This is a genomic window from Streptomyces sp. NPDC030840 (assembly GCF_055572015.1).
Genome location: NZ_JBVIEE010000007.1, coordinates 57672 through 115342, shown reverse-complemented (window position 1 = coordinate 115342; position 57671 = coordinate 57672). Strand labels below are relative to the sequence as shown.

Sequence of the window (57671 nt, the reverse complement as noted above, 5' to 3'; positions counted from 1 at the left end):
TCGTACGCGAATGCCGCGTACGACAGGCCGTGGCCGAACGGGAACAGGGGCGTGCCCTCGAAGTACAGGTACGTCTGGCGGCTGCCGATCACGTCGTAGTCGAGCAGGCCGGGCAGGTCCGCGTCCGAGGCGTACCAGGTCTGCGGGAGGCGGCCCGCCGGAGAGACGTCCCCGGCCAGGACCCGCGCCAGGGCCGTGCCCGCCGCCTGGCCGCCGTGCGCGGTCCACAGGACGGCCGGGAGATCGGAGTGGTCGAGCGCGTACGGATACGCCGACGTCAGGACCAGGACCGTGTTCGGGTTCGCGGCGCGGGCGGCGCGCAGCAGACGCTCCTGGTGAGCCGGGAGGCGCAGGGTGGTGCGGTCCTCCGTCTCGCGGCCGCCGATGTGCGGGTCGTTGCCCGCGACCACCAGGACGGCGTCCGCCCCGGAGGCGGCTGCTGTGACCGATTCCTCACCCCGCTCGATCACGACGAGCGTGAGGATTTCCGCGTTCTCGTTGGCAACCTTCACGCCGTCGGCGGCGACAGAGACGTACAGGCCGGTGCCCATGTGCTTCAGGAGGTGAGCGTCCTCGTGGGATTCGTGGCGTTCCAGGCGGAACGTCTCCTGCACCACCCAGCCACCCGGCTGGTCCGCGGAAGCGCGTACGTAACCGTCGTCGGCGACGGAGAGGTAGCGGCCGTCCGGGGCACGCAGGGTGAGGACGCCGTCGCCCCAGTCGACGAGCGCGAGGTCGGTGCCGGTCGCGTCGGTGGTCAGCGGGGGCAGGTCCGTGCGGCCCGCGAGGAGCGCGGGATCGAGGGCGCCCTCCGCGCCGCGCGCCTCGTCGGCGGCGCCGGTGGCCTCCGGCACCGCGAGGTACGTCCCCGCCGAGGTCCTGAGGCGGACGCGGTCCACGCCCTCGGCGAAGGTGACGCGCTCGGCGCCGAAACGCTTCAGCACGCCCTCCAGCGGAGTGGAGCGGCGCAGGAGCGTGCCGCTGTACCAGTCGAGCTTGCACTCGTCGGCGAGGAGGCCGACGACCGCGACGCGCATGTCCTCGGCCAGGGGCAGCAGGCCGCCCTCGTTCTTGAGCAGGACGACCGCCTGTTCCGCCGCCTCCTGGGCGAGGGCGCGGTGGGCCGGAGTGTCGAAGTCCCGGAGGCCGGCGTGGGGGTCGTTCTCCGGGTCGAACTCGCCCAGCCGGAAGCGGACCGAGAGCTGGCGGCGGACCGCCCCGTCGATGTCCTCCGTGGTCAGCAGGCCCTGGACCAGGGCGCCCCGGATCCGTTCGACGATCTTCGAGCTGTCGGTGCCGTGGTCGGTGAAGCTGTCGACGCCCGCGCGGATCGCGGCCGCCGTGGCCTCCTCGTGGGTGTCGAAGTAGTGCTCGGAGTCGACCAGGTTGGACGGGGCACCGGCGTCCGAGCAGACCATCAGATCCTCGTCGGTCCAGGCGCGCAAGTGCTCGTTCAGGTACGGCGACACGTGGTTCGGGCGGCCGTTGACCAGGTTGTACGCGGGCATCACACCGGCCACCGCGCCCGCTTGAACCGTCTCGCGGAAGGCGCGCAGGTCGTACTCGTGCAGGACGCGCGGGCGGACCGAGGAGGAGGTGGTGTCCCGGTTCGTCTCGTTGTTGTGCGCCAGCCAGTGCTTGAGGACGGGGGCCGTGCGCCAGTACGCCGGGTGGTCGCCGCGCAGGCCCCGGGTGTACGCCGTCGCGATGGCCGAGGTCAGCTTCGGGTCCTCGGAGTAGCCCTCCTCGTTGCGGCCCCACAGGGGGTGGCGCAACAGGTTCACCGTGGGCGACCAGACGTTGAGGCCGACGCGGTCGTCGCGGGCCCGCATGGCGCGGACCTCGGTCGACACCGCCTCGCCGATCCGGCGCACGAGGTCCTCGTTCCAGGTCGCGCCCAGCCCGACCGCCTGCGGGAACACGGTGGACGGCCCCATCCACGCCACACCGTGCAGGGCCTCCTGGCCGGTGCGGAACGCCGCGACGCCCAGACGCTCGACGGCCGGCGCGAACTGGTGCAGGAACGCGATCCGTTCGTCGAGTGTGAGCCGCCCGAGGAGGTCGTCGACGCGCTTCGCGAGAGGCAGCCGCGGATCGCGGAAAGGCGGGGTGGGCGGCGTCTGTGCGGTCACGATGGGGGTCCCTTTGCGATGGAGCGGCCAGCAGCTTTCGAAGCGCTTCGATGCTCATTCGACCCGGGGGTGGGTGTCAAGAGACCAAGGCGCAACAGATCCGTTTCCTCCCTGTCATATCCAGTGTGGGAACTCGCCGCTCCGGTCCCTTGCGCCCCCGAGGAATTGTGGAGATGACTCTTGTGCGCCCCCACGGGTTCACTTAACCTCGCAGCAACATCGAAGCGCTTCGACTCCAGAGGGAACGCCCCGCGTGCTCACAGCCCTCCGATGTCCCTGCTTCAGCACAGCCAGTTCCACTCAAGACACCGCAGCCGACGGCTCCCGCCGTGTGTCCTGGTGTGCGCCACTGAAGGGTTGACGCAATGACGCCGAACTCCGCCACCTCCGCCCCCAGCCGGAGAAACTTCCTCGCCTCCACGGCGGTCGCCGCCGCCGCGGTGGCCGGAGGCGTGCCGCTGCTGTCCGCCTGCGGCGGCTCGCAGCCGGGCAGCAAGGACGGCACCACCTCGGGCAAGGACGCCGCGAAGATCGTCCCGGCGTACGTGGCCTCGACCGTCGTGGCACCCGACATCCCGGCGAAGAACGGCTCGGCGGCGGGCTTCACCAAGGCGATCCCCACGGCCGACCTGAAGACCTCGGTGACGGAGAAGCTCGGCAGCGGCGGCAGGCTGAAGATCATGTCCCCGTTCTGGGGCACCCCGCCGAAGAACGACAACCCGTACTACAAGGCCATGAACAAGGCCATCGGCGTCGAGGTCACCTGGCAGAACCAGGACGGCGTCACCTACGACGAGAAGCTCGGCGCGGTTCTCGCCTCCAGCGACATCCCCGACGTCGTGGTGGTGCCCGGCTGGAACCTCAACGGCAAGATCCCCAGCGCCATCAACGCCAAGTTCGCAGACCTCGGCCCCTACCTGTCCGGCGACAAGGTCAAGGACTACCCGAACCTCGCCGCCGTCCCCACCGAGGCCTGGCAGCGCGGCATCTTCGGCGGTCAGCTCCGCGCGATCCCGATGCCCGCCTCGTACGTGATCGACGTCGCGCCCCTGTACCGCAAGGACGTCTTCGACAAGAAGGGCTACAGCGTCCCGAAGAGCCCCGACGAGTTCCTGTCCTGGGCGAAGGAGGCCACCGACGCCAAGTCGAAGGTCTGGGCCTGCGACGACATGAAGTGGTCGGCGTTCAACATCTTCGGCGTCACGCCGGGCAGCGACAAGGCGCTGTGGTGGAACATGGTCGACGGCAAGCTGGTCAACCGCATCGAGACCGAGGAGTATCTCGAAGCTCTCGAGTGGACGCGCAAGCTCTACGCGGCCAAGGTCGTCCACCCGGACGCGGTCTCCGGCAAGGCCGGCGGCATGGCGGGCAACCGCCTCACCGCCGGGGAGGTGCTGGTCTACAACAACAACATCTCCGACTGGTGGGGCAAGATGTCCGAACAGCACGCCCAGAACCCCGAGTTCGAGATCGCCGCGTTCGACTACTTCGGCCCCGACGGCGGCGACCCCCAGTTGTGGGCGGTCCAGCCGGCCAACATCTTCGCCTTCATCAGCAAGAAGGCCACCAAGCAGCAGGTCAAGGACTTCCTCGCCGTCTGCAACTTCTGTGCCGCGCCGTTCGGCACCAAGGAGTTCATGCTGACCATGTACGGCGTCGAGGGCACGGACTACGAGGTGAAGAAGGGCCTGCCGGTCAAGACGACCCAGGGCGTCAACGAGGTCAACGGCGCCTTCGACTACACCGGCAACCCCGCCCCGTTCGTCGCCTACACCGACTTTCCCGACGTCACCCGGGGCATGGTCGAGTGGCAGCAGCGCATGGGTGCCTTCACCAGAAAGACCTCCTTCTTCGGGCTGACCGTCACCGAGCCCAACCGCTGGGCCAACCTGGCCGACAGCTTCGAGCAGCTGGAGGACGACGTCGTGCGTGGCCGCAAGAAGATCAGCGACATGCAGCAGGCCGTGTCCGACTGGAAGAGCAAGGGCGGCGACGACCTGCGCGACTGGTACAAGAAGCTGCTCGACGACACCGGTTCGGCCAAGTGACCCGGGACTGAGGCAAGGAGAAGGCCGTGTCCCACAGCACGGTGCCTCGGAGTGCGGCCGAGGCGAAGACCCCCGCGAACAGCCCGGCGGCGTCCGGCGACGCCTCCCGGGCAGGGGCCGCACCCCGCTCCGGTGACCGGAAACGGCCGGGCAGGCTGAGCTTCCGGCTGAGATTCAAGCGGGACCGCACGCTGCTCCTGATGACGCTGCCGACGGTGCTGCTGCTCCTGGTCTTCAACTACATACCGATCCTCGGCAATGTGGTCGCCTTCCAGGACTACGACCCGTACCTCAGCGAGAACGGCTTCGTCGCCATCTTCCAGAGCCCCTGGGTCGGCTTCCAGCAGTTCGAGCGGATCTTCGCGGACTCGGCCTTCTGGCACGCGGTGCAGAACACCTTCGTGCTGTTCTTCCTGCAGCTGGTGCTGTTCTTCCCGGTGCCGATCCTGCTCGCGCTGCTCATCAACAGCGTGGTCAGGCCGCGGGTGCGGGCGATCGCCCAGGCGGTCATGTACCTGCCGCACTTCTTCTCCTGGGTCCTCGTCGTCACCGTCTTCATGCAGATCTTCGGCGGCGCCGGCATCATCGCGCAGACCCTCCGCCGGCACGGCTACGAGGGCATCAACCTGATGACCAACCCGGAGACCTTCAAGTACCTGGTCACGGTCGAGATGATCTGGAAGGACGCCGGCTGGGGCATCATCGTCTTCCTCGCGGCGCTGTCGTCCGTCTCCCACGACCTGTACGAGGCCGCCGCCATGGACGGCGCGGGCCGGTGGCGGCGCATGTGGCACATCACGTTGCCCGCGCTGCGGCCGGTGATCGCCCTCCTGCTGGTGCTGCGCGTCGGTGACGCGCTCACCGTCGGCTTCGAGCAACTGCTGCTCCAGCGGCAGGCCGTGGGAGTCGACGCCTCCGAGGTCCTCGACACCTATGTGTGGTGGAACGGCATCCGCAACCAGGACTTCAGTTACGCCGCCGCCGCGGGCCTCATCAAGGGCGTGGTCGGCCTGGCACTGGTCCTGACCGCCAACAAGGTCGCCCATCTCATGGGTGAGCAGGGGGTGTACAAGAAGTGACCGCCGTCCTCGACACGCCGGCCGGCGAGCAACCGGCCGCCAGGAAGCCGAGTCCCTGGGCCGCCCCGCCCCGTCCCGCCTGGGAGGAGGAGCCGTCCAAGGCCGGCCTGGCGAGCAAGGGCCTGGTCCTCTCCCTCGCCTGCCTGGCGATCCTCTTCCCTCTGTGGATCATCGTCGTCACCAGCCTCCAGTCGAAGAAGACCATCGACGAGGCCGGTGGTCTGGTGGTGATCCCCAAGGGCATCACGTTCGTCGCCTACCAGGAACTCCTCAGCGGCGGCCAGGTCCAGCGCGCCGCCCTGGTCAGCGTCGGCGTGACGGTCGTCGGCACGCTGTTCAGCATGACCGTGTCGGTGCTGTGCGCGTACGGTCTGTCCCGCACCGGCTCACTCGGACACCGCTGGATCCTGATGACGCTGCTCGCGACCATGTTCTTCGGCGCGGGCCTGATCCCTACCTACCTGCTGGTGCAGGCCCTCGGTCTCACCGACACCTACCTCGCGCTGATCCTCCCGAGCGCCGTGAGCGTCTTCAACATCCTCGTTCTGCGCTCGTTCTTCATGGGCATTTCCCCGGAACTCATCGACAGCGCCCGCATCGACGGCGCCGGCGACTGGCGCATCCTGTGGAAGATCGTGATGCCGCTCTCGCGCGCGGTCCTCGCGGTGATCGCCCTCTTCTACGCGGTGGGCTACTGGAGCGCCTGGTTCAACGCGTCGATCTACCTCACCGACCAGGACATGATGCCGCTGCAGAACGTCATGATCCAGCTGGTCCAGAAGCAGGAACGCCCGGTGGGCCTGTCCGCCCAGGTCAACACCGGCCAGCTCTCCTCCCTCGCCCTCCAGATGGCGGTCATGGTGATGGCCCTGCTCCCGGTCGCCGTCCTGTCGCCCTTCGTCCAGAAGCACTTCAAGAAGGGCATGCTCACGGGCGCGGTCAAGGGCTGAGGCCCCCTTCACCGGGTGCCTCCGGGCGTGGCCGCGCCCCGAAAGGGGCGCGGGGAACTGCGCGACCAGCCACATCACCCGCAACCGCCAACGCACCGCACATCCGAGCTCTTGGGCGGCCACGCCTGCCCCCGCACCCGAGAACGAGGTAAGTCATGCGCACCCCCCACCACAGCAGACGCACCGTACTCGCAGGAACCGCAGCCGCCGCCGCACTCACCGCCCTCCCTGCCCCGGGCTCCCTGGCCCACGCGGCGGAAACCCAGCCCGCCGCAGGCGCCCGGTACCGATGGCGCAACGCAGTAATCGGCGGCACCGGCTTCGTCACCGGCGTCCTCTTCCACCCCTCGGTCCGCGGCCTCGCCTACGCCCGTACCGACATCGGCGGCGCCTACCGCTGGGACCACCGCGCCGCGCGCTGGATCCCGCTGCTCGACCACATCGGCTGGGACGACTGGAACCTCCTCGGCGTCGAGGCGATGGCCGTCGACCCGGCCCACCCGAACCGGCTCTACCTCGCCCTCGGCACCTACTCCCAGTCATGGGCGGGCAACGGCGCCGTGCTGCGGTCCGAGGACCGCGGCGCCACCTGGAAGCGCACCGACCTCAGCGTGAAGCTGGGCGCCAACGAGGACGGCCGGGGGACGGGCGAGCGGCTGCTCGTCGACCCGCGCGACAGCGACACCCTGTGGCTGGGCACCCGGCACGACGGTCTCCTGAAGTCGACCGACCGCGGCGCCACCTGGCAGGCGGTGAGCTTCCCCGCCACCCCCAAGGCCACCGGCCAGGGCATCACCCTCCTCGTCGCCGCCGGCCGCACCGTCCACGCCGGCTGGGGCGACTCCGACGGCACCACCCCGAACCTCTACCGCACCGCCGACGGCACCACCTGGGAGGCCGTCCCCGGCCGGCCCACCGGCACCGCCGCCAAGGTCCCGATCCGCGCCGCGTACGACCGGCACACCCGCGAGCTGTACGTGACGTACGCCGACGCGCCCGGCCCCAACGGGCAGTCGACCGGCAGCGTGCACAAGCTGCGCACCACGGACGGCACGTGGGCCGAGGTCACGCCGGTGAAGCCGGGCGGGACCACGGACGACGGCTCTGCCGACAGTTTCGCCTACGGCGGGGTCGCCGTCGACGCCCGTCGCCCCGGCACCGTCGTCGTCTCCACCAACAACCGCTGGGCCGCGATCGACACCGTCTTCCGCTCCACCGACGGCGGCCGCACCTGGACCTCCCTGAAGGACACGGCCGTCTTCGACGTCTCCGAGACCCCGTACCTCACGTGGGGCGAGGACAAGCCCAAGTTCGGCTGGTGGATCCAGGCGCTCGCGCTCGACCCGTTCGACTCCCGGCACGTCGTCTACGGCACGGGCGCGACCCTCTACGGCACCCGCGACCTCAGGCACTGGGCCCCGGAGATCCGCGGCCTTGAGGAGACGTCCGTGCGCCAGCTGATCTCGCCCCCGACCGGCAAGGCGCACCTGCTCAGCGGACTCGGGGACATCGGCGTGATGTACCACGAGCGGCTCACGGCCTCACCGTCGCGCGGCATGGCCTCGAACCCCGTGTTCGGGACGGCGACGGGACTCGCGCAGGCCGCGGACAAGCCGTCGTACGTCGTCCGGACGGGCTTCGGCGACCACGGCAACGGCGCCTACTCGAACGACGGCGGACGGACCTGGGCGCCCTTCGCGTCGCAGCCCGCCATCGCCAAGGACGCCCCGGGGCCGATCGCCACCAACGCCGACGGCACCGTGCTGCTGTGGGCCTTCGTGCACTGGGACGGCACCAAGTACCCGGCCCACCGCTCGGCGGACAACGGCGCCACCTGGTCCGAGGTCTCCTCCTTCCCCAAGGGCGCCACACCGGTCGCAGACCCGGCCGACCCGGCACGCTTCTACGCCTACGACACCGACACGGGAACGCTCCACGCCAGCACGGACGGCGGCCGCTCCTTCACCGCGCGGGCGACCGGACTGCCCTCCGGCGACGCGCAGTTCGAGCTCGTCGCGGCACCGGGACGCTCCGGCGACCTGTGGCTGAGCGTGAAGTGGAACGGGCTGTACCGGTCCACCGACGGCGGAGCTAGCTTCACCAAGGTCACCAGCTGCTGGGCCGCGTACACCCTCGGCTTCGGCAAGGCCGCCGAGGGCGCAGGCTACCCGGCCATCTACATGGTCGGCTCCACCGGGACGATCACGGCCGTGTACCGCTCCGACGACGAGGCGAAGACCTGGGTGCGGATCAACGACGACCAGCACCAGTGGGGCTGGACCGGCGAGACGATCACCGGCGACCCGCGCGTCCACGGCCGGGTCTACGTCGCCACCAACGGGCGCGGCATCCAGTACGGGGAGCCCGTCTGATGCCGGACCTCGGTGCCGCGACCCGCGGCCGGATCCTCTTCGGCGGCGACTACAACCCCGAGCAGTGGCCCGAGGAGACCTGGCACGACGACGTCCGCCTCATGAAGGACGCCGGCGTCAACTCCGTCACCCTCGGCGTCTTCTCCTGGTCGAAGCTGGAACCCCGCCCCGGCGCACGGGAGTTCGGGTGGCTGGACACGCTGATGGACCTGATGCACGCGAACGGCATCGGCGTCGTCCTCGCCACTCCCACCTCCTCGCCCCCGCCGTGGATGGGCCGGCTGCACCCCGACACCCTGCCCGTCACCGAGGACGGCCGCACCGAGTGGTGGGGCGGCCGTCAGCACTTCTCGCACTCCAGCGCCACCTACCGGCGCTACGCCGCCGCCATCACCGAGGACCTGGCCGCCCGCTACGGCGGCCACCCCGCCCTCACGATGTGGCACATCAACAACGAGTACTGCACCTTCGACCACGGGGACGAGGCGGCGGCGGCGTTCCGCCGCTGGCTCCGCGAGAAGTACGGCACGCTCGACGCCCTCAACACCGCCTGGGGCACCGCCTTCTGGAGCCAGGGCTACGACAGCTGGGACGGCATCCTCCCCCCGCGCCTGCCGCACTATCTGAAGAACCCCACCCAGGTCCTGGACTTCCGGCGCTTCACCTCCGACATGCTCCTGGAGTGCTACGCCGCCGAGCGGGACATCGTCCGCCGCCACACCCCGCACCTCCCGGTCACCACCAACTTTATGCCGCTGTGGTTCGGCCAGGACGCCTGGCGCTGGGCCGAGGAGGAGGATGTCGTCTCCGTCGACATCTACGCTGACCCGCGCGACCCGTTCGGCGCGCAGAACGGCGCCCTGGTCCAGGACATGACCCGCTCCCAGGCGGGCGGCGGCCCCTGGATGCTGATGGAACAGGCCGCCGGACCCGTCAACTGGCGCGGCGTCAACCACCCCAAGCCGCCCGGCCTCAACCGCCTCTGGTCCCTCCAGGCCGTGGCCCGCGGCGCCGACGCCGTCTGCTACTTCCAGTGGCGCCAGTCCCGCCAGGGCGCCGAGAAGTTCCACTCCGGCATGGTCAGCCACGCGGGGGAGGAGGGCCGTACGTTCCAGGAGGTCAAGCGGCTCGGCGCCGAACTCGCCAGGGTCGGCGCGGAGGTGACGGGCGCCCACATCACCGCGGACATCGCCCTCCTGCACGACTGGAACTCCTGGTGGGCCGGCGCCCAGGACGGCCGGCTCTCCTCCGAGGTCGACTACCCGCAGGTTCTGCGGTCCTGGCACCGCGCCCTCTGGGAGGCCCACCTCACCACCGCGTTCGCCCACCCCGAGCACGACCTGTCCGCGTACAGGCTCGTCGTCGTACCGCAGTTGTACCTGCTCACCGACGCGGCGATCGAGAACCTCCTCAGGTACGTACGCGGCGGCGGCACCCTGGTCTGCGGCTTCCTGACCGGCGTCGCCGACGAGGACGACCGCGTACGGCCCGGCGGCATGGACGCGCGGCTGCGGGAGCTGTTCGGCATCCGCACACTGCACGAGTGGTGGCCGCTCGACGCGGGGGAGCACGCCGAGTGCGACGGCTTCCGCGGCACCCTGTGGTCCGAGGAACTCGAAGCGGCGGACGCGGACGTGGTCTCCCGCTACAAGGGCGGCGACCTGGACGGTCTGCCGGCCGTGCTGCGCAAGGGCCGCGCCTGGTACGTGTCCACGCTGCCCGAACCCGCCGCGCTGCGTGACCTGCTGGCGGGCGTGGCGGACGGCGCGGGCGTACGGCCCGTGCTCGACGGGCTGCCCGACCAGGTGGAGGCCGTCCGCCGCGGCGAGGTGCTCTTCGTGCTCAACCACGGGCGCGACCCGGTCACGGTCGACGTGCCGGGAACCCATCGCGACCTGCTGTCGGGGACGACGGTCACCGGCTCGCTGGTCCTCGGCCGGTACGGCGTGGCGGTGCTGAGGCCGTGAACGCGCCGACACGCCACACGCGGTGCTGGGCCCCACCCGCACCCACCGCGTCGAACTCCCAACCTCCTCCGGCGCCGGGCGACTCGACCCCGTCGCCGGAGGACACCACCTCCTCACCGTGAGGGCGTGGTAACTCCCCCCGCGATTCCCCCCACCCATGGAAAGGGACACCATGGCAAAGAGAACACTGCGCAGGGTCACCATGGCGGTGCTGGCCCCGGCGATGGCCCTCGGCGCGACCGTCGGTCTCGCCTCCGCCCCCGCCTCGGCCGCCGTCTGGAACTCCTGCGACCAGTGGGGCAACACGAGCCTGAACGGCTACACGCTCTACAACAACATCTGGGGCTCCGGCGCCGGCAGCCAGTGCGTCTGGGCGAACTCCGGCACCAACTGGGGCGTCTGGGCCAACCACCCCAACACCGGTGGCATCAAGTCCTACCCCAACTCCAAGAAGGTGATCAACAAGTCGATCACCTCGCTCACGTCGCTCAGCAGCAACTACAACGTCACGGTCCCGTCCTCGGGCGCGTACAACACGTCGTACGACATCTGGGACACGGACTACGACTACGAGATCATGCTGTGGGTCAACTACAACGGAGCCGTCGGCCCGCTCGGCACCTCGCAGGGCTCGGTCACCCTCGGCGGCCACACCTGGAACGTGTACAAGGGCAACAACGGCGCCAACGAGGTGTTCTCGTTCCTGCGTACCTCGGACTCCAGCTCCGGCACCGTCAACATCCTGCCGATCCTCAAGTGGATCAAGGACACCAAGGGCTGGATGGGCAACGAGACCATCGGCGACGTCCAGTTCGGCTTCGAGATCACGTCCTCGTCCGGCGGCCTGGACTTCCGGACCAACAACCTGACCGTCAGCGGCAGCTGATCCCGCGGTCCCGGACCGGCGCCGTGTCCCCCACGCGGCGCCGGGCCCGGGCCCACGAACCCAGCGTCAGCGAGGCCTGCACGGGCAGGTGATCGCTGGGGAACCGCCCGTTCAGCGAGAAGGTGTAGATCAAGGCGTCGTGCACGGTGACGCCCGGCGTGCCGAGGATCCAGTCGATGCGGTCACCGCCGGGTGTCAGCGGCCGGTAGCCGTGGAAGGTCGCGTAGAGCTCGCCGCGCTGGGCCGCCGTGTCCAACACACGTAGAACTGCCGGTCGCCGTCGGCCGGATCACGGAAGCCCACCCACGTCACCATCCGGATGGAGCCGCCGCCCCAGGTGTTCGATCCGATCACTGAACCGCGTGCCCGGACGAGCCGGCGCTCGCCCACGAGGGGCCCGGCTCAGGTCTGCTGCTCGTACCGGAGGTTGGCGTATCGTCGGGCGGCGATGTCCTCCCGAGAGCCCACGATCAGGTTCAGGGTGGGCACCTCGTAGTCGATCGCCTGCCCGGCCATTTGCGCGAAGAGTACGAGGTCACCCTCGTCCGGCGCCATGTCCCAAGGGTTGGAGAACCCGCCGATCTGGACGCAGACGCCGGGGCGGGTACCGCCGGAGGCCATGTCAAGGACGGCTTCCTCGAAACGCTTCAGCATGTCCTCGTCTCCATCGCCGTCCAAGAAGGCGCGGGTCTCCGGGGCCTCGTGCCAGTCGCTGTCGAGTGTGAGTCCGACCACTGGATACAGGGCGCACGGTTCGTAGACCCTGACCTGCATGGCCTCCCCGTAGAGTTCGTACGTGGCGGCGTGCTCCGTGGTCCGTGCTCCGGCAGGGACGTGGAGCACCACGGACGACTCCGGCGGGTACTCGATATCTGTGAAGAACAACAGGTGCCCGTCGACGGGCAGTTCGATGTCCAGGACGTCGCGGGGCAGGGCCGCGCAGTCGACGGTCAGCACGAGCGGCTTTTTCCCCTCGGGCCAGCCCACCCCGTCCGGCAACGAGGGAAGCCCGCCCGTGCGTGCGGCCGGCCGGCAGTTCTCCCGCCGGGACGGCGGAACTTCCTCGTACCGCACCAGGTAGAGACACGGCCTGCACCGGGCAATCAGCTCCTGAGCCACAGGGCCGGGAATGCCGTGCTTGCTGGCCGCCTCGTGGACGAGCCACTCGTCGATCGACGTCATGCCCGCGATCGTGCCACAGCCACTGACAAGCACGCCGTCCCCAGCGATCACGCACAGCTCGTTACGTTCAACACAGTGATCAACGACCCAGAACACCTACCGTTTCGGATCAAGGGTCGCGGTGTCGAGTATCCCTGCGACATCGGTGAGTGTCGCGGCCGAGGCACCTTTGAGGCAGACATGGGCGTCGACAGGGAATGACGCCTCGTCAGAATGCGACGTCCATCCCCGTCGGACCAGCTCCTGATCCCCTCCCAGTGACCGGCAGCCCTCGCCGGGGCTGGAGTACGGGCTGGGCTCGACTTTCGTCCCCGAGTCTATGGCTTTTGGACGTTCCGTCTGCCGGAAGGAGATCAGCGCCTCTCCTTCCGCGAGAGTGGACAGGGGTGCGCAGTCATACTCACCAACAGTCGTCGGCGGGCAGGACTTCGTCGCCCCCAAGGGCCGGTTGGCGACGAAGACAGTGGGCGTACTCCGCCGGTCCGCCTGGTCACGCACATACCAGTCGTGGGGCAGGGCGAGGCCGAGTGTTCCGTCCGAGAGGTTGATCCGGCGCTCCTCGGAAGAGGGGGAGGCGACTTGAGTCGGGGGAGACGTGTGCCCCCCGAACAGCTGTGAGCTGAGGGCGCCGTAGAGCAAGGCAATCGCCGTCACACCGGTCACGGTTGCCCCGACCGCCTTACGACGCCGGCTGCGCGCCACCACCCGCCGGCGGACCTGGCGCATACGGTCTGGCGGTGCCTGCAGAAGCGGCACGGTGCGTTCGAGGAGTTCGCGCAACTGCTGCTCCTGCGAGTCCTTCCCGTCAGTGTTGTGCACCCTGCTCACCGTCCTCCCCGTGAGTGTTCAAGGCCGGCACGCCGCGCAGCGCATGCAGTGCCTTGGTGGCCTGGCTCTTGACCGTGCCCGGTCGGCAACCCAGCATCCTGGCCGTCTCCTCGATGCTCAGGTCCTCGAAGTAGCGCAGAACGACCACCGCGCGCTGCCGGGTCGGCAGCGCACGAACCGCAGCAGCGAGCGAATGCTGCAGGTCGACGTCCGCGAACACGTCCGAGGCGGCGGACTCGGGCAGTTCCCCGTGCGGAACCTCGCCGCGCCAGCGTCGCTGCCACCACGACGAGAAGGTGTTGACCAAGGCCTTGCGGGCGTACGCCTCCGGGTTGTCCTCAGCGATCCGGGGCCATTTGGGCCACATCTTGGCCAGTACCGTCTGCACCAGGTCCTCCGCCAGGTGGGCATCGCCGGTCAGCAGCCACGCCGCGCGAAGCAGCCGTGGACCGCGTGCGGTCACGAACTCCTCGAAGTCCGACGGCGAATCCCTCACCGCCACTGACGTCCCGTCACCGTCACGCGCCTGCCTCCCTCGTTGAGCCTTGACGCGGTCGGCCGGTGGGAGAGGCGAGCCGGTCGCCTCGGCGTGGGCAAGTGCCTGGGCGCCTTGCGCCAGCCACACTGCGACTCGTCCTGCTCCGCCTGCGCCGAGCGCTTTCGGTCTGCGGAGGATGGCGGTGCCGGTCAGTTCGCTCCTCACGCCTGCACGCTCGCCACGGTGGGGGCGATCAGTGACCGCAATGTCGCCACGCCCCGCGAGACGAGCGACGATACGGTCCCCCGGGCGCAGTTCAGGTTTTCGGCGACCTGGCCTTCCGACAGGTCGCAGTAGTGCCGTAGCACCACGGCTGTCCGTTGCCGCAGCGGTAGGTGGACCAGGGCGGCTTCCAGCCGAACGCGGTCTTCCACCAAGACGGCCGCGTCGGCCGTCGCCGCGAGATCCGGCAGTTTCTCCGTAGGCCGCTCGCCCCGCCAGCATCGCTTGGCCGCTCGTGCGGCCGAACGCATCAGTATCCGCCGGGCGTAAGCCTCCGGCGCTCCGTCTCCGAGTCGCGGCCAGGCCAGCCACAGCTTGACGAGTGCTTCCTGCAGCAGATCCTCGGCCGCGTGACGGTCCCCGCCCGCCAACGAGCCCGCGTAGCCCAGGAGCGCCGACCGGCGGGCCTTCACGAAATCGTCAAACGCTCGTTCCGGTGCACTTCTCATCTGCATGCGCTGCGCCCTTCCACTGTGCTTCGCCGGTCGGGGGTGCGGCCCTCGCCGCGTGTCCACAGCCTTGTAACCGGGTGGGGACGGGGTACGGCCGCCTGGACCGCGCGAACTGTGGCGCGCATCACATGAGGAACGTGCAGGGAACGAGCACGGCCAGTGCCTTTTCCATGGCGCGGTGGCGTTACGGCGTCGACAACACAAGCCCGACGCGAGAACCCCTCCGGCCCCCGGATGCGGGCAGCGACAGTCGGGCACCGCCTGTGCGATTCGGGCGGCACCCGACCGAGCGCAGACGACCCACGCGACGGGTGACCGGAAGTACCGGTCTCCCGGCCCGGCAGCGTCGAACCACCGCACGACAGCTCCCCACCGAAGGACAAGTGATCACCTTGCGGTTCCGCACTATCTGGATGGTGCTCGCGGCAGCGAGCATGCTGTCCCTGCCGGCATGCAGCCAGAGCGACTCCGACACATCCCCTTCCGCCGCAAGCGACGAAGGGAACGCCCAGAGCGGAGGCGGCCCGTCGGCCGCGCCGGCCGGGGCGCTGACCATCCCTGAGGACGCCGACCCGGACACGAAGAACCACTACCTCACCGAGAACGCCATAGCCGCCTGCATGAAGAAGCGGGGGTTCACCTACACGCCGGATCCCGGCTCCACGCAGAACGAGGCGAGCTCGTCGATCGACGGGGCGGACTACGCACTGGCGAAGAAGTACCGGCAGAAGTACGGATTCGGTATCTACTCGAGCGCCGTCTACCCCAACGATCCGGCGGCACCCGGCCCCGCCGAGAACAAGGACCCCAATGCCTCCTACCGCGATTCCCTGCCCACAGCCCAGCAGGGGGAGTACGACAAGGCGTTGGGGGCGCCGGGTGCAGCCCAGGACAACGGCAGGTACGAGGGTCCCGCCAAGGGCAGCTGCAGCGCGGAAGCCTTCCTGAAGGTGTATGGCCCGGCCAAGTCGGCGGCGGAGCAGGAGCGGGAGAACGCGAAGCGGGCAGAGCGCGACAGGCAGGCTGGGCAGGCTCTCAACGGTGACCAGCAACTCGTCTCCCTCGCCCAGGAGTACGCCTCCTGTCTGCGCAAGGCCGGCATCACGGTCAGCACGACTCAGCCAACCAGCATCGGCGACACGGTGAAGTTCCAGGTGAGCGCCGAGATTCCGCCGGACGCCCAGCCGCTGGGCAAGGAAGAGGCGATGCCGAAGCTCACCCGCGAGATCGACCTCGCACTGAAGGACCTCGAGTGCGGCAAGGACTTCAGGGCCGCGTACTGGCCCAAGTACAAGAAGAACCCCTTCGTCGGGAACAACGGGTGAAGCGCGACACGAAGCGCCAGAGCAGTCGTACGAAGCGCCAGAGCAGTCCTACGAAGCGACTGGGCGTGATCGTCGGCGTGGTCGCCCTGGTCGGGGCGGGCGGCTGGCTCGCCGGCACCCGGATGGAGTCGCCCGCAGACGCCGCGGCCGCGCACCAGCCGCCCGAGGCGGGTCCGGTGACCGTCCCCGTGGAGCAGCGGGCGCTGATCGCCACTGTGGTGGCCCAGGGAAGCCTGGAGTACGGCTCTCCGATGAGTCTCACCCTGGCCGGCACCGTCGGCGCCTCCGAGGAGGGCGGCGAGGGCGATGCCGCGGTCCAGCGGGTCACCAAGGTGCCCACCCGCGGAAGCGAACTCAAGGAGGGCGGTGTCCTCATGCAGGTGAGCGGCAGGCCGGTGATGGTGCTGCGCGGATCGGTACCGATGTACCGGACCATCGGCCCCGGTTCGTCGGGGGACGACGTCAGACAGCTGCAGAGCGCCCTGAACAGGCTGGGCTTCACCACTGGCGGCGTCACAGGGACCTACGGACAGGGCACCGCGTCCGCGGTCAGCCGCTGGTACCGCAGCAGGGGGTATGCGGCGCAGGAGCCCAGCACCGCCGACCGGCAGGAGCTGGGACAACTCGAGTCCGCGGTGTCCGACGCACAGCTCGCGCTGCTCGCCGCCCAGGGCTCCGGCGAGGGAGCACAGGGCGACGGCGGGTCCGGATCAGAGTCGGCTGAGGCGCGGGCCTTGCAGATCAAGTCGGCGAAGAAACAGCTCGAGCTGGCGAACTCCGCTCTGAGCGCCTTCAAGTCCACCTACGGAACCAAGGTTCCGGCAGGAGAGGTGATCTTCCTGCCGAAGCTTCCGGTCCGGGTCGACAAGACCAAGGTGCGCGCCGGCAACGCTCCGGACGGGGAAGTCGCCACCGTGACGAGCTCCGACGTCGTGGTGGAGGCGGTCGTGCCCGGCACGGACGCCGGTTCGCTGAGAAAGGGGATGACGGTGCAGGTCACAACACCGGACGGCAAGGAAGCCAAGGGTGTCCTCAGCGAGATCGGTGGTTCGGGCGCAGGGCCGGAGGGTTCCGCGGAGAACGCCGGGACCGGTGGGGAGGCCGAGGCAGCCGAGGGTTCCGGTGGGGAGGCATCCGCGCCTGTGCCACTGAGGATCTCCATTCCGAAACCCGGCCCGCTGGCAGACGCCGGGGCGGGCGGCGCGGCGACGGTGACCATCAAGGTGGGCGACTCGGACGGCAAGGTCCTGGCCGTGCCTGTCGCCGCGATCCAGACCTCGGTCGGTGGTCAGGCGCGCGTGCGCGTCCAGCGGGGCAAGCAGGTGGTGGGTGTCGATGTCGACCTCGGAATCTCCGCCGACGGGCTCGTCGCGGTGAAGGCAGAGGGCAGCGCACTCAAAGAGGGCGACCTCGTGGTGGTCGGCCTGTGACCGAACCACTCGCACACGGTGACACGCCGGAAGAAGGCGACGTCATCAAGCTGACCGGGGTCAATCGCACCTTCGACTCGGATCCGCCCGTGCACGCACTGCGTGAGGTGAACCTGACGGTCCGGCGAGGGGAGCACCTGTCGATTGTCGGGCCGTCAGGTTCCGGGAAGTCCACCCTGCTGAACACGTTGGGGCTGCTGGACAGGCCCAACTCGGGCGACTACTGGCTCGACGGAGTGAAGACCGGCACCCTCCCCGACCGTCAGCGCACCGCGCTGCGCGGAAGCCGTATCGGCTTCGTCTTCCAGTCCTTCCACCTGCTTCCCTACCGGACTGTGGAAGAGAACGTCATGCTGGCGGAGATCTACCGCAAGCCCCGCCCGGGCAGGGGGCGTCGAAGCCGCGGCGAACGGGCCAGAGCGGCCCTGGACCGGGTGGGGCTGTCACACCGGCACGGCTTCAAGCCCGATCGCCTGTCCGGCGGTGAACGCCAGCGCGTGGCCATCGCCCGGGCTCTGATGAGCGAACCGGCTCTTCTGCTGTGTGACGAACCCACCGGCAACCTCGACAGCGAGAACACCCTCTCGGTCCTGGAGCTCTTCGACCAGCTCTGCGCCCAGGGCATGACGCTGGTCCTGATCACCCATGACGACGCGGTCAGCAGGCGTGCGAGCAGGCGCGTACGCATCAGTGACGGGCGGCTCAGCCAGGAGGCCGTATGAAGACCCGTCACCGTACCGTTGCTCCGGACCCGGGGCCGGCCGAATTCCGCCAGAAGCAGCTGACCGGGCCACAGCGCGGTCGGCGTCCACGGCTACGCTCTGCTGAGGGGCTGGGCACCAAGGGAGCCGAGCGTCCCTGGATCTCTCCCAGGGACCTGGGGGCGGAGGCGCTGTCGGGTGTACTGGCCCGCCCGGTCCGGTCCGCACTCACTACTCTGGGCACGGTGCTGGGCATCGGCACGCTGGTCATCACGATCGGGGTGGCGTCGACGGCCGCCAACCAGATCGTGGGCCGGTTCGACGCCCTCACTGCCACCTCGGTCACGGTGGTGGCGCCGCCTCCACCCCCATCGTCCGACGCCGTCCCGCTGGTGGACTGGCGGGGTGTCGACGCCGTGGACCGGCTGGCCGGGGTGGAGTCGTCCGCCGCGCTCGCAGAGTCCGACAAGACGGCTGCCGTGCAGGTGCGCGCCAACGATGTGGTCACACCCGGTGGCGTCTCCGGCCAGACGCTGGCTGTCGTCGCCGCCTCGTCGTCCCTGCCCGCGGCGGTGCGAGGCGACGTCACCGCAGGCCGGTTCTACGACACCGGAGACATCGACCGGCACGACCGGGTGGCGGTACTCGGAGACCAGGCCGCTCGCGTCCTCGGCATCAAAGGCGTGGAGGACGCGCCCGCGGTCTTCTTCAACGGACACTCCTTCACCGTGATCGGAATCCTCGGCGGATTCAAGCGTGAACAGCGCCTTTCCACCTCGGTGATCCTGCCTCCCACAACAGCGAAGGACCGCCTCGGCCTGGATCTGGTGAACCGTGTCCTGATCAACACCTCACTCGGTGCCGCGCAGCAGGTCGCCAGGCAGTCACCCATGGCTCTCTCGCCCAACAACGCGAAGGCGCTCACCGTGCTCGCGCCGCCCGATCTGTCGAAGGCCCGCAAAGGCGTTCAGGGTGATGTCAACGGCCTGTTCCTGGTGCTCGGACTGGTGTCGCTGATCGTGGGTGCCATCGGTATCGCCAACGTCACGCTGGTGACCGTGATGGAACGGGTCGGGGAGATCGGGCTACGGCGCGCCCTGGGCGCGTCGCGTCGGCAGATCGCCGGGCAGTTCCTCATGGAGTCGACCACGATCGGCCTGCTGGGCGGCGTCATCGGCGCCGCCCTGGGCATGGTCGTCGTGGTGTCCGTATCGGCGCTCAAGGACTGGACTCCCGTACTGGACGGCCGACTCGCCCTCGGCGCGCCGGTCGCCGGAGCACTGGTCGGACTGCTGGCGGGGGTGTACCCGTCGCTACGGGCTTCCCGAATGGAACCCGTCGAGGCGTTGCGCGCCCCGTCCTGAGCGCCGGTTCGAAGTCCCACGGTGTCTGGGCCCCAAGAGTCCACGGCTCAGGCGCTGAAGGGCCTGGTCGGCACATGGGCAGACCGCGCCTCACGCGGCACCTTCAGGGAGCCTCCGCCGCTGCACGATCTGGACCGACCCCGGACCGGACCGTGGGTGTCCCCGTCGACCGGAGGAAGGGCTCCGACAAGGTGACGTTCGGCAACGCGACCGCCTGGGCGCCGAACATCGACCGGATCGAACTGGGCCGGGTCGTCGGCCAGTAGGCCGCCCGGGCCCACGGAGGCCGGCCCCGCGTGTGCGGAGCCGGCCTCCGCCGACGGGACCCGTCGGGGCTCAGGGCCGGTCGACCTCGGCCCGCAAGGCGTTGTAGTCGGTGAAGGCCGACTCGACCTCCTCCCGGGTCAGTCCGTAGCGGGCCAGGTCGTAGCGGTGCGGGCGGCTGCCCTTCAGGCTGGTGGCGACCCCGGGCAGCCGGGCCGCGTCGGCGTCGGTCCAGCGGGCGCCGACGGCCTCGTAGAGCTTCGGGGCGCCCGTGGCCGGGTCGGAGCCGAGCCAGGAGTACGGAACGTCCACCAGCGCCTCGCGGGGCACGTCGGCCCGGGCCGCGAGCCCGCGCCGCACGGAACGGCTCAGCAGGTCGAGCCAGGTGGCGCCGAGGGCGGGCAGGTCGACCTCGCGCCGGGAGGCGGCCATACCGCACTCGACCAGACTGCAGAACGACGCGACGGCGGTGACCGGGTCGCGGTGCGTCCACACGAGCGTGGCGTCGGGGAACACGGTCAGCAGGGCGTCGAGGTTCCCCGTGTGCATGGGGGACTTCAGGATCCAGCGGCGGCGCGGGCGGCCGTACTGGAGCACCTGGAGGCACTGCTTGAGGTGGCGGTAGTCGGGCACGAAGTCCCGCTCGAACTGCCAGGCGTGGTACTGCGGCAGCTTGGCCTGCGACAGCGGCACCAGGGCGTGCGGCAGGAGGAAGGTGCACTCCTCGGGGCCCTCGGCGGTCATGGGGTGGATCTCGCGGAAGCGCGGGGTGAGCAGATACGTTCCGTCGAGCGTCCGGCGCGCGGACCTGATCGCCTTCTGCCGCTCCTGGGGCGAGGGGGCGAGACCGGGGGCGAGCAGCTCCCACAGCCGGGGGCAGCGGTGCTCGTCGGAGAGGGACAGCACGCTGTGGGTGAGCGTGGTGGCGGTGCGCGGCAGACCCACCACGAACACCGGCTTCTCGACGGGCTCCCGCTCGATGGCGGGGTGCTCGGCGATCAGCCGGCGGATCCGGGCCCAGTTGGTGAGATGCCGGCGCACGTGGGCCTGGGCGGACTGCCAGCCGACCGGCGACATGCCCTCGTCGGCCGCCCACTCGCGCAGCAGGAGCCGGAAGCCGTCGGTGAACCACTCGTCCCCCTCCGTCTGCCCGGCCTTCCCGGCGATCCGGTCGAAGACCCGGTCCGGGTCGCGCCGGGAACCGAGCGCCGGCCGCAGTAACAGGTTGGCCAGCGTCAGAGGGAGGGGAGTGGAGGACATGGGACGAGGATTCCTTTCGCGGGGGCGGACCAATCGCTCACCGAACAAGCTTCCCCGACAGCGGAGTTGCCGCGGTCACCGCCCCCGCGCGGGTGGGTTCCCGGCCGCCGCCGCTACTCGGCGACCGGGAGGCTCGCTCCGTCCCGCAGGAACAGCGGGATGCGGTCCAGCGGCGCGTCGACGGTCACCGCCGCACCGCCCTCGTACGTCCGGCCGGTCCACGCGTCGGTCCAGCGCGCCCCCGCAGGCAGGTATGCAGTACGGGTCGTCGCACCCGCCTCCAGCACCGGCGCGACCAGCAGGTCGGGGCCGAAGAGGTACGCGTCGGCGACCGACCACGTCTCCGGGTCCGCCGGGAACTCCAGGAACAGCGGGCGCATCACCGGCAGGCCCTCCTCGTGCGCCTCGCGCATGACCTTGAGGACGTACGGCTTCAGGCGCTCGCGCAGCCGCAGGTACTTCTCCAGGATCGCGCCGGCTTCCTCGCCGTACGACCAGACCTCGTTCGGGCCGCCGGTCATCTCGGGGCCGAGCGGCATGCCCGGGTCGCGGAAGCCGTGCAGGCGCATCAGCGGCGACAGCGCGCCGAACTGGAACCAGCGGACCATCACCTCGCGGTAGGCCTCGTCGTCCGGGTCGCCGCCGTGGAAGCCGCCGATGTCGGTGTTCCACCACGGGATGCCGGACAGTGCGGTGTTGAGCCCGGCCGCGATCTGGTCGCGCAGGGTCGCGAAGTCCGTGCCGATGTCGCCGGACCACAGGGCGGCGCCGTAGCGCTGACTGCCCGCCCACGCCGAGCGGTTGAGGGTGACGACCTCGCTCTCCCCGGTGGCGAGCACGCCCTCGTAGAAGGTGCGGGCGTTCTCCCGCGGGTACATGTTGCCCACCTCAAGGCCCGGACCCGCCCAGTAGCGCAGGTTCTCCTGGAAGCCCGGCTTGATCTCCGGCTCGCCCGCGTCCAGCCAGAAGGCGGTGATGCCGTACGGCTCCAGGTAGTTCTCCTTCACGCGCGACCACACGAACTCCCGGGCCTCGGGGTTCGTGGCGTCGTAGAAGGCGACCTGGACCGTGGAGGCGACCTCCTTGTCGGGCCAGTCGGCGTGGGCCATCGGGCCGTACTGGGTGCCGACGAAGTAGCCGCGCTGCTCCATGACCGGGTGGTTCTCGCTCAGCGGCGACACCGACGGCCACACCGACACGACCAGCTTGATGCCGAGCTCGTCCAGCTCGCGCACCATGGCCGCGGGGTCGGGCCACTCGGCGGGGTCGAACTTCCACTCGCCCAGGTGCGTCCAGTGGAAGAAGTCGCACACGATGGCGTCGACGGGGAGCCCCCGCCGCTTGTACTCCCGTGCCACGGCGAGGAGTTCGTCCTGGGTGCGGTAGCGCAGCTTGCACTGCCAGAAGCCCGCCGCCCACTCCGGCAGCATCGGCGTACGGCCCGTCACCGCGCTGTAGCGGCGCTGTGCGTCGGCCGGGTCGCCCGCCGTGATCCAGTAGTCGATCTGCCGGGCCGAGTCCGCCACCCAGCGGGTGCCGTTGCCCGCGAGTTCCACGCGGCCGATCGCGGGATTGTTCCACAGCAGGGTGTAGCCGCGGCTGGAGGTGAGCACGGGGATGCCGACCTCGGCGTTGCGCTGGACCAGGTCGATGACCAGGCCCTTCTGGTCGAGGCGCCCGTGCTGGTGCTGGCCGAGGCCGTACAGCCTCTCGTCGTCGTACGCGGCGAAGCGCTGCTCCAGGCGGTGGTGGCCGTTGCCGACCGCGGTGTAGAGGCGCGGGCCGGGCCACCAGAAGTGGGCGCGCTGTTCGGCGAGGAGCTCGGCGCCGTTGTCGGTGCGCACGAAGCGGAGCTGTCCCTCGGAGCTGACCTCGACGGTCAGCGCGCCGACGGTCAGCTGCCCGTGCCCGTCCTCGGTCTTGACCGTGCTCTCGGTGGCGGGCGGGTCGTCGAGCAGCGCGCCCGGCAGCCCGTCGAGGACCGGGCCGCCGAGCCGGGCCCGGACCCGGACCGCGTCGGGGCCCCAGGGTTCGACGAGGACGGTCTCCTGGCGCCCGCTCCACTCCAGGGCGCCGTCCCGCTCGCGGAACGTGCCGACGGTGGGGGAGGACTGCGCGAGGCTGACCTGGGGCTGGTTCTGGGCAGGCTGGTTCACGGCGGGTGCTCCTGGAGGACTGCAGACAGGGGGGTGCCGGGCGAGAGGCGCGGCAGGCGAACGGGAACACGCTGATCGGGCGGTACTGGTGGGACGGGAAGCGCTGATCGGACGGTACTGGTGGAACGGGAAGCGCTGATCGAGCGTTCTGGTCGAACAGGAATCGGTGCGGTCAGCCGGCCGACGGGACCGGGCCCGTGCTCGCCCGCACCGTCAACTCCGGTGCGAGCAGCACGACTTCGTCCGCCCCGCGCCCGTCCAGCTTGGCCACCAGGTGCTCCACCGCGCGCCGGCCCATCTCCTGCGCCGGGATGGCGACCGAGGTGAGCCGCACGGACGCCTGGGTGGCGACCTGGTCGGGGCAGACGGCGATCACGGACACGTCCTCCGGCACGGCGCGCCCCTGCTGGCGCAGCAGCGCGAGCAGAGGCGCGACCGCGGACTCGTTCTGCACGACGAAGCCCGTGGTGCTCGGGCGCTCGTCGAAGATCCGGGCGAGGGTCACGGCCATCACGTCGTAGCCGCCCTCGCACGGCCGGTGCAGCATGCGCAGCCCCAGCTCCTGCGAGCGGGTCCTGAGCCCGTCGAGTGTGCGCTCGGCGAAACCGGTGTGCCGCTCGTAGACGGCGGGCGCCTCGCCGATGACGGCGATGTCCCGGTGGCCGAGCATGGCCAGGTGCTCGACACACAGGGCGCCCGTCGCGGCGAAGTCGAGGTCGACGCAGGTCAGCCCGGTCGTGTCGGCGGGCAGCCCGATGAGCACCGACGGCTGGTCCGACTGCCGCAGCAACGGCAGCCGCTCGTCGTCGAGCTCCACGTCCATCAGGATCATCGCGTCGGCGAGGCCGCTGCCCGTGACGCGCCGGACCGCGTCGGGGCCCTCCTCGCCGGTGAGCAGCAGCACGTCGTATCCGTGGGTGCGGGCCGTGGTCGCCACCGCTATGGCGATCTCCATCATCACCGGCACGTACATGTCCGTACGGAGCGGGACCATCAGCGCGATGATGTTGGACCTGCTGCTCGCCAGGGCCCGGGCCCCCGCGTTCGGGTGGTAGCCGAGCTCCTGGATGCTCCGCTCGACCCGCTGCCGGGTGCCGGCGGAGATGGACCGCTTGCCGCTGAGGACATAGCTCACCGTGCTCGCCGAGACTCCGGCGTGCTGGGCGACCTCGGCGAGGGTGACCATCCAGCTCTCCAAGCGTTCTGTGAAGCGCTTCGACGGCGCGTTTCTGAGGACAAGGCTAGTGAGGGTGGCTCGACAGTAGCTCGCCGCTCGGTGGGTGTCCATAGGTTGTCGAAGCGCTTCGACTCCGTCGGGTGCGGGTGGGTGCCAAAGGGGGTGGGGGGCGGGGGATTTGGCGCGTGCGTGTTCGTTGTGGCTTGTCCGCCCGCGCGGCGGAGCCGCACATGTCACAGGCCCGCGCCCCTTCCGGGGCGCGCCCCCGCGGTCGGAAGGCGCCGGGACTTCAGCTTAGGGGCCGGGTGATGAGCGTTGGGCCGATCGCCGCGCGAGGACTGGTGAGGGTGCCCGGAATCGGGTATTACGGTCGAGTAGAACCGGTCAGTAACGAACCGGGCCCATGATCCCTATTCGCGGCGAGGTGAGCCTCATGACCGCAGCACCCGCACCCTCTTCCCGTCCCGCTGTGACCGAGCGCGAGGCCCGCCAAGTGGCGGAAGCCGCCCGTGAGCAGGACTGGCGCAAGCCCAGCTTCGCCAAGGAACTCTTCCTCGGCCGCTTCCGCCTCGACCTGATCCACCCGCACCCGATGCCACCCGACGAGGACGCGCAGCGCGGCGAGGAGTTCCTGGCCAAGCTGCGCGACTTCTGCGAGACGAAGATCGACGGGTCCGTCATCGAGCGCGACGCCCGGATCCCCGACGCGGTGATCGACGGGCTCAAGGAGCTCGGCGCCCTCGGCATGAAGATCGACACCAAGTACGGCGGCCTCGGCCTCACCCAGGTGTACTACAACAAGGCCCTCGCCCTCGTCGGGTCCGCCAGCCCCGCGGTCGGCGCCCTGCTCTCCGCGCACCAGTCGATCGGTGTACCGCAGCCGCTGAAACTGTTCGGTACCCAGGAGCAGAAGGACACCTTCCTGCCGCGCTGCGCCCGCACCGACATCTCCGCCTTCCTGCTGACCGAGCCGGACGTGGGCTCGGACCCGGCCCGCCTCGCCACGACCGCCGTACCGGACGGGGACGACTACGTCCTCGACGGGGTGAAGCTGTGGACCACCAACGGCGTGGTCGCCGACCTCCTCGTCGTCATGGCCCGCGTACCGAAGTCCGACGGCCACAAGGGCGGCATCACCGCCTTCGTCGTCGAGGCCGCGTCCGAGGGCATCACCGTCGAGAACCGCAACGCCTTCATGGGCCTGCGCGGCCTCGAGAACGGCGTGACACGCTTCCACCAGGTCCGCGTACCCGCCGCGAACCGCATCGGACCCGAGGGCGCCGGCCTCAAGATCGCCCTCACCACCCTGAACACCGGCCGGCTCTCCCTGCCCGCGATGTGCGTCGGCGCCGGCAAGTGGTGCCTGAAGATCGCCCGCGAGTGGTCAGCGGCGCGCGAGCAGTGGGGCAAGCCCGTCGCACTGCACGAGGCGGTCGGCTCGAAGATCGCCTTCATCGCCGCCACCACCTTCGCGCTGGAGGCCGTGGTCGACCTGTCCTCGCAGATGGCCGACGAGGACCGCAACGACATCCGCATCGAGGCCGCCCTCGCCAAGCTGTACGGCTCCGAGATGAGCTGGCTGATGGCCGACGAACTGGTACAGATCCGCGGCGGCCGCGGCTTCGAGACCGCCGAGTCGCTGACGGCCCGCGGCGAACGCGGCGTCCCCGCCGAGCAGATGCTGCGCGACCTGCGCATCAACCGCATCTTCGAGGGTTCCACCGAGATCATGCACCTGCTGATCGCACGCGAGGCCGTCGACGCCCACCTGTCCGTGGCCGGCGACCTCATCGACCCGGAGAAGTCCCTCTCCGACAAGGCGAGGGCGGGCGCGAACGCCGGCGTGTTCTACGCCAAGTGGCTGCCCAAGCTGGTCGCGGGCGCCGGGCAGCTCCCCCGCTCGTACGGGGACTTCCACCCCGAGGGCCACCTCGACCTCTCCGGCCACCTCCGCTACGTCGAGCGCAACGCCCGCAAGCTGGCCCGCTCCACCTTCTACGCCATGTCCCGCTGGCAGGGCCGGATGGAGACCAAGCAGGGCTTCCTCGGGCGGATCGTCGACATCGGCGCCGAACTGTTCGCGATGAGCGCGGCCTGCGTACGCGCCGAGCACCTGCGCACCACCGGCGACCACGGCCGCGAGGCCTACCAGCTCGCCGACGCCTTCTGCCGCCAGGCCCGCATCCGCGTCGACGAACTCTTCACCCGTCTGTGGACCAACACCGACGACGTCGACCGCAAGGTCGTCAAGGGCGTCATGTCGGGCACGTACGAGTGGCTGGAGCAGGGCGTGATCGACCCGTCCGGCGAGGGCCCGTGGATCGCCGACGCGACACCCGGCCCGAGCCGGAAGGAGAACGTCCACCGCCCCATCCGCTGAGGACCGGCTGTTTCGACCGTTGACATTCTTCACGGAAAGGCACTGTCGTCCCCGCCGCCCTTCTGCTGCTTGCCGCTCGAAAATTCCGCGTCAACAATGGGCAGAAGGGCGAACGGGGACGACAGATGCGCCATGGAATCGGGGACAGCCACGGAATATCGGTCCAGCTGGTGTACGCACGGCATGAGGTCTGGCGTCACCTCCTGGAGGCGGACCGTGTGCGGGCACTGCGGGCGGTGCGCGACGAAGTGCTCCCGCTCGCCGAGAAGCTGCGCCTGGCGGATCCCGGCGCCTTCGAGACACACCGGGACGCCCTCGCCGTCCTGCTCAACGAGTGCGCGCTGGCCGTCGTCGACGCCGAGCCGAGGCCACCCGTGACCGGCTTCGACGCCGTGCGCGTACGCAGGCTCGACCCCCGCGACGTGGACGCCCTGCTGGACGCCGGGCGCCCCGGCGAGCGGCCGGTGGTCCCCCAGCTCTTCCGCAGCGCCCTCGACATGGTCAAGGACCCCGTGCTGCGCGAGGTGATCACCGCCAACCAGCAGGGCGTCGACATCCTCCGGCGGGCGAACCGCTGGATCCGGATGCTTCTGGACGTCATGGACACCGAAGAAGACGTCATGGACACCGAAGAAATGGAGACCGGTATTTCGCCTGCCCGGAAAGTGTGAACCGGGCCGGAACCCGTAATGCGCGACTCGTGGTACTTGGGGGTTCGGACAATGCCCGCTCTCGGACTGGAAACCGTCACCGGCAAAATCATGCGGGCCGGCGAGGGCAGGATTCTGCGCCGCCTGCACCGCGTCGCCGAACAGGTCGCCTCCATCGAGGAGGACTTCACCGGCCTGACCGACGCCGAACTCCGCGCCCTCACCGACGAGTACAAACAGCGGTACGCGGACGGGGAGACCCTCGACGACCTGCTGCCCGAGGCCTTCGCGACCATGCGCGAGGCCGCGAAGCGCACCCTCGGCATGCGCCACTTCGACGTCCAGGTCATGGGCGGCGCCGCCCTCCACCTCGGCAACATCGCCGAGATGCAGACCGGCGAGGGCAAGACCCTGGTCGCCACCCTGCCCGTCTACCTCAACGCCCTCACCGGCAAGGGCGTCCACCTCGTCACCGTCAACGACTACCTCGCCCAGCGCGACGCCGAGTGGATGGGCCGGGCGTACACGTTCCTCGGCATGTCGGTCGGCGTCATCCGCACGGGATCGACCCCCGCCGAGCGCCGCGCCGCCTACGCCCGCGACATCACCTACGGCACCAACACCGAGTTCGGCTTCGACTACCTGCGCGACAACATGGCCTGGTCGAAGGACGAGCTCGTGCAGCGCGGCCACCACTTCGCGATCGTCGACGAGGCCGACTCCATCCTCATCGACGAGGCCCGCACGCCGCTGATCATCTCCGGCCCCGCCGACCAGGCCCCCCACTGGTACGAGGCCTTCGCCACGCTCGTCCGCCCGATGAACGGCGTGGAGATCCAGGAGGAGCGCTTCGTCAAGCCGCTGGACAAGGAGCGGCTGCGGGAACTGCGCGACCAGTACCACTACGAGTACGACCCCAGGAAGCGCACCGTGGCCGTGCTGGACCGCGGCGTGGAGTACATCCAGGACCAGCTCGGCATCGACAGCCTCTACGAGTCCGACCACACCCCGCTGATCGGTCACCTCAACAACGCCCTGAAGGCCAAGGAACTCTTCCGCAAGGACCAGGAGTACGTCGTCACCGACGGCGAGGTCCTCATCGTCGACGAGCACACCGGCCGCATCCTCGCCGGCCGCCGCTACAACGAGGGGCTGCACCAGGCCATCGAGGCCAAGGAGGGCGTCCGGGTCAAGGACGAGAACCAGACCCTCGCGACGATCACCCTGCAGAACTTCTTCCGCCTCTACGACAAGCTCTCCGGCATGACCGGCACGGCGATGACCGAGGCCGCCGAGTTCCACCAGATCTACGAGCTCGGCGTCGTCCCCATCCCGACCAACCGGCCGATGGTCCGCAGGGACCAGCCCGACCTGATCTACCGCACCGAGGACGCCAAGTTCGCGGCGGTGGTCGACGACATCGAGGAGCGGCACGCCAAGGGCCAGCCGGTCCTCGTGGGCACCACCACCGTGGAGGTCTCCGAGGTGCTCTCCGCGCTGCTGCGCAAGCGCGGCATACGGCACGAGGTACTCAACGCCAAGAACCACCTGCGAGAGGCCCTGATCGTCGCCCAGGCGGGCCGCAGGGGAGCGGTCACGGTGGCCACCAACATGGCGGGCCGTGGCACCGACATCATGCTCGGCGGAAACCCCGAGGCCCTCGCCCTGGCGGCACTGCCGGAGGAGGCGGACGAGGAGGAGCGCCAGGCCGCCGCCGACCGTGTGGCCTCGCAGGTCGCCGCCGAGCGCGGCGAGGTCACCGAACTCGGCGGCCTCTACGTCCTCGGCACCGAGCGGCACGACGCCCGCCGCATCGACAACCAGCTCCGCGGCCGCTCCGGCCGCCAGGGCGACCCCGGCGAGTCCCGCTTCTACCTCTCGCTCCAGGACAACCTCATGCGGCTCTTCCAGGCCCAGATGGTGGACCGGGTGATGGCCGCGGCCAACCTCCCCGACGACGTCCCCATCGAGAACAAGGTCGTCACCCGCGCCGTCGCCTCCGCCCAGGCCCAGCTGGAGCGGCAGCACTTCGAGTCCCGCAAGGACGTCCTGAAGTTCGACGAGGTCCTCAACCGGCAGCGCCGGCTCATCTACGCCGAGCGCCGCCGCGTCCTCGAAGGCGAGGACCTGCGCGAACAGCTCACGCACTTCATGAACGACACCATCCGGGCCTACGTCGAAGCGGAGGCCTCCGAGGGTTTCGCCGAGGAGTGGGACCTGGACCGGCTGTGGTCCGCGGTCGAACAGCTCTACCCCGTCGGGATCACCCTGGAAGACCTGGACGAGGAGTTCGGCGGCCGCGCGAACCTCACCGCCGAGGCCATCGTGGACGCGCTCACCGAGGACATCCACGCCCGCTACGAGGCGCGCGAGGAGGAACTCGGCGAGGACGTGATGCGCGTGCTGGAGCGCCGGGTGATGCTCTCCGTCCTGGACCGCAAGTGGCGCGAGCACCTGTACGAGATGGACTACCTCCGCGACGGCATCGGCCTGCGCTGGACCCTCGGCCGCGAACCGATCATCGAGTACGAACGCGAGGGCTTCGACATGTTCGTCGCCATGACCGACGCCATCAAGGAGGAGTCCGTCGGCTACGTCTTCAACCTCGACCCCACCTCCGAGGGCCTCGCCCCCGGCCCCCAGGACTCCCTCCACTACACCGCGCCGACCATGGACACGGCGGAGGGAGTCGTCGAGGGCGACTTCACCCCGGCGGACGCGACGCCCGACGGCTCCCCGGACGGCGGCCGCACCGCCGGCCCCTCACAGCCCACCGCCCGCCCGGCGAAGGCCAGGACCCGGCAGTCCAGGGCGAAGCGCCGCCGGAAGAAGTAGAGGAGGAGGTGCGGGCAGGTCAGCAGTACTTGTAACCGCTGCCGCGCGAGGACCAGGAGCAGTCGTCGGCCTTGGTCCCGCTCGCCCTGTAGAGCGTGGCCGTGTCCCCGGTGTTGTTCCACACGTACCACTCGCGACCCCAGTACTTGTGGTACGCGTCGTTGGTGCCCTGGCCGGTGTGCACCTTCTTGCTGTTGCCCGCGCCGACCTTCACGTCACCGAAGGTGTACGTGTAGCCGGTCCTGTCCTTGATCTTCCAGCCCTTCAGGGAGACCGTCGCCGACGTGGTGTTCTTGATCCGGATCCACTCGGCGTTGAGGCTGGAGTTCGAGCCCATGTCCGAGCCCGGGCTGTCGTAGTACACGTGGTAGATGTACACCCGCCCGGCCGCCTCGGCCGGCGAGCTGAGCAGCGTACCTGTCAGAGCCACCGCTCCGGCGAGTGCGGGCAGGGCGGCGCGTATCCCTCTGCGCATGGCGAATCCCCCCAGGATGTCGTCCCAGTGACCGGTCGTCCCCCGATCAGGGGAGAAGTAATATCACCTTCACCTTCACGTGTGCTTCACAACCGGAGATATGACCCCGTCGTGTGACACATGGCCGTAAGGCGGTCCGCACCCCGACGCGCCGTCCTGCCCGTCACCACGGGCGGCCACAATGGAGGGATGACCGACAGTCCTGCCCCTCTCGCCGATCCGCATCTCGTCTTCGACCCCGTCACCGGGGTCCGGGATGTCGTCATCCTCGGATCGACCGGTTCGATCGGCACCCAGGCCATAGACCTCGTCCTGCGCAACCCGGACAGGTTCCGCGTCACCGGGCTCTCCGCCGCCGGAGGGAGGGTGGGACTGCTCGCCGAGCAGGCGTACCGGCTACGGGTACGGACGGTCGCCGTCGCCCGCGAGGACGCCGTCCCCGCGCTGAGGGAGGCCCTCAGCGGCCAGTACGGCACCGAGCCGCTCCCCGAGATCCTCGCGGGCCCGGACGCCGCCACCCAGCTGGCCGCCACCGCGTGCCACACCGTGCTCAACGGCATCACCGGCTCCATCGGCCTCGCGCCCACCCTCGCCGCCCTGGAGGCGGGCCGCACCCTCGCGCTCGCCAACAAGGAGTCGCTCATCGTCGGCGGCCCGCTGGTCAAGGCGCTGGCCAAGCCGGGCCAGATCATCCCCGTCGACTCCGAGCACGCCGCCCTCTTCCAGGCCCTCGCCTCCGGCACCCGCGCCGACGTGCGCAAGCTGGTCGTCACCGCCTCCGGCGGCCCGTTCCGGGGCCGTACGAAGGCCGAGCTGGCGAACGTCACCCCCGAGGACGCCCTCGCGCACCCCACCTGGGCCATGGGACCGGTCATCACCGTCAACTCCGCGACCCTCGTCAACAAGGGCCTGGAAGTCATCGAGGCACACCTCCTCTACGACATTCCCTTCGAGAACATTGAGGTGGTCGTGCACCCGCAGTCGTATGTCCACTCGATGGTTGAGTTCACGGACGGATCGACACTGGCCCAGGCGACGCCCCCCGACATGCGCGGGCCGATCGCCATCGGCCTCGGCTGGCCGGAGCGCGTCCCCGACGCCGCCCCCGCCTTCGACTGGAGCAAGGCCTCCACCTGGGAGTTCTTCCCACTGGACAACGAGGCGTTCCCCTCAGTCGGACTCGCCCGGCACGTCGGGCAACTCGCGGGGACCGCCCCCGCGGTGTTCAATGCCGCCAACGAGGAGTGCGTCGACGCGTTCCTGAAGGGCGCCCTGCCCTTCGACGCGATCATGGAGACGGTCACCCGGGTCGTCGAGGAGCACGGCACACCCGGAACGGGAACTTCCCTTACCGTGGCGGACGTCCTGGAAGCCGAGACCTGGGCGCGCGCCCGGGCCCGTGAACTGACCAAGGCCACCTCGACCGAGCGGACCACCGCGGAGGCGCGTGCATGACCACCCTGATGACGATCCTCGGCATAGTCGTCTTCGTGATCGGCCTGGGGATCTCGATCGCGTGGCACGAGCTGGGCCACCTGTCGTTCGCCAAGCTCTTCAACATCCGCGTCCCCCAGTACATGGTGGGCTTCGGCCCCACCCTCTGGTCGCGCCGCAGGGGTGAGACGGAGTACGGCATCAAGGCGATCCCGCTCGGCGGCTACATCCGGATGATCGGCATGTTCCCGCCCGGCAAGGACGGCCGTATAGAGGCCCGCTCGACATCGCCGTTCCGCGGGATGATCGAGGACGCCCGCGCGGCCGCCTTCGAGGAGCTCAAGCCGGGCGACGAGCACCGTCTCTTCTACACGCGCAAGCCCTGGAAGCGCGTCATCGTGATGTTCGCGGGCCCGTTCGCGAACCTGGTCCTCGCCGTCGTGATCTTCGTCGGCGTGATGATGACGTTCGGCACCAACATGCAGACCACCACGGTCAGCAAGGTCTCGGACTGCGTCATCCAGGCCAGCGCCAACCGCTCGACCTGCGAGAAGGGCGACCAGGCCGCCCCCGCCAAGGCGGCCGGCCTCAAGCCCAAGGACGAGATCGTCGCCTTCGACGGCGTCCCCGTGAAGGACTGGTCCACCCTCCAGGAGGACATCCGCGCCAACCCCGGCAAGACGGTCACCCTCACCGTCGAGCGCGACGGCAAGCAGCTCGACCTCACCGCCACCCTCATAAAGAACCAGGTCAGCAAGACCGACGGCGACGGCGGCTACGTCGAGGGCCAGTACGTGTACGCCGGCTTCCTCGGCTTCACCCCCGCCACCGGCATCGTCCCGCAGACCTTCGGGCAGTCCGTTGACCGCATGGGCGACATGATGGAGAACGGCGTGGAATCGCTGATCTCCCTGCCCGCCAAGGTCCCCGCCCTGTGGGACGCGGCCTTCGGCGACGGCCCGCGCGAGGCGGACTCACCCATGGGCGTGGTCGGCGCGGCCCGCGTCGGCGGCGAGATCGCCACGCTGGACATCCCGGCCACCCAGCGCCTGGCCACGTTCCTCATGCTGGTGGCCGGCTTCAACCTCTCCCTGTTCCTCTTCAACATGCTCCCGCTGCTCCCGCTCGACGGCGGGCACATCGCGGGTGCGCTGTGGGAGTCGCTGCGCCGGAACGTGGCGAAGGTGCTGCGGCGGCCGGATCCGGGGCCGTTCGATGTGGCGAAGCTGATGCCGGTGGCTTATGTGGTGGCCGGCGTGTTCATCTGCTTCACGATCCTGGTCCTGATTGCGGATGTCGTTAACCCGGTCAAGATCAGCTAACAACCGGTCGCTTTCTGTCTCGACGGCAATGGATCGCGCCCTTCCCTCGCGTAGCTCACACGAGTGAAGGGCGCGACTCTTCCGTACGACGCGGACGCGGACTTCGTACGTTCTTGCTGTTCATGGGTGACTCCAGAGGCGCGCGAAGCTCGTGATCGAGGGTGGGCGCACGCTCACGGAGCGGAGCGCGGCATTCTTCGGGGAAGCGGTCACGCTGGAACGACTCGTTGCACAGTGCGCGGAGGAACTCGCCGCATTGCGATGCCAGGCGCAGCCCGACCGTGTCACCGCTGCTGCAATGCGGCAACACGGCGTCTGGCCCGACATCGTGAAGCTCCTCGACGATGAGGGGCCGGGCACACCTGTCGCCGGCTACGACGCCACCCCGCAGCTGATGATTCATACGAGCCTCGACGGTACGGCTGTCGGCTGAGTGTTCCTCCGCACGGCGACCCGGTATGGCGCCCTTCCTCGGACTCCTGTCCCCCTGAGGACGGGCGCCCCGTTGGGCGTGCTCCCACTGGACGCCATCGGGACGCCCCAGGAGACGCCGTGTGCTTCCGTTCAGGTCCGTGCCGTAATCTCGGACCCTGGAGCCCGCTGCTGACGGGACCGGATCCTGATCCACAACTTGGGGTTGCACAGCAGATGACTGCGATTTCTCTCGGCATGCCGTCCGTTCCGACCAGGCTCGCCGAGCGCCGGAAGAGCCGGCAGATCATGGTCGGGTCCGTGGCGGTCGGCGGGGACGCGCCGGTGTCGGTCCAGTCGATGACCACGACGCGCACGTCGGACGTCGGCGCCACCCTGCAGCAGATCGCGGAACTGACGGCGTCCGGCTGCCAGATCGTGCGCGTGGCGTGCCCCACGCAGGACGACGCGGACGCGCTCGCCACCATCGCCCGCAAGTCGCAGATCCCGGTCATCGCGGACATCCACTTCCAGCCGAAGTACGTCTTCGCGGCGATCGAGGCGGGCTGCGCGGCGGTGCGCGTGAACCCGGGCAACATCAAGCAGTTCGACGACAAGGTCAAGGAGATCGCGCGGGCGGCCAAGGACCACGGCACCCCGATCCGCATCGGCGTCAACGCCGGCTCGCTCGACCGGCGCCTGCTCCAGAAGTACGGCAAGGCGACCCCCGAGGCCCTGGTCGAGTCGGCCCTCTGGGAGGCGTCACTCTTCGAGGAGCACGACTTCCGGGACATCAAGATCTCGGTCAAGCACAACGACCCGGTGGTCATGGTCAACGCCTACCGGCAGCTCGCCGCCCAGTGCGACTACCCGCTCCACCTCGGCGTGACGGAGGCCGGCCCGGCCTTCCAGGGCACGATCAAGTCGGCGGTCGCCTTCGGCGCGCTGCTGAGTGAGGGCATCGGCGACACGATCCGCGTCTCCCTCTCGGCCCCTCCCGTGGAGGAGGTCAAGGTGGGCAACCAGATCCTCGAATCCCTGAACCTCAAGCAGCGCGGCCTGGAGATCGTCTCCTGCCCGTCCTGCGGTCGCGCCCAGGTCGACGTCTACAAGCTGGCCGAGGAGGTCACCGCCGGGCTGACCGGCATGGAGGTCCCTCTGCGGGTCGCCGTCATGGGCTGCGTCGTCAACGGCCCCGGCGAGGCTCGCGAGGCCGACCTCGGCGTCGCCTCCGGCAACGGCAAGGGCCAGATCTTCGTCAAGGGCGAGGTCATCAAGACGGTTCCCGAGTCGAAGATCGTCGAGACCCTCATCGAGGAGGCGATGAAGATCGCCGAGCAGATGGAGGCGGACGGCGTGATGTCGGGCGAGCCGTCGGTGGCGGTGGCGGGCTGAGCCGGGAACCGTGCCCCGCAAGGGGCGCGGGGAACTGCGCGACCGGCCACATCCAACCCGTACCGACCCACCCCCCCCCACGGGGGGCATGGGGGCGCAGCCCCCGGGGATGGGACGGGTAGGGGCGGCGGGGGCGAGGAAATCCAGCCGGGCCCCGACCCCCATCAGCAACCCGCACCCCACCTACCCCATCCCGCCCGCAGGGCAGGCACATCGGGGCGGCGCGCCACAAATTCGCCAGGTACAGTGCGGAGATCAGCAGCTCCCAGGGTGAGGCCCCCGCACGTGTTGACCCAGACGACCACCAGGGTCCTCGAACCGAGTGACCTGGACGCCGCACTGGCCGTCCTCGACCGCGAACCCGTCGCGAACGCCTTCGTGACCTCGCGGGTACAGGTCGCCGGCCTGGACCCCTGGCGCCTCGGCGGCGAGATGTGGGGCTGGTACGAGGGCGGCATGCTCACCAGCCTCTGCTACGCGGGCGCCAACCTCGTCCCCATCTGCGCCACCCCCCGCGCCGTACGCGCCTTCGCCGACCGCGCCCGCCGCGCCGGCCGCCGCTGCTCCTCCATCGTCGGACCCGCCGAACCCACCGCCCAGCTCTGGCGCCTCCTCGAACCCAGCTGGGGCCCCGCCCGCGAGGTCCGCGCCCACCAGCCCCTGATGGTCGCCGACCGGCTCCCCACCACCGACGTCGTCACCCCGGACCCGTACGTCCGCCGCATCCGCAAGGACGAGATGGAGACGATCATGCCGGCGTGCGTGGCGATGTTCACCGAGGAGGTCGGAGTCTCGCCCCTGGCCGGCGACGGCGGACTCCTCTACCAGGCCCGGGTCGCCGAACTCGTAGGCTCCGGACGCTCGTTCGCCCGCCTCGACTCGAACGGCAAGGTCGTCTTCAAGGCGGAGATCGGCGCGGCCACCGCCCAGGCCTGCCAGATCCAGGGTGTCTGGGTCGCCCCCGAGTACCGCGGCCAGGGCCTCGCCGCCCCCGCCATGGCAGCCGTGCTCCGCTACGCCCTCGCCGACGTGGCCCCTGTGGCGAGCCTCTACGTCAACGACTTCAACACCGCGGCCAGGCGCACGTACCACCGGGTGGGCTTCCAGGAGATCGGCGCCTTCATGAGCGTGCTGTTCTGATCGCCTGCGGCGGCGCGAGCAACCATGACCGACCCGTGGGTGACCGAGAACCCCCAGCACCCACGCTCCCTCGGCTGAACCCGGCGGAGCGCCCAGGTAGTCTCCCCGGCATGCTGCGCTTCCCCGGACAGGGCCCCCGCAACCCCGACGACGTGGTCATCGGCCCGCTGGATCTCGCCGCGCGCGTCGACGAGGCGCTCGCCGTGCAGGCCCTGGCCTTCGGGCTCGGCGCCGACGAGGTCGCCGTCCGCCGGCAGATCGTCCTGAGGCACGTGACCTACCCGGGAGCCCGCGCGCTCGGCGCCACCACTCCCCAGGGCAGGCTCGTCGGCTTCGTCTACGGCATGCCCAACGACCGCGCGCACTGGTGGTCCACCGTCGTCGAACCGTATCTGCGCGCCCGCGGCAACGAGGACTGGCTCGACGACTCCTTCGTGATCACCGAACTGCACGTCCACCCGCACTACCAGAACCACGGCATCGGCCGCGCCCTGATCACCACCATCACGGACGGCGCCGCCGAACCCCGCTCGATCCTCTCCGCGATCGACACCGACAGTCCGGCCCGCGGCCTCTACCGTTCCCTCGGCTACGAGGACCTGGCCCGCCAGGTGTTGTTCCCGAGCGCACCGAAGCCGTACGCCGTGATGGGCGCTCCTCTCCCGCTGCGCCGCCGCTAGAGGAGCCCGGCCGCGGGTACCCGGCCAATTTCCACCGGGAAGCACGCCCCGGCTAACCTCCTTGGCATCATCCTTACGCAGCAGGAGTACGAGAATCATGGCGAACGCACCGGTCCAGCGCATGTCCCAGTTGATGGCGAAGACGCTGCGCGACGACCCGGCCGACGCCGAGGTCCTCAGCCACAAACTGCTGGTCCGGGCGGGCTACGTACGCCGCACCGCCGCGGGCATCTGGTCCTGGCTGCCGCTCGGCAAGAAGGTCCTCGCCAACGTCGAGCGGATCGTCCGCGAGGAGATGGACGCGATCGGCGCCCAGGAAGTGATGCTGCCCGCGCTCCTGCCGAGGGAGCCGTACGAGGCGACCGGCCGCTGGAGCGAGTACGGCCAGGAACTCTTCCGCCTCCAGGACCGCAGGGGCGGTGACTACCTCCTCGGCCCCACCCACGAGGAGATCTTCACGCTGATCGTGAAGGACCAGGCGTCCTCCTACAAGGACCTGCCGGTGATCCTCTACCAGATCCAGACGAAGTTCCGGGACGAGGCCCGCCCGCGCGCCGGCATCCTGCGCGGCCGCGAGTTCCTGATGAAGGACTCGTACTCCTTCGACGTCGCCGACGAGGGCCTCGCCCAGTCCTACGACCTCCACCGCCAGGCCTACCAGAGGGTCTTCGAGCGCCTCGGCCTCGACTACCGCATCTGCGCGGCCACCGCCGGCGCCATGGGCGGCTCCAAGTCGGAGGAGTTCCTCGCCCCGGCCGCCGCCGGCGAGGACACCTTCGCGGACTGCCCCGCCTGCGACTTCGCGGCCAACACCGAGGCGATCACGTACGAGTTGAAGCCGGTGGACGCGGCGGAGGTGCCCGCGGCCGAGGACATCCCGACCCCGGACACCCCGACCATCGAGACCCTCGCCGCCTCGCTCGGTGTCCCGGCCTCCGCCACCCTGAAGAACCTCCTCGTGAAGGTGGACGGCGAGATCGTCGCCGTCGGTGTTCCCGGTGACCGCGAGGTCGACATGGACAAGGTCGAGGCGCACTTCGCCCCGGCCGTCGTCGAGATGGTCACCGAGGCGGACTTCGCGGGCCGCCCCGACCTGGTGCGCGGCTACGTCGGTCCGCAGGGCCTGGGGGAGAAGGTCACGTACATCGCCGACCCGCGCGTGGCCCCCGGCACCGCGTGGATCACCGGTGCCAACAAGGCGCACACGCACGCCAAGAACGTCGTCGCGGGCCGTGACTTCGAGGTCGACGCCTACGTCGACGTCGTGGTCGTCCAGGAGGGCGACCCGTGCCCGAACTGCGGCACCGGCCTCAAGCTCGACCGCGCCATCGAGATCGGCCACATCTTCCAGCTCGGCCGCAAGTACGCCGACGCCCTCAAGCTCGACGTCCTCGGCCAGAACGGCAAGCCCGTCCGCGTCACCATGGGCTCGTACGGCATCGGCGTCTCGCGCGCCGTCGCGGCACTCGCCGAGCAGAGCGCCGACGAGCAGGGCCTGTGCTGGCCGAAGGAGGTCGCCCCCGCCGACGTCCACGTGGTCGCCGCGGGCAAGGCGCTCCAGACCGAACTGGCCCTCGACGTCTCCGAGAAGCTGCGTTCCGCCGGTCTGCGTGTCCTGGTGGACGACCGGGCCGGCGTCTCGCCCGGCGTGAAGTTCACCGACGCCGAACTCATCGGCGTCCCGCAGATCCTGGTGGCCGGCCGCCGCTCGGCCGAGGGCGTGCTGGAGCTCAAGGACCGGAAGACCGGTGAGCGCGAGGAACTGACGGTCGACGAGGCGATCGCGCGCCTGACGGCGTAACGGCGTCTGACCCGGACTCCCAGCCTGCTCCCCGACCGCGGGACGTGACGACACCACGTCGTCACCGGATTCACGGAGCGACGGAGGGGAGCAGCAGCGATGGCCGGCGGGGAACGGGAGCCCGCCGCGGCGGTGCGCAGAGGCGCCCTGCGTACGGCGGCAGCGGCGGCGAGTTCGTCGAGCAAGGGAACACATCGTCGTCCTCGACCTCGTCGGACTCGCCTGCGACCTGCTGCCGGCCGGGCACCTGGCCGAGGTGGACGCCACGTGCGGCCGTAGCCGGGGCGCGGTCGTCCGGGACCGCGTCCTGACGTTCAGCCGGAGTGCTGATCGCGCTCACGCACTCCGGTGACGAGCACTCCGACGGCGAAGACCAGGACGAGGACGAAGATGGCGATGCCGAGGACGTCCTGGAGCCCACTGGCCAGGCCGCTGTAGCCCACGTCGACTCCGAAGACCACCGAGCACACACCGGCAGCGAGAGCGGTCCAGCCCAGCCAGTTCGCGATCCGGCGACCGGTGAGAATCGCCGTCCCGAAGAGCGCGAGGGTCAGCCCGAGCAGCATGCGGAAGTAGCTCTGGAACCCCCATTCCAGCCAGCGCACCGTCTCGGCGTTGGCGAAGCGGATCTGCCTCTGCGCGCCCGAGGCGCTGACCCAGGAGTCGACGGCCTGCTTCAGCCCCACGCCGTCCAGCCCCTGCAGCACAGCCCAGACCGCGGCGGTCGCCACCGCCGCCGCGGCCGCGAGCCGAGCGACCAGAAGGGACTCGCCGTCAGATCGCAGGACGCGGTACAGCACCAGCAGGCCGCTCAGCGTCACCAGAACGCCGATGAACTGACCGAGATGAACGGCGACCCAGCTGCCGCTGTCCGCGTACTCGGTGAAGATCGCGGGGTGGTCGTCCTCGTCTCCGGACGGATGAAGGGCGGCGGTCAGGATGACATTGAGCAGGAAACCCCCGGTCATGAGCCCGCCGGCGATCGTCAGTGTCCGGCCTTGCCCGCCGGCTGTTTCCGGCCCTTCGCCGGCATGCGTGTCCGGACTCATGAGCAGGCCCCAGTCCTCTCCACCTCGGCGACCGACCTTCTGGAAGATCAACAGATGGAGCCCGCTCACTCAAGAAGCACAGCTTCCTCTCACCCGAACGAGGGCCGAGCGCAGCCGATTGCGCCGGATCACACGCGCCCGGGCCCAGAGCCGGCCGCGTCACCACCCTGTCCGAAGGACTCCTACAGCCACCCCGCGAACTCCAGCAACAACTCCGCGTCCCGCGCCCGCCCCACCCGGCGCGCCCGAACCCCCGACTCCACCGCCCGGAACAGCGTCCACCCGCGCAGCCGCTCCTGGTCCACCTCCAGGGACTCCGCCAGCCGCTTCACCCGGCGCCGGGTCGTCGCCGCCCCGGAGGGCGAGGCGATCACGTCCTCCACCCGGTCCCGTACCAGCCGGGCCAGGTCGAAGGCGCACTCGCCGACCACCGGATCGGGCCCGACGGCCAGCCACGGCATTCGCTCACCGGCGAGCACCTTGCTCTGCCGGAAGGTCCCGTGCAGCAGTCGCTCCTCGGGCGGTGAGGCGAGCAGCCCGTCACGTGTGGCGAGCGCGGCGTCGACCAGCGCCGCGACGTCCCTGTCGGCGGCGGCGCTCGCCCGCATCGCCTCGGCCTGCCGCCCGGTACGCTCGGCCACGGTCTCGAAGAGGTGCCCGTCACCGTCCGGCGGTTCGACCCACAGCCGCCGCAGCACCCCCGTCGCCTCCAGCAGCGCCTTCGCCTCGGGCAGGGACCGCACCGACAGGTCGGGGTGCAACCGCTCCAGCAGCAGCACGCCCGGTGTGTCCCCGGGATTGAGGAGCCGCACCGCACCGCGCCCGTCCCAGTGACCGAGGGCCGCCCGCTCGCTCTCCGGCCGCGCCCGGTCCGGCGCCAGCTTCAGCACGGCGGGCGTCCCGTCGAACTGCCGCACCAGCAGCACGAGGCTGCTGCGCCCGCCGGGTGCTTGGACGCGCTCGACGGTCAACTCGCGCTGGGCGACGGCCTCCCGGACCAGCTCGGGCAGCTCGTCCAGCCAGTCGCCGACCCCGTCGGCACCGCCCTGCCGCGCCTCGGAGAGTGCCCGCACGAGGCGCTGCGGCGGTTCGAAAGCCATGCGAGCCATGTGCGAGTCGTTCCCTTCCCGGGTCGCGTTCAGGTGTGCGGTGCCGCCGAAGGAGGAGGCGTGGCGGCCCGCTCGGCCAGACCAGGGAAGGCTACGCTGCCGCCCCGCCACCGGACCGCCCGCACCGCCGCCTCACGCAGTGCCTGGGCGGCGGCCCGTCTCCGGTCGCCCGCGGAGGCCCGTACGAGATCGGAGTACACGCCGGCCACCCGCTCCTCCAGTTCGGCGGCGAGCCGTACGGCGCTGTCGGGGTCCCGCACGGGGAAGGGCAGCGCGTACGCGGCGTCCGCGGCCACGGGCCTGCCGCCCAGATCCCGTACGGCCCGCACGAGTTCGTCGCGCCGGGCGCGATGGGCGTCGTAACCGTCCCTGGCCTCCCCCCGCCTCGCCTCGCCGATGGTGCCGCCCACGACCCCGTACCCGTACACGGCGGCGTGCTCGGCCCCGAGCGCGGCCTGCAGCGCCTTGAGCTCGGCGGCCTCCGCCGCCGTGCGGTCCGTGCCGGCCGTCCGTCTCACTTCGCACCCTCCGTCAACAGGAACACGTGCCCCGCTCCGGCCGCGGCCACGGACGCCATCAGCCGGGCCAGTTCGCCCGGCACCTCCAGCAGTGCCTTCGTACGGCGGTCAGCGAGCCGCTTCTCGGCCGCCGCCAGCTCGGCGAGCGCGGCCTTCTCGTCGGCGGGAACGGGGGAGGGGCTCGCCGAGCCCGCCTTGGCGTCGGAGGCCGACGGCGTGGCCGAGGCGCCGCCCCCGAACGCCTCCGCGTGCCGGACGACCTCCGCCCGCAGCGGCTCCAGCAGCTCCGCCAGCGCCGGGTGCGCGGCGAGCACGGCGGCATAGCGCTCGGCGAGCGCCTCACTGTCCCGCGCGACGCGCGCACGTGCCCGGTCGGCGTCCGAGGGGCCGGCCCCGGCGGTGTCCGACCCGGACCCGGATGAGCAGCCCACGAGCACCGCCGCGCCCGCGGCCCCGGCGAACAGGCTCCTTCTGCGCAGCCCGGACGGGGTACGCGACGGCAGAGTGAACGGCACGGCAGACGTCCTCGGAAGGTCGTACGAACAGAAGAGCGGCGTGATCACCGTACCCGCGCGCCCCCCGAACATATGCCACCGGCTCGGCTCAGCGCCCCGTAAGGGGCGCGGGGCTCACACGCGCGAACCCGCCCGCCCCCTGACGCGGCCCATGGACGGCAACACACCCCGGGAACCGATACGCTTTGACCTGACACGCGACCTTCCCACAACAGCACACGCGGCCGAGGAGTCACCCGGATGAGCACCACCCAGAGCGAGAGGCTGCGAGAACTTCTGGAACCGCTCGTACGCTCCCAGGGCCTGGATCTCGAAGAGATCGCACTGGACTCCGTCGGACGCAAGCGTGTGCTGCGCGTCGTCGTCGACTCCGACACCGGCGCCGATCTGGACGCCGTGGCCGATGTGAGCCGCGCGCTCTCGGCGAAGCTCGACGAGACGGACGCGATGGGCCAGGGGGCGTACGACCTGGAGGTCGGCACCCCGGGCGCCGAACGCGCCCTCACCGAGCACCGGCACTACGTGCGCGCCACCGAGCGCCTGGTGAAGTTCCAGTTCCACGAGGGCGGCGACCTTCTCGCGCGGATCCTCGCCGTGGACGAGGACGGTCTCGACGTCGAGGTCCCCGGAGTCAAGGGACGCAAGCCCACCACCCGCCGCCTCGCCTTCGCCGACATCGCGAAGGCGCGTGTCCAGGTGGAGTTCAACCGCAAGGACAAGAAGGACATGAAGGAAGAGGAGGAGGCGTAGCCGTGGACATCGACATGAGTGCCCTCAGGGGCTTGGTTCGGGAGAAGGAGATCTCCTTCGACCTGCTGGTCGAGGCGATCGAGTCGGCCCTCCTCATCGCCTACCACCGCACCGAGGGAAGCCGCCGCCACGCGCGCGTGGAGCTCAACCGGGAGACCGGCCATGTGACCGTGTGGGCGAAGGAGGACCCCGAGGACCTGGAGGAGGGGCAGGAGCCCCGCGAGTTCGACGACACCCCGTCGGGCTTCGGGCGCATCGCCGCCACCACCGCCAAGCAGGTCATCCTGCAGCGCCTGCGGGACGCGGAGGACGACGCGACGCTCGGCGAGTACGCCGGCCGGGAGGGCGACATCGTCACCGGTGTCGTCCAGCAGGGCCGCGACCCGAAGAACGTCCTCGTCGACATCGGCAAGCTGGAGGCCATCCTGCCGGTGCAGGAGCAGGTCCCGGGGGAGACGTACCAGCACGGCATGCGTCTGCGGTCGTACGTCGTGCGGGTGGCGAAGGGTGTCCGCGGTCCGTCCGTGACCCTCTCCCGCACGCACCCCAATCTGGTGAAGAAGCTCTTCGCGCTCGAAGTGCCGGAGATCGCCGACGGGTCCGTCGAGATCGCCGCCATCGCGCGTGAGGCCGGTCACCGTACGAAGATCGCGGTCCGGTCCACCCGTTCGGGCCTGAACGCCAAGGGTGCCTGCATCGGCCCCATGGGCGGCCGTGTGCGCAATGTCATGGGCGAGCTGAACGGTGAGAAGATCGACATCGTCGACTGGTCGGACGACCCGGCCGAGATGGTGGCGAACGCGCTGTCCCCGGCCCGGGTGTCCAAGGTCGACGTCGTCGACATGGCGGCCCGCTCCGCCCGGGTGACGGTTCCCGACTACCAGCTGTCCCTGGCGATCGGCAAAGAGGGGCAGAACGCCCGTCTCGCGGCCCGGCTGACCGGCTGGCGGATCGACATCCGCCCCGACACCGAGCAGCCGGCCGAATAGCGCCTTCCGGGTACTTCCCGGAGGGCGGGGAATAGATCCAAGCCGCAGGTCGGTTGGATCACGACAACGTCCGTTCAATTCTTGCCCCGCAGGGGTGAGGTCGGTGCGGGGAGGTAGACTGAGGAGTGTCTGGCCGGACGCGTGCCCGCGTATGCCCTGAGCGCACCTGTGTGGGGTGCCGGGAACGGGCGGCCAAGAGCGATCTGTTGCGGATCGTGGCGATCGAGGAACAGTGCGTTCCTGATCCTCGCGGTACGCTGCCCGGCCGGGGTGCTTACGTACACCCGGCCCAGGTCTGTCTCGACCAGGCGGTACGCCGCCGGGCGTTCCCGAGGGCGCTGCGCGTCCCCGGACCGCTCGACGTAAAGGCGTTGCGCCGTTACGTCGAGCAGACAGACAGTTGCTGAGCAGCGGTTGTGCTGAGCACGCAACACCGTAAGACGTGTCGTACGGAACCCCGTGCGGCCAGGTACCTCGCGAGTCGGAAGTAGGTCGAGATTGCGATGAGCACTCGATGAGTACGCGATGAGTACGCCCATGAAGTAGCGACGGTCCGGCCGCAACCCGGACCTAAAAGGAGCGAAGTGGCTAAGGTCCGGGTATACGAACTCGCCAAGGAGTTCGGGGTTGAGAGCAAGGTCGTCATGGCCAAGCTCCAGGAACTCGGTGAATTCGTCCGTTCGGCGTCCTCGACGATCGAGGCGCCTGTAGTACGCAAGCTGACTGACGCCCTCCAGCAGGGCAATGGTGGGGGCGCCAAGTCGGCGGCCCCCCGTAAGGCTGCCCCGGCGAAGCCGGCGGCGCCCTCTCCCGCGCAGGCCGCCCGTCCGGCCCCGCGCCCGGGCCCTGCGGCTCCCAAGCCGCCCGCGGCCGAGAAGCCCGCGGCCCCGACTCCGGGTCCGCGTCCGACTCCCGGCCCGAAGCCGCCCACGCCGAAGCCCGCCCCGGCGGCTCCGGCTCCGGCGCAGCCCGAGTTCACGGCGCCCCCGTCGCCGCCGGCGGCCCCGAGCCCGCGTCCTGAGCGTCCGGGTGCCCGTCCCGGCCCCGGCGCCCCGAAGCCAGGTGGCGGCCGTCCTGGTGGCGGTCAGGGCCAGGCGCCCCGGCCCGGCGCCCCGCGTCCGGGTGGTCAGGGCGCGCCGCGTCCCGGCGGCCGTCCGGCAGGTCCGCGTCCGGGTAACAACCCCTTCACCTCCGGCGGCTCCACCGGCATGGCGCGCCCGCAGGCGCCCCGGCCAGGCGGTGCCCCGCGTCCCGGCGGCCAGGGTGGCCCCGGTGGCGCTCCGCGTCCGCAGGGCGCCGGTCAGGGTGGTCCCCGCCCGCAGGGCGCGGCCGGTGGCGGCCCGCGTCCGCAGGCTCCGGGCGGTAACCGTCCGACGCCGGGCGGCATGCCCCGCCCGCAGGGCGGCGGCCCGCGTCCCGGCGGCGGTCCCGGCGGTCCCCGTCCGAACCCCGGCATGATGCCGCAGCGTCCCGCTGCCGGCCCGCGTCCCGGTGGCGGTGGCCCCGGCGGCCGCGGTCCCGGTGGCGGCGGTCGTCCCGGTGGCGGCGGTCGTCCGGGCGGCGGCGGCTTCGCCGGCCGTCCCGGTGGTCCCGGTGGCGGTGGCGGCGGCTTCGCCGGCCGTCCCGGTGGTCCCGGTGGCGGTGGCGGCGGCTTCGCCGGCCGTCCTGGCGGTCCCGGTGGTGGCGGCGGTGGCCGTCCCGGCTTCGGCGGTCGTCCCGGTGGTCCGGGTGGCCGCGGTGGCACGCAGGGTGCCTTCGGGCGTCCCGGCGGTCCCGCGCGCCGTGGCCGCAAGTCGAAGCGGCAGAGGCGCCAGGAGTACGAGGCCATGCAGGCCCCGTCGGTCGGCGGCGTGATGCTGCCTCGCGGCAACGGCGAGACCATTCGCCTGTCGCGCGGTGCGTCGCTCACCGACTTCGCGGAGAAGATCAAGGCCAACCCGGCCTCGCTCGTCGCGGTCATGATGAACCTCGGCGAGATGGTCACCGCGACCCAGTCCGTCTCCGACGAGACGCTCCAGCTCCTCGCCGACGAGATGAACTACACGGTTCAGATCGTCAGCCCGGAGGAGGAGGACCGCGAGCTGCTCGAGTCCTTCGACCTGGAGTTCGGCGAGGACGAGGGCGACGAGGAGGACCTGGTGGTCCGCCCGCCGGTCGTCACCGTCATGGGTCACGTCGACCACGGTAAGACCCGCCTGCTCGACGCCATCCGCAAGACGAACGTCATCGCGGGCGAGGCCGGCGGCATCACCCAGCACATCGGTGCCTACCAGGTCACGACCGAGGTCAACGAAGAGGATCGCAAGATCACCTTCATCGACACCCCGGGTCACGAGGCGTTCACCGCCATGCGTGCCCGTGGTGCCAAGTCGACCGACATCGCGATCCTGGTCGTCGCGGCCAACGACGGCGTCATGCCGCAGACGGTCGAGGCGCTCAACCACGCCAAGGCGGCCGAGGTCCCGATCGTCGTGGCGGTCAACAAGATCGACGTCGAGGGCGCCGACCCGACCAAGGTGCGCGGTCAGCTGACCGAGTACGGCCTCGTGGCCGAGGAGTACGGCGGCGACACGATGTTCGTCGACATCTCCGCCAAGCAGGGTCTGCACATCGACTCGCTGCTGGAAGCGGTCATCCTGACCGCTGACGCCTCGCTCGACCTGCGGGCCAACCCGAAGCAGGACGCGCAGGGCATCTCGATCGAGTCCCGCCTCGACCGCGGCCGCGGTGCCGTGGCGACGGTGCTCGTCCAGCGAGGCACGCTGCGGGTCGGCGAGACGATGGTGGTGGGCGACGCCTACGGCCGCGTCCGCGCCATGCTCGACGACAACGGCAACAACGTCACCGAGGCGGGCCCGTCGACGCCGGTCCAGGTCCTGGGCCTGACCAACGTCCCGGGTGCGGGCGACAACTTCATCGTGGTGGACGAGGACCGTACGGCCCGTCAGATCGCGGAGAAGCGCGCCGCCCGTGAGCGCAACGCCGCGTTCGCCAAGCGCACGCGCCGCGTGTCGCTGGAGGACCTGGACAAGGTGCTGAAGGCCGGCGAGGTCCAGCAGCTGAACCTGATCATCAAGGGCGACGCTTCTGGTTCCGTCGAGGCCCTCGAGTCCTCCCTGCTCCAGCTCGACGTCGGCGAAGAGGTCGACATCCGGGTCCTGCACCGCGGCGTCGGTGCGGTCACGGAGTCCGACATCGACCTGGCGATGGGCTCGGACGCGATCGTCATCGGCTTCAACGTCCGCGCTGCCGGGCGCGCGCAGCAGATGGCCGAGCGCGAGGGCGTGGACGTCCGCTACTACTCGGTCATCTACCAGGCGATCGAGGAGATCGAGGCGGCCCTCAAGGGCATGCTCAAGCCGGAGTTCGAGGAGGTCGAGCTCGGTACGGCGGAGATCCGCGAGGTCTTCAAGTCGTCCAAGCTGGGCAACATCGCGGGTGTTCTCATCCGCTCCGGCGAGGTCAAGCGGAACACCAAGGCCCGCCTGCTCCGCGACGGCAAGGTCATCGCGGAGAACCTCAACATCGAGGGCCTGCGTCGCTTCAAGGACGACGTCACCGAGATCCGCGAAGGGTTCGAGGGCGGTATCAACCTCGGCAACTTCAACGACATCAAGGTCGACGACGTCATCGCGACGTACGAGATGCGGGAGAAGCCGCGGGTGTGAGCCCGCTGCTCGGGCCGGCCGGAGAGAACAGGTTCCCTCCGGCCGGCCCGCCGTCCGCCCCGGTGGCCACAGGGTTTTGATCGCCCCCGCCGCCCCTACCCGTCCCATCACCAGGGGCGCTGCCCCTTCGACCCCGCTCGGGGCTCCGCCCCGGACCCCGCTCCTCAAACGCCGGAGCGGCTGATCTTTCAGCCCGTCCGGCGTTTGAGGACGAGGCCGAAGGCCGACAAGCGGGGCTCTGGGGGCGCAGCCCCGAGAGATGGGACGGGTAGGGGCGGCGGGGGCGAGAACAATCCCGTCGAGCCGCCCGCAGGGTTCGATGTACGGTTCTGGTGTCCCGCCCCACACGGCCGGCGGGGCCACCGATCCCGTACCGGCGGGTCATCCGGACACACATGTATGTGGGGACTCTGTCCTTCGACCTCCTGCTCGGCGACGTCCACTCGCTGAAGGAGAAGCGCTCCGTCGTCCGCCCCATCGTCGCGGAGCTGCAACGCAGGTTCGCGGTGAGCGCCGCCGAGGTCGACCATATGAACCTGCACCGCCGGGCCTGCATCGGCCTGGCAGTGGTCTCGGGCGACGCGGGACACCTGACCGACGTACTGGACCGGTGCGAACGACTCGTCGCCGGCCGCCCGGAGGTGGAACTGCTCTCGGTGCGGCGCCGTTTCCACGGCGAGGACGACTGAACGACATCACACAAAGCACCACCACAACGCACAACCGCAACGCACCACCACAGAGCAGAACCACAGAACAGCAGGAAGAACGAGGAGACGGACCAGTGGCCGACAACGCGCGGGCGAAGAGGCTGGCGGACCTCATCCGAGAGGTGGTGGCCCAGAAGCTGCAGCGAGGGATCAAGGACCCGCGGCTCGGCTCCCACGTCACCATCACGGACACCCGGGTGACGGGCGATCTGCGGGAGGCGACCGTCTTCTACACCGTGTACGGGGACGAGGAGGAGCGGAAGGCCGCGGCCGCCGGACTGGAGAGCGCCAAGGGCATCCTCCGCTCCGAGGTCGGCCGGGCCGCGGGCGTGAAGTTCACGCCCACCCTCGCCTTCGTCGCGGACGCCCTCCCGGACACCGCCCGGACCATCGAGGACCTCCTCGACAAGGCCCGGGCCTCCGACGCGGCGGTGCGCGAGGCCGCGTCCGGCGCCCAGTACGCCGGCGAGGCGGACCCGTACAAGAAGCCGGGCGAGGACGAGGACGACATCGCCGAATGACCCAGAAGACCCGTAAGACCACCACGCCCGACGGGCTTGTCATCGTCGACAAGCCGTCGGGCTTCACTTCGCACGACGTCGTCGCCAAGATGCGCGGCATCGCGAAGACCCGCCGCGTCGGACACGCGGGCACCCTCGACCCCATGGCGACCGGCGTGCTCGTCCTCGGGGTGGAGAAGGCGACCAAGCTCCTCGGCCACCTCGCGCTGACCGAGAAGGAGTACCTGGGAACCGTCCGCCTCGGACAGAACACGGTCACCGACGACGCGGAGGGCGAGATCACCTCGTCCACCGACGCCTCCGCCGTCACCCGGGACGCCATCGACACCGGCATCGCCAAACTCACCGGCGACATCATGCAGGTGCCGTCGAAGGTGAGCGCGATCAAGATCAACGGCGTGCGGTCCTACAAGCGGGCGCGCGAGGGCGAGGACTTCGACATCCCGGCCCGCCCGGTGACAGTCTCCTCCTTCGCCGTGTACGACGTCCGGGAAGCGGTCGCCGACGACGGCACCCCCGTGCTCGACCTGATCGTCTCCGTGGTCTGCTCGTCCGGCACGTACATCCGGGCGCTCGCCCGGGACCTGGGCGCCGACCTCGGTGTGGGCGGCCACCTCACCGCGCTGCGCCGGACGCGCGTGGGGCCGTACAAGCTGGACGCGGCGAAGACGCTCGACCAGCTCCAGGAGGAGCTGACCGTGATGCCGATCGCCGAGGCCGCCGCGGCGGCGTTCCCCCGCTGGGACGTGGACGCCAAGCGCGCCAGGCTGCTGCTGAACGGCGTCCGGCTGGAGATGCCCGACGCGTACGCGGGTGCCGGTCCCGTGGCCGTCTTCGACCCGGAGGGGCGGTTCCTGGCCCTGGTCGAGGAACTGAAGGGCAAGGCGAAGAGCCTGGCCGTGTTCGGCTGATACCGCGTGCCCCGCGTGCCCCGCGTGCCCCGCGTGCCCCGCGTGCCCCGCGTGCCCGCCAGATCCGCGCGTCCCCGCGCCTCTCGGTGTTTCCCGTGGAGCGGCGGTCACGGGGACTCCATCCCGCCGCTCCACGGTCCCCCCTCGGTTCCCCCACCCAAGGTGTATCCATCCACCCCCGGCTATTCACCCCAACGAGCAGGCGCTCGGAGTGAACCGAGGGAGCGGAAGGGGGCGCGTTCGCCCGGCGATCTGTTCCGCTGATCATCGCTTCCCTACCGTCGGAAGCACTGCACGACGGGGAGGTTCAGGCATGGGCGGGCAAGGCCGTCTGGCGGCGTACGACGGCCAAGAGGCACGGGACGACGTCCTGGTACGGATCTGCGACCCGGCCGGACGACCACGCGGTACGGGGTTCGTGGCCGACCAGCACGGCACGGTGCTGACCAGCCACGAAGCGGTCGACGGGCTGGACCGGCTGGTGCTCCGGGCCCCCCGCGGCCGAACCTTCGCGGTGACCGCCGACGAGGTGACTCCGCTGCCCGCGCTCGATCTCGCGCTCGTCCGCACCGACGGGCTCGGCCTCGCACCGCTGCCCCTCACCGTACGGGACGCGGTCGAGACGGGTACGTATGTGCGGATCGCCGCCGGTGGGTGGCGCGAGGCGCGGGTGCTGGGCGCCGCCGACGTGACGTACACGGCCCGGGGCGGCTCCCATCTCCTCTGCGGCGCCCTGGAGTTGGCGATCGGCACGGCGGGACGTGAGGCGTTGCGCCCGGGCGGTGGGGCGGCCGGCGGGCCCGTGTTCGACGCCACGACCGGCACCGTGATCGGAGTGCTGGGCACCGCGTTGCGCACCGAGCACGGCGCGGCCGGCTTCGCGGTTCCGTTGCGAGCGGCCGCGGACGGGCCACTGGGGGAACTGCTGGCGCGCAACGTGGCGACCGTGCCCGCGTACGGCCCCGACCTCAACCTGGCGGGGATTCTGGAGCTGACGGCCACCTCGGTGGGCTCGGAAGGACCCTCGACGGCCGTGGACCCGGTCGAACGCGCCGATGTCGTCCGGCAGTTCGCGGCGTTCACCGACGGACAGGCCCCCGTCCTCGGACTCGTCGGCGCCCCCGGCAGCGGCCGTACGACGGAACTGGCCGCCCTCGCCCGCCGACGCGCACGCGACCCCCGACCGGCGCCGACGCTCTGGCTGCGCGGTGCCGACCTGCGCGAGGCCGACGAGTCGGTCGAGGACGCGGCCGGGCGGGCCCTGGAGCGGGCGGGCCGGATCGTGGCCGCGTCGCGCGCGGACGAGGGCCTCCCGCCGGCGGTTCCGTCCCCCGGCGAGTACGGCGGCGACCTCGGCGACATCACCCCCGAGCGCCTGTCCCGCCTCGCCCGCGCCGCCGGCCGCCCCCTGCTCCTCCTCCTCGACAGCCCCGAGGACATGCCCCTCACCCTCGCCCACCGCCTCCACGAGTGGACCGGGGGAACGGCCGGCTGGCTGCGCGCCACGGGCGCACGACTCGTGGTCGCCTGCGGGGAGGAGTACTGGGAGGAGTTCGTGGAGGCAGCCCGTCCGGCGTTCGAGGACGAGGCCGCAAGGCCGAAAGGGGCGCGGGCAACTGCGCGACCAGCCAAGGACAACCCGCAGCAAACCGATGCGCCCGCACCCACCACCCAGCCACCCACCGGGGGGTCTGGGGGCGCGGCCCCCAGGGATGGGACGGGCAGGGGCGGCGGGGGCGACGCACCTCGACGCGAACCCCCGCCGGCCCGCACGCTCCCCACGCCCCCGCCCCGCATCCACCTCGGCGACCTCCGCGACGACGAGGCCCGCGAAGCCCGTGAACGCTACGGCATCCCCGAAGGCACCCTCACGGAGCGGGACGCCCGCCACCCCCTCACCCTCCGGCTGTTCTCGGAGATCCGGGCCGCCCTGCCCGACGCCCCGCACGCCCCCGCCGACCGCCACGACGTCTTCTCGGCCCACCTGGACCTGATGTGCCTGCGCGTCGCCGTACGGCTCGCCGCCGAGAACGGCCTGCGCGGCACGGCCGTACGACGCCTCGCGGCCCGGGTGGCCGGTCAGGTGCACGAGGCCGCCCGGCGCTGCCTGGGGCCGGGCCGGGGCGAGTTGGACCAGGCGTCCTTCGCGTCCGTGTTTCCCTGGGGACCCGTGCCGCGCGGGCGGCGGCTCGGCGGAACCACCGGCTGGGCCTCCGCCGTGCTCACCGAGGGCCTGCTCGTCCCCGCGGGCAACGGCTACCGCTTCGCCCACGAGGAACTCGCCGACTGGATCCAGGGCGCGCACCTGGACCTCGACGCGGCGCTGAACGCGCTGGTCTACGGCAACCGGGGCCGCACCCCGGACAACGCCCCGGAACGCACCCCGGCGCTCCCCGTCCCCCGCCACCGCATCGGCCCCGTCGTCCAGGCCCTCCTCCGCCTCGAGCGCGAAGAGGGCCCACTCGAACTCGCCCACCGCCTGGAGGCCTTGCTCCTCGCCGTGGACGCCCTCCTCCCGGAGCGGCCCGCGCCGCACGACGACCCCACCTGGTGGGCCACACACCTGGTCGCCGGGACCCTCCTGCGCGTGCCCGACGCGCTCGCCCACCTGGGACTGCTCCGGCTGCTCACCGACTGGATCGTCCTGTGGCGTGCCCAAGGGCGTGGCGTACCGGGGGAGTTCGGGCCGGACTTCTGGGAGGCGCTGCCCCTGCCCGAGGAGGAACGACTCGACCTGCTGCGCCGCCTCGTCGTCGCCGACCCGCCCACCCGCGAGGGCCCCCGGTTCCTGGACGCCGCCTCACGCCTCCTGGCGGCCGCGCCCGCCGCCGTGCAGCCGCACCTCATCCGCTGGTTCTCCGACGACCGCCCCCTCGCCGCCACCCCCGACGCGACCGTGGCGACGGCGGCGCAGGCGCTGCTGCACACCCACCGGCGCCAGGCCCTGGACGACCTGACGGAGGCGCTCGCCGACAGCGTGCACCCGCGCGGCGACGAACTCCTCGCCGTCCTCGCCGAGGAGGAGCCCTCGGCGGTGTGCCGCGCAGTGGTCCGCTGGGCCCACGACGAGCGGACGGCGCGGCGGGTGGCGGCCCTCACGTACGCGCTGCGGGCCGTGCCGCACGTGCGCACGGAGGCCGACCGCGAGCTGCTCCGCCACGCCGCGCTCGCCCTGCTGGACCGCCCCGCCGACGTCACCCTGCACGGCGGTGCGCTCGCCCTCCTCGTCCGGGACCCGCGGACGCGCCCCCGCCACCTCCCGCGGGCCCTGGAGCGCTTCGTGGCGGGTGATCCGCACCTGCCGGTGAGCGCGCTCGTGCCCGCGTTCGCCACGCACGCGGACCAGGTGCTGGACGCGTTCAGGCTGCGGCTGCGCTCCCCGCGGCCGGACTCCGGCGAGGTCCTGAGGACCCTGGCCGACGTCACCACCCCCGTCCTCGCCCGCCAGGTCGCCGCCCTCGTCCGTGAGGTCGTGGAGCTGCGCCCGGAGGCAGCCGCGCAGGTGGCCGAGTACGTCGACCGGCGGCTGGAGCACGGGCCCGCCCCACGCGGGGTGCTGTTCCCGCTGGTCGCCGGTCTGCTGGCCGGCGGTCCCGCGCCGGTGCGGGCGGAACTCGCCGCTGTCCTCGCAGTACCGGACACCCCGGCCTCGGGCGGGCTGCGGCGCGAGCTGCTGGACCTGCTGCTGGCGAGCGAGAGGGACCCGGTCGTGCTGGAGGCGGCGCTGCGTGCCGCGGTGGGCGGGGCGAGCCGCGGCGGGGGCGCCGGACCGTCGTTCCGCGAGCTCGTACGCCGCACGGGTCTCCTCCTCGCCCGTACCCCCGAAGGCGCCACCCGCTTCGACCGCGGTCTCGTGGAGCTGGCCCGCCACGTCCCGGGCTTCGCGGTTCAGGTGGCGGGATGGCTCAGCGCGGCACCGGCCGAGTGGGCCGCGGTGGTCGGACCGAGCGCCCGCCGGACGATCGAGAACCTCGCGGGGGTACGGGTCCCCGCGTGAACCGGCCGCAGCGCCGCCGCGCCTCCGGCACCGCCCCGCCTCCGCCGCCGTCACCGTACGCGTGTCAACCGTCACAGCCCCATGCCGATGCGGGCCGACGGTGCCCGGCATGGCACCCTTAGAGCTGCGTACGCGGCAACCAGGGACACGGGTTCGACACGTTCCGACGACAAGTTTCGACAAGGAGCAGGCACAGTGCAGCGCTGGCGTGGCTTGGAGGACATCCCCCAGGACTGGGGGCGCAGCGTCGTCACCATCGGCTCCTACGACGGGGTCCACCGCGGGCACCAGCTGATCATCAGGCACGCCGTGGACCGCGCCCGTGAGCTGGGCGTTCCGTCCGTGGTCGTGACCTTCGACCCGCATCCCAGCGAGGTCGTCCGGCCGGGCAGCCACCCGCCGCTGCTCGCCCCGCACCACCGCCGTGCCGAGCTGATGGCGGGGCTGGGCGTCGACGCGGTGCTCATCCTTCCCTTCACCAAGGAGTTCTCGAAGCTGTCGCCGGCCGACTTCGTGGTCAAGGTCCTGGTCGACAAGCTCCACGCCAAGGCCGTCGTCGAGGGCCCGAACTTCCGCTTCGGCCACAAGGCCGCCGGCAACGTGGCGTTCCTCGCCGAGCAGGGCAAGACGTACGACTTCGAGGTCGAGGTCGTCGACCTGTACCTGACCGGTGAGGCGGGCGGGGGGCAGCCCTTCTCCTCGACCCTGACCCGGCGGCTGGTGGCCGAAGGCGACGTCGAGGGCGCCGGCGAGATCCTCGGACGCCCGCACCGCGTCGAGGGTGTGGTCGTACGCGGCGCGCAGCGCGGCCGCGAACTGGGCTTCCCCACGGCCAACGTGGAGACGCTCCCGCACACCGCCATCCCCGCCGACGGTGTCTACGCCGGGTGGCTGCACGTCGAGGGCGAGGCCATGCCCGCCGCCATCTCGGTCGGCACGAACCCGCAGTTCGACGGCACCGAGCGGACCGTGGAGGCGTACGCCATCGACCGGGTCGGCCTCGACCTGTACGGGCTGCACGTCGCCGTCGACTTCCTCGCCTTCGTGCGCGGGCAACAGAAGTTCGACACGCTTCAGGCTCTGCTGGAGGCGATGGCGGGCGACGTCAAGCGCTGCCGTGAGCTGGTCGAGGCCGCCGAAGGCTCCGCCTGACGGCTGCCCGGGTTTGTAGAATCTCCCTGTCCGTAAGGTCAGTTGAACGGAGAGTGCACCCGGTGGCGACCGAGCAGGAGAAGGAAGCGCTGTACGCCATGGACATCAGTGGCGTCGAATGGGTCGGCTCGCCTGACGGGCCCCAGGACGAGCGGGTCGAGATCGCCTACCTGGAGGGCGGTGCCGTCGCGATGCGCAACTCCGCGGACCCCGACACGGTGCTGCGCTACACCGCGGCGGAGTGGCGGGCGTTCGTACTCGGGGCGCGGGACGGGGAGTTCGACCTGCAGCAGTGACGTGGCAGTGACCGAGGGACGGATACGCCCGAGGGCCGGCACCTTCACGGTGCCGGCCCTCGGGCGTTGCCGGACGGCCCGCGCTGACCGCGGCCCCGCCGTTACTGCGTCCAGCCGGGCGGTACCGATCCCTGCTGCGGCTGGCTCGGTGGCGGGTCCTGGGGCGGCTGCTGCTGCCATCCCTGGCCGGGGTCCGGCTGTTGCGGGGGCTGCCCCCAGCCCTGCCCCGGCTGGGGGGCGCCGCCCGGCGGGGCGTAGGGCTGCTGGGGGTGCTGCGGATGCGGGGGCTGCTGTGCCTGCTGCTGGGGTGCGTACCCCTGCGGAGGCTGCTGGTACTGCATGTTCGGGTTGCCGAAGCCCTGCTGGGTGCGGGCGATGTCCTCGGCGATGAGGGCCGCGAGGTCGAAGTAGGCCTCGCGGGTCTTGGGACGCATCATGTCGAGGTCCACCTCGGCGCCCGCCGCGAGGTGTTCGTCGAAGGGGATCACGACGACACCGCGGCAGCGGGTCTCGAAGTGCGCGACGATGTCCTCCACCTTGATCATCTTGCCCGTCTCGCGGACCCCGGAGATCACGGTGACCGATCGCTGGACGAGATCCGCGAACCCGTTCGCCGACAGCCAGTCGAGGGTGGTCGAGGCACTGCTCGCACCGTCCACCGAGGGGGTGGAGATGATGATCAACTGGTCGGCGAGGTCGAGGACTCCGCGCATCGCGCTGTAGAGCAGACCGGTACCCGAGTCGGTGAGGATGATCGGGTACTGGCGGCCCAGCACGTCGAGCGCGCTGCGGTAGTCCTGGTCGTTGAAGGTGGTGGAGACCGCCGGGTCCACGTCGTTGGCGATGATCTCCAGACCCGAGGGCGCCTGCGAGGTGAAGCGGCGGATGTCCATGTAGCTGTTGAGCTGCGGGATCGCCTGCACCAGGTCACGGATGGTGGCGCCCGTCTCACGCCGCACCCTCCGGCCGAGGGTGCCGGCGTCCGGGTTGGCGTCGATCGCCAGGATCTTGTCCTGACGCTCGGTGGCGAGCGTGGCGCCCAGCGACATGGTCGTCGTCGTCTTGCCGACGCCGCCCTTGAGGCTGATCACCGCGATCCGGTAGCAGGACATCACCGGCGTACGGATCAGACCCAGCTTGCGCTCGCGCTCGGCCGCCTCCTTCTTGGCGCCGAGCTTGAAGCGCGACGGGCCCTGGTTGTTCTTGCGGGCCTTCGGCTGGTTGCGCAGCAGCCGGTCGGACGACAGCTCCACGGCGGCGTTGTAACCGAGCGGGGTTCCGGGAGCGGCTTGCTGCTGCTGGGGGGCACCGGGTCCGGCCTGGGGGCCGGGTGGGGCGGTCCAGCCCTGGCCGCCCTGGTTCGCCTGGTTCCCGTAGGCGGCGGGCTGCGCCGGAGGCTGCTGCTGGGGTTGGGGCTGCGGCTGGGCCGGAGGCTGCTGTGGGGGTGCCTGCTGCTGCCCGGCGGGCTGCGGGTAGCCGTAACCGGGCTGCTGGGGCGGGTAGCCGTAGCCGGGCTGTGCGGGGGGCTGCGGCTGTCCTGGGGCCTGGGGGTAGCCGTATCCGGCGGCCTGGGGCTGACCGGGCTGCGGGTGTCCGGGCTGGGCCTGCTGCTGCCCCGGCTGGGGCTGCCCGGGCTGGGGCGCCTGCTGCGGGTATCCGTAGCCGGCCGCCTGCGGGTGAGCGGGATGGGGCTGCGGCTGTGCCGGCTGGTGGGCCTGCCGCGGGTCGACCGGTGCCTGCGGGCCGCCCTGCGCCGGGTAGCCGGGCTGCGGCTGGGCGGGGCCGAACGTGCCCTGGGGCGGGGCCTGGTGCGGCGGCTGAGCCGGGGGCTGCCCGGGGGCCTGGGGGTAGCCGTAACCAGCCGCCTGCGCGGCGGCTGCGGCGGCGGCCTGCTGGTCCGGGTGCCCCGGCTGCTGCGGTGCTCCCTGAGCGGGCGCCTGCGCGGGCCCCTGCGCGGGCACGTAGCCCTGCGGCAGCGGGGGGAGTGCCTGGTCGCCCTGCGGCTGTCCCTGGGCGGCGGGCTGGGGCCCGGGTGCGGCGGGCGCGGGCCCGGGTGCGGCGGGCGCGGGCGCCGGAGCGGCGGGCGTCGGTTCTGCCGGAGCCTCTGCCTCGGGTTGTACCTCCGCCGTGGCCGGCGCGGCCTCGGCCTCGGGCTGCGCGGCGGACTCCGCGTCGGACGGGACGTCCGTGGCCTCGTCGCTGCCGGCACCGGACGCGGAACCGGCCCCGGAGCCGACTCCGGACCCGGCCGAGTCACCCGACTCCGCCTCGCCGCCGCGCTCCTGCTCCTGCTCCGGCTCGTCGTCGCCACCGCCGAACAGCCTCGCCGCCTCGGCGTCGGCGGCGGCGTGGTTGAGCTCGCCCACCGGCTGCTCGGGGGCGGGCTGTTCAGGGCTGTGCTGTACGGGGACGCCCGCCGCCGGGGTGGCGGCCTGAGGCGGGGTGCCCTGGGCCTGGGCGTCCTCGTCGACCGGCCGCAGCACGGGGAACCCCGGCGAGGCGGGCGGCTGGGCCGGCGCCTGCTGCTGGGGGTAGCCGTAGCCGCCGGCCGCCGGGGGAGTGCCCGGAGCAGACTGCTGACCGGACTGCTGCTGAGGGAACCCGTAGCCACCCGTGCCGTGCTGACCCGT

The 57671-nt window shown here is 71.0% G+C and carries 44 protein-coding genes and 1 pseudogene (2 of these 45 cut by a window edge); 30 read left to right on the top strand and 15 right to left on the bottom strand.

Features of this window, described 5'->3' with window-relative positions:
• Nucleotides 1-2132: the 5' portion of a glycoside hydrolase family 3 C-terminal domain-containing protein gene (locus ACZ49J_RS17605; RefSeq protein WP_467448994.1), read on the bottom strand. 715 nt of this gene lie to the left of the window's left edge; the window shows 2132 of its 2847 coding nt (coding positions 1-2132); its start codon is at nt 2130-2132; its stop codon lies beyond the left edge, outside the window.
• Between the two features lie 365 nt (nt 2133-2497).
• Here ACZ49J_RS17605 and ACZ49J_RS17600 point away from each other — a divergent pair, with 365 nt between their 5' ends.
• The 6 genes from ACZ49J_RS17600 to ACZ49J_RS17575 all read left to right on the top strand — a co-directional run bounded on the left by ACZ49J_RS17600 (nt 2498) and on the right by ACZ49J_RS17575 (nt 11434).
• Nucleotides 2498-4180 carry an extracellular solute-binding protein gene (locus tag ACZ49J_RS17600; RefSeq protein WP_467448992.1) on the top strand — a complete coding sequence of 561 codons (1683 nt, stop codon included), beginning with the start codon at nt 2498-2500 and terminating at the stop codon, nt 4178-4180.
• A 26-nt stretch (nt 4181-4206) separates the two neighbouring features.
• Nucleotides 4207-5259 (top strand): ABC transporter permease, encoded by a 1053-nt coding sequence (locus ACZ49J_RS17595; protein WP_467448989.1) that lies wholly within the window; start codon nt 4207-4209, stop codon nt 5257-5259.
• Nucleotides 5256-6209 carry a carbohydrate ABC transporter permease gene (locus tag ACZ49J_RS17590; protein ID WP_467448987.1) on the top strand — a complete coding sequence of 318 codons (954 nt, stop codon included), beginning with the start codon at nt 5256-5258 and terminating at the stop codon, nt 6207-6209. Before ACZ49J_RS17595 ends, ACZ49J_RS17590 begins: the two co-directional genes overlap by 4 nt.
• 155 nt (nt 6210-6364) lie before the next feature.
• Nucleotides 6365-8581 carry a 1,4-beta-glucanase gene (locus ACZ49J_RS17585; protein WP_467448985.1) on the top strand — a complete coding sequence of 739 codons (2217 nt, stop codon included), beginning with the start codon at nt 6365-6367 and terminating at the stop codon, nt 8579-8581.
• Nucleotides 8581-10548: a beta-galactosidase gene (locus ACZ49J_RS17580; protein ID WP_467448983.1), complete on the top strand. Its 1968-nt coding sequence runs from the start codon at nt 8581-8583 to the stop codon at nt 10546-10548. Before ACZ49J_RS17585 ends, ACZ49J_RS17580 begins: the two co-directional genes overlap by 1 nt.
• Before the next feature lie 172 nt (nt 10549-10720).
• Nucleotides 10721-11434 (top strand): glycoside hydrolase family 12 protein, encoded by a 714-nt coding sequence (locus ACZ49J_RS17575; RefSeq protein WP_467448982.1) that lies wholly within the window; start codon nt 10721-10723, stop codon nt 11432-11434.
• 58 nt (nt 11435-11492) lie between these two features.
• On the opposite strand, the pseudogene ACZ49J_RS17570 reads toward ACZ49J_RS17575, so the two are convergent.
• From ACZ49J_RS17570 to ACZ49J_RS17550, 5 genes and pseudogenes are all read right to left on the bottom strand, one after another.
• Nucleotides 11493-11788, bottom strand: a pseudogene (locus ACZ49J_RS17570) (exonuclease/endonuclease/phosphatase family protein); the annotation flags it as partial.
• A gap of 48 nt (nt 11789-11836) precedes the next feature.
• The gene (locus ACZ49J_RS17565; RefSeq protein WP_467448979.1) at nt 11837-12616 is read right to left on the bottom strand and encodes a DUF1963 domain-containing protein; all 780 of its coding nucleotides are present in this window, start codon (nt 12614-12616) and stop codon (nt 11837-11839) included.
• A 96-nt stretch (nt 12617-12712) separates the two neighbouring features.
• Nucleotides 12713-13435 (bottom strand): hypothetical protein, encoded by a 723-nt coding sequence (locus ACZ49J_RS17560; protein ID WP_467448978.1) that lies wholly within the window; start codon nt 13433-13435, stop codon nt 12713-12715.
• Nucleotides 13422-13940 (bottom strand): SigE family RNA polymerase sigma factor, encoded by a 519-nt coding sequence (locus ACZ49J_RS17555; RefSeq protein WP_467449317.1) that lies wholly within the window; start codon nt 13938-13940, stop codon nt 13422-13424. The genes ACZ49J_RS17560 and ACZ49J_RS17555 overlap by 14 nt, the downstream gene beginning before the upstream one ends.
• Nucleotides 13941-14143: 203 nt before the next feature.
• Entirely contained in the window at nt 14144-14653 is a 510-nt protein-coding gene (locus tag ACZ49J_RS17550; protein WP_467449316.1) for a SigE family RNA polymerase sigma factor, read from the bottom strand.
• Between the two features lie 395 nt (nt 14654-15048).
• Between ACZ49J_RS17550 and ACZ49J_RS17545 the strand changes: the two genes are divergently transcribed.
• The 4 genes from ACZ49J_RS17545 to ACZ49J_RS17530 are packed head-to-tail and all read left to right on the top strand — an operon-like array spanning nt 15049 to nt 19476.
• Nucleotides 15049-15981 (top strand): hypothetical protein, encoded by a 933-nt coding sequence (locus ACZ49J_RS17545; RefSeq protein WP_467448976.1) that lies wholly within the window; start codon nt 15049-15051, stop codon nt 15979-15981.
• Nucleotides 15978-17411 (top strand): peptidoglycan-binding protein, encoded by a 1434-nt coding sequence (locus ACZ49J_RS17540; protein ID WP_467448975.1) that lies wholly within the window; start codon nt 15978-15980, stop codon nt 17409-17411. The genes ACZ49J_RS17545 and ACZ49J_RS17540 overlap by 4 nt, the downstream gene beginning before the upstream one ends.
• Nucleotides 17408-18133 carry an ABC transporter ATP-binding protein gene (locus tag ACZ49J_RS17535; protein ID WP_467448974.1) on the top strand — a complete coding sequence of 242 codons (726 nt, stop codon included), beginning with the start codon at nt 17408-17410 and terminating at the stop codon, nt 18131-18133. Before ACZ49J_RS17540 ends, ACZ49J_RS17535 begins: the two co-directional genes overlap by 4 nt.
• Entirely contained in the window at nt 18130-19476 is a 1347-nt protein-coding gene (locus ACZ49J_RS17530) for an ABC transporter permease (RefSeq protein WP_467448973.1), read from the top strand. The genes ACZ49J_RS17535 and ACZ49J_RS17530 overlap by 4 nt, the downstream gene beginning before the upstream one ends.
• 336 nt (nt 19477-19812) lie before the next feature.
• Here ACZ49J_RS17530 and ACZ49J_RS17525 read toward each other — a convergent pair whose 3' ends face one another.
• From ACZ49J_RS17525 to ACZ49J_RS17515, 3 genes are all read right to left on the bottom strand, one after another.
• Nucleotides 19813-21000: a sulfotransferase family protein gene (locus ACZ49J_RS17525; protein ID WP_467448972.1), complete on the bottom strand. Its 1188-nt coding sequence runs from the start codon at nt 20998-21000 to the stop codon at nt 19813-19815.
• A gap of 113 nt (nt 21001-21113) precedes the next feature.
• Nucleotides 21114-23156, bottom strand: a complete 2043-nt coding sequence (locus ACZ49J_RS17520; RefSeq protein WP_467448971.1) for a glycoside hydrolase family 31 protein — start codon at nt 23154-23156, stop codon at nt 21114-21116.
• A 172-nt stretch (nt 23157-23328) separates the two neighbouring features.
• On the bottom strand, nt 23329-24342 hold the full coding sequence (locus tag ACZ49J_RS17515; protein WP_467448970.1) for a LacI family DNA-binding transcriptional regulator: 1014 nt from the start codon (nt 24340-24342) through the stop codon (nt 23329-23331).
• 424 nt (nt 24343-24766) lie between these two features.
• Between ACZ49J_RS17515 and ACZ49J_RS17510 the strand changes: the two genes are divergently transcribed.
• The 3 genes from ACZ49J_RS17510 (at nt 24767) to secA (ending at nt 30198) form a co-directional block, all read left to right on the top strand.
• Entirely contained in the window at nt 24767-26713 is a 1947-nt protein-coding gene (locus tag ACZ49J_RS17510) for an acyl-CoA dehydrogenase family protein (RefSeq protein WP_467448969.1), read from the top strand.
• Between the two features lie 125 nt (nt 26714-26838).
• Nucleotides 26839-27384, top strand: coding sequence for a hypothetical protein (locus ACZ49J_RS17505; RefSeq protein WP_467448968.1), 546 nt, complete (start codon nt 26839-26841; stop codon nt 27382-27384).
• 51 nt (nt 27385-27435) lie between these two features.
• Nucleotides 27436-30198 (top strand): preprotein translocase subunit SecA, encoded by a 2763-nt coding sequence (gene secA / locus ACZ49J_RS17500; RefSeq protein ID WP_467448966.1) that lies wholly within the window; start codon nt 27436-27438, stop codon nt 30196-30198.
• A 19-nt stretch (nt 30199-30217) separates the two neighbouring features.
• Here the strand turns inward: secA and ACZ49J_RS17495 are convergent, their stop codons facing one another.
• On the bottom strand, nt 30218-30673 hold the full coding sequence (locus tag ACZ49J_RS17495; RefSeq protein ID WP_467448964.1) for a lamin tail domain-containing protein: 456 nt from the start codon (nt 30671-30673) through the stop codon (nt 30218-30220).
• A gap of 189 nt (nt 30674-30862) precedes the next feature.
• Here ACZ49J_RS17495 and dxr point away from each other — a divergent pair, with 189 nt between their 5' ends.
• From dxr to ACZ49J_RS17460, 7 genes are all read left to right on the top strand, one after another.
• On the top strand, nt 30863-32128 hold the full coding sequence (gene dxr / locus ACZ49J_RS17490) for a 1-deoxy-D-xylulose-5-phosphate reductoisomerase (RefSeq protein ID WP_467448962.1): 1266 nt from the start codon (nt 30863-30865) through the stop codon (nt 32126-32128).
• Nucleotides 32125-33429, top strand: a complete 1305-nt coding sequence (locus tag ACZ49J_RS17485) for a M50 family metallopeptidase (RefSeq protein ID WP_467448961.1) — start codon at nt 32125-32127, stop codon at nt 33427-33429. The genes dxr and ACZ49J_RS17485 overlap by 4 nt, the downstream gene beginning before the upstream one ends.
• Before the next feature lie 151 nt (nt 33430-33580).
• Nucleotides 33581-33862, top strand: a complete 282-nt coding sequence (locus tag ACZ49J_RS17480; RefSeq protein ID WP_467448959.1) for a hypothetical protein — start codon at nt 33581-33583, stop codon at nt 33860-33862.
• 215 nt (nt 33863-34077) lie between these two features.
• Nucleotides 34078-35235 (top strand): flavodoxin-dependent (E)-4-hydroxy-3-methylbut-2-enyl-diphosphate synthase, encoded by a 1158-nt coding sequence (gene ispG / locus ACZ49J_RS17475; RefSeq protein WP_467448957.1) that lies wholly within the window; start codon nt 34078-34080, stop codon nt 35233-35235.
• 285 nt (nt 35236-35520) lie between these two features.
• Nucleotides 35521-36375 carry a GNAT family N-acetyltransferase gene (locus ACZ49J_RS17470; RefSeq protein ID WP_467448956.1) on the top strand — a complete coding sequence of 285 codons (855 nt, stop codon included), beginning with the start codon at nt 35521-35523 and terminating at the stop codon, nt 36373-36375.
• A gap of 110 nt (nt 36376-36485) precedes the next feature.
• Nucleotides 36486-37055 (top strand): GNAT family N-acetyltransferase, encoded by a 570-nt coding sequence (locus ACZ49J_RS17465; RefSeq protein ID WP_467448955.1) that lies wholly within the window; start codon nt 36486-36488, stop codon nt 37053-37055.
• 97 nt (nt 37056-37152) lie between these two features.
• Nucleotides 37153-38856: a proline--tRNA ligase gene (locus ACZ49J_RS17460; RefSeq protein ID WP_467448953.1), complete on the top strand. Its 1704-nt coding sequence runs from the start codon at nt 37153-37155 to the stop codon at nt 38854-38856.
• Between the two features lie 314 nt (nt 38857-39170).
• Here ACZ49J_RS17460 and ACZ49J_RS17455 read toward each other — a convergent pair whose 3' ends face one another.
• The 4 genes from ACZ49J_RS17455 to ACZ49J_RS17440 form a co-directional block, all read right to left on the bottom strand.
• Nucleotides 39171-39824, bottom strand: coding sequence for a hypothetical protein (locus ACZ49J_RS17455; RefSeq protein ID WP_467448952.1), 654 nt, complete (start codon nt 39822-39824; stop codon nt 39171-39173).
• 263 nt (nt 39825-40087) lie between these two features.
• A complete protein-coding gene (locus ACZ49J_RS17450) occupies nt 40088-41005 on the bottom strand; it encodes an aminoglycoside phosphotransferase family protein (RefSeq protein ID WP_467448951.1) in 918 nt (305 codons plus the stop codon).
• 38 nt (nt 41006-41043) lie between these two features.
• The gene (locus ACZ49J_RS17445) at nt 41044-41532 is read right to left on the bottom strand and encodes a ferritin-like domain-containing protein (protein ID WP_467448949.1); all 489 of its coding nucleotides are present in this window, start codon (nt 41530-41532) and stop codon (nt 41044-41046) included.
• Nucleotides 41529-42047: a hypothetical protein gene (locus ACZ49J_RS17440; protein ID WP_467448948.1), complete on the bottom strand. Its 519-nt coding sequence runs from the start codon at nt 42045-42047 to the stop codon at nt 41529-41531. The genes ACZ49J_RS17445 and ACZ49J_RS17440 overlap by 4 nt, the downstream gene beginning before the upstream one ends.
• A 240-nt stretch (nt 42048-42287) precedes the next feature.
• Between ACZ49J_RS17440 and rimP the strand changes: the two genes are divergently transcribed.
• The 10 genes from rimP (at nt 42288) to ACZ49J_RS17390 (ending at nt 55041) form a co-directional block, all read left to right on the top strand.
• Nucleotides 42288-42797: a ribosome maturation factor RimP gene (gene rimP, locus ACZ49J_RS17435; RefSeq protein WP_467448947.1), complete on the top strand. Its 510-nt coding sequence runs from the start codon at nt 42288-42290 to the stop codon at nt 42795-42797.
• A gap of 2 nt (nt 42798-42799) precedes the next feature.
• On the top strand, nt 42800-43786 hold the full coding sequence (nusA, locus tag ACZ49J_RS17430) for a transcription termination factor NusA (RefSeq protein ID WP_467448946.1): 987 nt from the start codon (nt 42800-42802) through the stop codon (nt 43784-43786).
• Nucleotides 43787-43911: 125 nt separating this feature from the next.
• On the top strand, nt 43912-44193 hold the full coding sequence (locus tag ACZ49J_RS17425; protein ID WP_467448943.1) for a YlxR family protein: 282 nt from the start codon (nt 43912-43914) through the stop codon (nt 44191-44193).
• 177 nt (nt 44194-44370) lie between these two features.
• Nucleotides 44371-47454: a translation initiation factor IF-2 gene (gene infB / locus ACZ49J_RS17420; RefSeq protein ID WP_467448941.1), complete on the top strand. Its 3084-nt coding sequence runs from the start codon at nt 44371-44373 to the stop codon at nt 47452-47454.
• Nucleotides 47455-47849: 395 nt separating this feature from the next.
• A complete protein-coding gene (locus ACZ49J_RS17415) occupies nt 47850-48143 on the top strand; it encodes a DUF503 domain-containing protein (RefSeq protein WP_467448940.1) in 294 nt (97 codons plus the stop codon).
• 95 nt (nt 48144-48238) lie between these two features.
• Nucleotides 48239-48685, top strand: coding sequence for a 30S ribosome-binding factor RbfA (rbfA, locus tag ACZ49J_RS17410; RefSeq protein WP_350964115.1), 447 nt, complete (start codon nt 48239-48241; stop codon nt 48683-48685).
• The gene (truB, locus tag ACZ49J_RS17405) at nt 48682-49596 is read left to right on the top strand and encodes a tRNA pseudouridine(55) synthase TruB (protein WP_467448939.1); all 915 of its coding nucleotides are present in this window, start codon (nt 48682-48684) and stop codon (nt 49594-49596) included. The genes rbfA and truB overlap by 4 nt, the downstream gene beginning before the upstream one ends.
• Before the next feature lie 313 nt (nt 49597-49909).
• Nucleotides 49910-53593, top strand: a complete 3684-nt coding sequence (locus tag ACZ49J_RS17400) for a trypsin-like peptidase domain-containing protein (RefSeq protein ID WP_467448938.1) — start codon at nt 49910-49912, stop codon at nt 53591-53593.
• 195 nt (nt 53594-53788) lie between these two features.
• Nucleotides 53789-54745, top strand: coding sequence for a bifunctional riboflavin kinase/FAD synthetase (locus ACZ49J_RS17395; RefSeq protein ID WP_467448937.1), 957 nt, complete (start codon nt 53789-53791; stop codon nt 54743-54745).
• A gap of 62 nt (nt 54746-54807) precedes the next feature.
• Nucleotides 54808-55041 (top strand): DUF397 domain-containing protein, encoded by a 234-nt coding sequence (locus ACZ49J_RS17390; RefSeq protein ID WP_030585611.1) that lies wholly within the window; start codon nt 54808-54810, stop codon nt 55039-55041.
• 101 nt (nt 55042-55142) lie between these two features.
• Here ACZ49J_RS17390 and ACZ49J_RS17385 read toward each other — a convergent pair whose 3' ends face one another.
• On the bottom strand, nt 55143-57671 hold the 3' portion of the coding sequence (locus ACZ49J_RS17385) for an SCO5717 family growth-regulating ATPase (RefSeq protein WP_467448936.1). It continues 342 nt past the right edge of the window; the window shows 2529 of its 2871 coding nt (coding positions 343-2871); the start codon falls outside the window, past its right edge; it ends in the stop codon at nt 55143-55145.

Excerpts from the sequence above, each read along its gene's own strand:
- ACZ49J_RS17600 (WP_467448992.1), top strand. The coding sequence starts at position 2,498 with ATGACGCCGAACTCCGCCACCTCCGCCCCCAGCCGGAGAAACTTCCTC.
- ACZ49J_RS17585 (WP_467448985.1), top strand. The coding sequence starts at position 6,365 with ATGCGCACCCCCCACCACAGCAGACGCACCGTACTCGCAGGAACCGCA.
- ACZ49J_RS17580 (WP_467448983.1), top strand. The coding sequence starts at position 8,581 with ATGCCGGACCTCGGTGCCGCGACCCGCGGCCGGATCCTCTTCGGCGGC.
- ACZ49J_RS17575 (WP_467448982.1), top strand. The coding sequence starts at position 10,721 with ATGGCAAAGAGAACACTGCGCAGGGTCACCATGGCGGTGCTGGCCCCG.
- ACZ49J_RS17565 (WP_467448979.1), bottom strand. The coding sequence starts at position 12,616 with ATGACGTCGATCGACGAGTGGCTCGTCCACGAGGCGGCCAGCAAGCAC.
- ACZ49J_RS17550 (WP_467449316.1), bottom strand. The coding sequence starts at position 14,653 with ATGAGAAGTGCACCGGAACGAGCGTTTGACGATTTCGTGAAGGCCCGC.
- ACZ49J_RS17530 (WP_467448973.1), top strand. The coding sequence starts at position 18,130 with ATGAAGACCCGTCACCGTACCGTTGCTCCGGACCCGGGGCCGGCCGAA.
- ACZ49J_RS17525 (WP_467448972.1), bottom strand. The coding sequence starts at position 21,000 with ATGTCCTCCACTCCCCTCCCTCTGACGCTGGCCAACCTGTTACTGCGG.
- ACZ49J_RS17515 (WP_467448970.1), bottom strand. The coding sequence starts at position 24,342 with ATGGTCACCCTCGCCGAGGTCGCCCAGCACGCCGGAGTCTCGGCGAGC.
- ACZ49J_RS17510 (WP_467448969.1), top strand. The coding sequence starts at position 24,767 with ATGACCGCAGCACCCGCACCCTCTTCCCGTCCCGCTGTGACCGAGCGC.
- ACZ49J_RS17505 (WP_467448968.1), top strand. The coding sequence starts at position 26,839 with ATGCGCCATGGAATCGGGGACAGCCACGGAATATCGGTCCAGCTGGTG.
- secA (WP_467448966.1), top strand. The coding sequence starts at position 27,436 with ATGCCCGCTCTCGGACTGGAAACCGTCACCGGCAAAATCATGCGGGCC.
- ACZ49J_RS17495 (WP_467448964.1), bottom strand. The coding sequence starts at position 30,673 with ATGCGCAGAGGGATACGCGCCGCCCTGCCCGCACTCGCCGGAGCGGTG.
- dxr (WP_467448962.1), top strand. The coding sequence starts at position 30,863 with ATGACCGACAGTCCTGCCCCTCTCGCCGATCCGCATCTCGTCTTCGAC.
- ACZ49J_RS17485 (WP_467448961.1), top strand. The coding sequence starts at position 32,125 with ATGACCACCCTGATGACGATCCTCGGCATAGTCGTCTTCGTGATCGGC.
- ispG (WP_467448957.1), top strand. The coding sequence starts at position 34,078 with ATGACTGCGATTTCTCTCGGCATGCCGTCCGTTCCGACCAGGCTCGCC.
- ACZ49J_RS17465 (WP_467448955.1), top strand. The coding sequence starts at position 36,486 with ATGCTGCGCTTCCCCGGACAGGGCCCCCGCAACCCCGACGACGTGGTC.
- ACZ49J_RS17460 (WP_467448953.1), top strand. The coding sequence starts at position 37,153 with ATGGCGAACGCACCGGTCCAGCGCATGTCCCAGTTGATGGCGAAGACG.
- ACZ49J_RS17455 (WP_467448952.1), bottom strand. The coding sequence starts at position 39,824 with ATGACCGGGGGTTTCCTGCTCAATGTCATCCTGACCGCCGCCCTTCAT.
- ACZ49J_RS17450 (WP_467448951.1), bottom strand. The coding sequence starts at position 41,005 with ATGGCTTTCGAACCGCCGCAGCGCCTCGTGCGGGCACTCTCCGAGGCG.
- rimP (WP_467448947.1), top strand. The coding sequence starts at position 42,288 with ATGAGCACCACCCAGAGCGAGAGGCTGCGAGAACTTCTGGAACCGCTC.
- ACZ49J_RS17415 (WP_467448940.1), top strand. The coding sequence starts at position 47,850 with ATGTATGTGGGGACTCTGTCCTTCGACCTCCTGCTCGGCGACGTCCAC.
- truB (WP_467448939.1), top strand. The coding sequence starts at position 48,682 with ATGACCCAGAAGACCCGTAAGACCACCACGCCCGACGGGCTTGTCATC.
- ACZ49J_RS17400 (WP_467448938.1), top strand. The coding sequence starts at position 49,910 with ATGGGCGGGCAAGGCCGTCTGGCGGCGTACGACGGCCAAGAGGCACGG.